Source organism: Novosphingobium sp. SG751A, assembly GCF_013149295.1.
GTDB lineage: Bacteria > Pseudomonadota > Alphaproteobacteria > Sphingomonadales > Sphingomonadaceae > Novosphingobium.
On the sequence record NZ_JABGCB010000006.1, the window covers coordinates 57,029 to 114,052 of the forward strand.

The window sequence follows — 57,024 nt, forward strand, 5'->3', positions numbered from 1 at the left end:
ATAGGCCGCCCCGGCCATCTTCACCGCCGTATAGGCCATTTGCGAAGCCTGAAGCAGCGCGCCCAGCCCCAGAGACACTGCCCCGCCCCAAATCAGGCAGCCCAGCGCGATTCCCGCGCCCGCCATGGCCGCCGGTCTGCGCCCCTCGACGCTGGCGGTGCGCAGAACCATTACCGTATCCAGCCCCGGCGTGATGGTCAGCAAGGCGGCGGCGGCAACAAAGGCAAGAAACAGCGGAAGATTGGCCATGGCCCAAGGCTAATGCCGGTTGGCCCGGCGATCAATCCTTCTCGTCATCCATCCATGCGGCCATGTCGCGCCGGGCATGCAGGACGCGCCAGACGTCGATATGCGTGGTAAAGCCCATATAGAACACCAGCCACGGAAAACCCTTCAGCCGCACCGTTCGCAATCCTGGCAGGTTGAGATCATGCGCCCAGCGGGTCGAGCCTGCGCCGGGCGTGGCGCCGATGAAACGATAGGCCTGTTCAAGCGCGTCGATGAAGGCATAGGCGGTGTCGAGCCCGGCTTCCTGTACGTAATGATCGACGGCCTGCTCAATATCCTCCAGCGCGCGGGCGCGAGGCACGACGGGGAGCATGGGGATTACGAAGGTTTGCGCTGTGCCGCGCGCTCGCGAAGGCTCTGGAAATAACCGGCATCGGCAGGCGCTCCGGCGGGCGAACGCGCGCCCTCAAGCAGCATTTCGCGCAAGGCCTGCGCATCCTGATCCTTGCGGATCAATTCGCGGACATATTCGCTGCTCGTGCCATAGCCCCGGCTGTTGACCTGTTGGTCCACAAAGGCCTTGAGCGTGTCGGGCAACGAGATGTTCATCGTGGACATAGGCCGTATATAGCGTCTTTGGCAAAAATTGGCAAGATCTCAGCCGATGCGGAAAATCTCCAGATGGACGCTGGGCCCGCGTTTCCCTCCCGTGGCCAGAAACAGCGAGCGATTGACCCAATCGTAATCAGGATGCCCGCTTTCCAGCCGGATGAAGGTGCGCATGTAATAGGCTTCGAAGGGCACATCCTCGCCCCCGGCGGCGCGTTCGGCCACTTCCGGCGTCATATGGCGGATGCCCTGCGAGATCACCTCGACCACTGCGCCATCATCGGTTTCAATGGCATAGCGGGCATCAAGCTGGGCCAGACCGCCCGCCTGCACCACCTGCCAATCGGCGCCGATATTGAGGATGCGCCCGTTGATCCGCTCGCCCTTAGCTGTGCCGCCCATGATGGGGATGATCCGCCGCGTGCCGCCCGGACACTCGCCCATCTCATGCGGGCGCGTCAGGTTGATGGCCAGCGTGCAGATGGGCTCAAGCAAGGGTGTCATGATCGAACCTTTCCGCCATACGCGCGCCCTCGGCAATGATCGGCGGCGCGGCGTTCAGCGCATCGCGGGCAAAACCGGCGGCCGTCTGATAGGCCAGCATGAATTGCTTGCGCTCGGCTTCGGGGATCACATCGTCGATATCGTCAAACGTGCCGCCGCAGCGTTCATCGACCAGATTGAGCAGCCCGAACGGCCCGGCCCCGCGATTGCGCATGGCCAGTTGGCCCACCGGCCCGCACAATTCGGCGTCAAACGCGGCCAGAGCCTGCGCATTGACGCCATGCTCGATCAAGCACCGGCCCAAAGTGCGCGCATCGACAATCGCCTGAGACGCGCCGTTCGATCCGGTGGGATACATCGGATGCGCCGCATCGCCGATCAGCGCCACCGGCCCATCGACCCAGGTGGGGATCGGATCGCGGTCGATCATCGGATTTTCATAGGCCACATCCGAGCGCGCCAACAGCGCCGGAAGATCGAGCCAGTCATAGACGAAACCATCAAAATGATGCGCAAAATCAGTTAGTTCACAGGGCCGAAACCACCCCGTCTTGGTCCAGTCATGCGTGGCGTCATAGGTCTGCTCGGCGATCCAGTTGATGTCGGCCAGCCCGTTTTCATCGGGCGCCGAGATCGGATAGATCACCACCCGGTGCCGATGCGTACCAAGGCCCACAAAGGACGAACCCGTGCGGATCGGCACACCCCGCGCCGTGCCGCGCCACATCAGCGTGCCGCCCCAGCGGATCGGCGGCTGATCGGGATGCATCTGGGCGCGCACGCTGGAATGGATGCCGTCCGCGCCGATCAGCAGCGCGCCATGTTCATCCACCGCCGTTCCATCGGCCAGCGTGACATGGGCCACCACGCTGCCATCGGCCTGTTTGGTATATCCGGTGACTTTTTGCCCCAGCCGCACCGCATCCACGCCCAGCCGCTCGACCACATGGGCATAGAGCAGCAGGTGGAACCGCCCGCGATGCACCGCATATTGATGCCAGTGATAGCCCGCGCTCTTGCCGCGCGGCTCGCTGTAAATATCCTTGCCGTTCAGGCCCACCAGCGCCCATTCCTTGGCGGCGATACCGACGGCGTCCATCTCGGCCTCGCCAATGCCCATCGCGGCCAGTTCACGCACCGCATTGGGTTGCAGATTGATGCCCACGCCCAGCGGACGCAATTCAGCGATGCTTTCAAACAAGGTGCAGGGCACCCCGATCTGGTGCAGCGTCAAGGCCAGCGCCAGCCCGCCGATGCCGCCCCCGGCGATCAGAACACGATTTTGTGTCATTGCATCCTCAAATCCGAAACTTGCGCCGATAGTGCTATCGTCCGCAACATTCCTGCGCCGGTAAACCAGCGTACCGTTCAAAGCAAAACATTTGCGGGGTGACATTGAAATGTCACGGAATTGACCAACCCCTGTCATCCGCATCGTCGAAAGGCGCCTTACGAATCATAAGGGGGTCTTGTTCGATGTTGTCTTCACGTTTGCTCGCGGCCAGCGCTCTGGCCGCGATTGTCGCCGCTTGCCCGCTGCACGCCGAAACCGCGCCTGCGGCTGATGCTGCCGTTATGGATGATGGTCTGGAAACCATCACCGTCACCGCGCAAAAGCGCAAGGAAGACCTGCAGACCACGCCGATCTCGATCTCGGTGCTGACCGCTACGGGTCTGGAAAACCGCCATGTCACCTCGCTGCTCGATCTGGGCGATGGCGCGATCCCCAGCCTCAAGGTTGCGCCGTTCTTTTCGCGGCCGGGCGCGCTGATCGTCAACATTCGCGGCGTGGGCGTGCTTTCGGACTCGAACCAGCCTGCGCGCGATCAGGGCGTGGGCGTTTACGTCGACGGCGTTTATCAGGGCCGCGCGCAAGGCCTGGGCACTGCGCTGTTTGATGTTGAAAACATTGAAGTTCTTAAAGGTCCGCAAGGCACGCTCTTCGGTCGCAACACTGAAGGCGGCGCGGTCAATATCGTGACCAAGAAGCCCAGCGGCAAGTTGAAGATGAACGCCACCGCGGGCGTTGGCAACTATGGCAGCAACAAGGCCGAGATCCACCTCGACCTGCCCGAATTTGCCAATATCTCGCTGAAGATCGATGCGGTGAAGGCCCAGCGCGACGCCTTTGTGAAAAACCCGCTGCAAGGGGCATTGGGCTTCAATTCCTATGACAAGCGCGGTTTCCACGTCGAAGCGCTGTGGAAGCCCGCGGCGAATTTCACCGCCGACCTGTCCTATGACAATTCGCATGACGAGACGAGCACGCTCTATCAGCAGCAGATCTCGGCAGGCACCGGCCTGCCCGCGTCGAGCAGCGGCAGCGCGGCGGTTCCGGCCAATCTGACCGCGGCCCTGTTCAGGCTGGAGCCGCATCGCGCCTCGGTGGCCGCAGTCGGCGTGCCGCAACAGCCCAGCGTCGGTCAGGCCGAAGGCTTTCGCCTTGGTCTGGAATGGCAGGTCGCGCCCCATCTCAGCCTGCGTTCGATCAGCGCCTATCGCGACATGACGCAGACCCAGTATGACAATGGCTCGGCCAGCACCTCGATGCAGCAGGGTTATACCTCGACCGCGACCTTCGCCAATTTCGCCTTTGGCCGCTACAGCCTCGCGCCCTTCCGTCAGAATCAGGTCAGCCAGGAATTTCAGGTGGTTGGCGAATTGCCGCGCCTGAAATATCAGGCCGGTGCACTCTATTATGTCGAGCGTGTGCAGGACAGCGCGCAGGCATTCAACACCGTGCAGTTCACCGATGCGGCGGGCAGCGCCTATACCGTCCTGCCGCTCGATTACAGCAAGCAGACCATCCAGCGCGCCAGCCATGTGAAGACCACCAGCACCGGCGTCTATGGTCAGGCGACCTATACGCCCGCGATCATGAACGACGCCGCGCATCTGACGGTGGGCGCGCGCTGGACCAATGACAAGAAGAACGGCAGCCTGTTCACGGTCAATGGCGCGACCCCGGTGGTGCCGGTCAACGGCGTCAACGTGACGGCTCCGGTGCTGCTCAATGCGTCGTGGTCGCGGGTCGATCCGCTGGTCAATCTGTCGGTCGATGCCTCGCGCGATGTGCATCTCTATGGCAAGTGGAGCACCGGCTATCGCGCGGGCGGCGCCAATTCGCGTTCGCTGGCCTATCGCTCGTTCAATCCTGAAACGGTTTCGATGTTCGAAATCGGCGCCAAGACCGAATTTTTCGATCACCGCGCCCGTTTCAACGTGGCCGCCTACGCGGGCAGCTACAAGAATATTCAGCTTGATTTCAGCGGCCTGTATGAAGACGTCGTCAACGGCGTGCGCGTGGCCACCACCCGCACCACCACCGACACCGTCAACGCGCCGGGCACCGGCCATATGAAGGGCGTCGAGGCCGAACTGACGCTGGCCCCGGTCAAGGGCCTGACGCTCAGCGCGTCCTATGCCTATAACCATGTGTCGATCCCGGCCACGGTCAACCCGTTCCCCCAGACCGGCGGCGTGTTCATCACCGTGCCGGTGCCGATCTATCAGGTTTACACCCCCGAACATTCGGCCAGCGGCTCGATCGATTACGAAATGCTGCTGGGCACGGGCGATACGAAGCTGCGCTTCCACCTCGATGGCAATTATGACTCGGGCTATTACGCCAATTACACCGACTCGAACTATGACAGCGTGAACCGCTCGGTCCGCTTTGCTCAGCCCAAGGGCGACGCCGGACTGGTGTTCAACGGCCGCATTGCTCTGGCCGACATTGAGGCTGCCAATACCGGCGCCAAGGTGACCATCGCCATCTGGGCGCGCAACCTGTTTAACGAAGAACACATGTTCTACAAATCGGGCAGTGCGCAGGCAGGCGTGAGCGGTTTCTTTAACGACCCGCGCACCTTTGGCGGCGAAATCAACGTCAAGTTCTGATGAAAACGGAGGGAATGGCCATGCGTCAACGCGCTTCTTTCGCTTTGCTGGGCGCTTTGGCGCTGGCTTTTTCCTCCAATCCTGCGTTGCAGGCGCGGCCCGTTGCGGCCGCGTCTGTTGCTGCGCCTGCGGGCATCGCGCCCTCGCGCGTGGTGCCTTTGCAAGGCGGGCGCAATTTCCGCGATCTCGGCGGCTATCGCACGAGCGATGGGCGGATGGTCAAATGGGGCCTGCTCTATCGTTCGGGTTCGATGACCGGGCTGACCGCCGATGATTACGCGGCGCTGGAAAAGCGCGGCATTCGCGTGGTCTGCGATCTGCGTTCCACCGCCGAACGGCAGGCCGAGCCGGTGAACTGGCCCCACGCGCTGCCCCGCGTGCTGGCCGATGATTATGTGATGGATAATGGGCAATTCCTGCCCAAGGGCGATCCGCGCCAGTTTACCGCCGATCAGGTGCGCGGCGCGATGGCGTCTTCCTATCCGCGCCTGCTCACGCAATTCAACAGCCAGTATCGCCGCATGTTTGGCGAGCTGCTGGCGGGTCATGCGCCGCTGGCCTTCAACTGCTCGGCGGGCAAGGATCGCACCGGCATTGGCGCGGCGCTGATCCTGACCGCGCTGGGCGTGCCGCGTGAAACGGTGATTTCCGATTATATGCTGTCGAACCAGACGCTTGACCCGGCCAAGCTGATGGGCGGCAAGGCTATGGCGAACAGTCCTTTTGCCGCGCTCCCGCCTGAGGCGCTCAAGCTGCTGGTGGGCGTTGACCGCTCCTATATCGAGGCCGCCTTTACCGTGATCGATGCGCATCAGGGCGGTGCGATGGGCTATCTGCGCGACGAACTGCGCCTTGGCGTCGGAGAAATCCAGCGCCTGCGCGGGTTTTATCTGACTCGTCGGTAAAACCTAGGCGGGCACCACGCCGGGATGGCCGCGTTCGACGGCCAGCCGGCGCCAGGTGGACAGTGCGCCGTCAGGGCGGGTCACGCGGTCGATCACTTTGAGATCGGCATGCCAAACTTCGCGGCCCACATCACACAGAACATAGCCGCGCCGGTCGCATACGGCCTTAAGCGCTTGATTATGCGCCAGCGCGTGGCGGCTGTGCATCGTATCGTCGCCCTGACCATCGGCGCCCGATGAAATCGAGGTGGCGAGAAATTCGCTGGCGATGATTTTGCCCGAACCCTGATCCTGCACCAGATCGCCCGCGTAATGCAGATGCGCGTCCCCGCTGACCGTCACGACATTGCCGGGGCAGGCGCGATCAATATGATCCAGCAGACGGCGGCGGCTGTGCAGATAGCCCGACCAGCGGTCGAGATTATAGCCTTGCGTCCCCGTAGCCTTATCCGCCAGCGACAGATGCATCAGCATCACCTGCTGCGCGATCAGGTTCCAGCGTGTGTCGGAACGGTTCAAGGCATTGAAAAGCCAGGCCTCCTGCTCCGCGCCCAGCATGGTGCGGCGTGGATCGGCCACCTCCGGCGTAATCGGCGCATAATAGGGGCCGGGGATTTGATCCGAGCGATGCTGGCGCGTGTCCAGCACAAAGCCATTGAGCAGATCGCCGTAACGCGCCGCCCGGTGCATCGCCATGCGCGGCCCGTCGGGCATGGACTGGCGGCGCAGCGGCATATGTTCATAATAGGCCTGAAATGCGGCGGCGCGGCGATAGAGGAAGACTTCGGGCGGGGTGCCGTCCTGATCCACCGCATCGGCCCAGTCATTATCGACCTCGTGATCGTCGAAACTGACCCAGAAGGGCGCGGCGGCATGGGCGGCCTGCAAATCGGCGTCCTGTTTGCCCAGCGCATAGCGGCGGCGGTAATCGTCGAGCGAGATTGGTTCGGGCGCATTATGCCGCCGCGCGCGGGGATAGGAATTGCCCTGAAGGGTGATCGTATCATCGCCCTTCTCATTGGTTTCATAGATGTAATCGCCATAGTGGAAGATGAAATCCACCGGTTCCGCGGCGATATGGCGCCATGCGGTGTAAAACCCATGCTCGTAATGCTGACACCCGGCCACGGCAAAGCGCAGGCGATCGAGCCGCGCATGGGGCAGGGGCAGGCTGCGGCTGCGGCCGGTGGCGCTGACATGGCCCGCGATGCGAAAGCGGTAGAAATAGGGTCGGTCCGGGCGCAGGCCGCCCACCTCGACATGGACGCTATGGGCCAGTTCGGGGCTGGCCAGAGCCGTGCCTTGAGCCGCCAGAACCGCGAAATTCTCCGCCTCGCTGACCTCCCATTGCACCAGCACCGGGGCAGGGGCCATGCCGCCATGGGGCTCGTTCGGGCGCGGGGCGATGCGGGTCCAGATGACAAAGCCATCCACCGCCGGATCGCCCGAGGCCACGCCCAGCGTAAAGGGATAATCGGCCAATTTCGGATTGGGATCGACATTGCGCGGCCATGCGCCCGCGATGCCTGCCAGAGGCAGACCCCCCGCCGCCAATCCCGCCCGCGCCATCCATGCCATCAGGCGGCGGCGGTCAAACTCGCGGGGGGGTCTGCTCATAGCTTGCGCCCTTAGAACGAGGTGCGGATCCGCAGGCCAAAGCTGCGCGGATTGCCGGGATAGCCCTGAACCAGACCAGTCGATTTGGTCAGGCCCAGCATATTGATATAATAGGTTTTGTTCAAAAGATTGTCGGCCCAGAGCTGAACGTCGATCTTGCCGCCATTCATCCGCACCCCGGCCCGCGCATTGACCAGCGCATAGGGGGCGATCCATGCCGAAGGGTCAAGTGTGATCGTGGTGTTCTGGGCCGAGCGCCAGTTGACATCAACCAGCCCATAGACCTCGCGATCACCCCCGATGCGATGCGTGGCATCCACCGAGACATCGCCCGTCCATTTCGGCGCCCAAGCCACCTGCCGCCCGGTCAGATCGCACGAGGTCGCCGTGCTTTGGGCCGGGCAGACCGAGTTGGTGAAGCTGGAATAATAGGCATGATTATAGGCGATAAAGCCCTTGGCATGCAGGCCCAGCGGCAACCACGCCTCGCTTTCCAGTTCCACGCCGTTCGAGGTGAGCGAGCCGACATTCGAGAGGAATTTGATCGCGGTATTGCCCACGCCCACGGCCTGATTGGCCTGATAATTGCGGACAATCGTGTGATAGGCGGTCAGGTTGATCGTCAGATGGCGCTCGAACCATTCGCTTTTGATGCCGCCTTCAAAGGAATCGGCGGTTTCGCCCTTCACCGTCTGTCCGCCGCCCAGCGCGATCACCTGCGCGATGCTGCTGTCGGGGTTGGTGCTGTTGACGGGCAGGAGGTTGAAACCCTTGGACTTATAGCCGCGCGCATATTTGGCATAAAGCATCAGTGCCGGGGTTACGCGGTAATTGATCCCGGCCTCGCCCGAGAGCGAGGAGTCGGACAGGCGTTGATCGACGCTGCCCAATTGCGCATTGGCGCCGCTGGAGGACAGCGCGTTGATCTGGGTCTGCGAGAGATTGCCCGCATTCGACGCGACCCAACCGGCGTAAAATTCCGAGCGCTGTTCCCACGTCTGGCGCAGGCCGAGGTCAATCGACAATTTGCGCGCGGCATCGGGGTGGATGGTCGCATTGGCAAACAGCGCCTGCGTTCCGGTATGGAACACCGCATGGCTGGCAAAGCCAAGCCCCGCCACCGCATTGGCATAGGCGCCCTGCGCCCAGGTCTTGCCGCCCGTGGTGGGGAAGGCCGTGGCCGAAGGATTGGCGGCCCAGATGTAATATTGATCGCCAAAGCGGATGCGCGAATCCACCGCCAGTTGCTGGGCTGAGAAGAAGCCGCCGACCGTGGCTTCAACCAGGCCGCCCTTGGGCGTGGCCCAGCGCAATTCGCCGCTTTCCTGCTGAACATTGTTGCACGAGCCATAGTCCTGAATGGCGTTCAACTGGGTGTAGTCATTGTCATTGTTGGTCCAGCATTTCCAATGCTCCCACGCGGCAATCGCGGTGATCGTGCCCGCCTTGCCCAGATTGTAATCCACCGTGGTGTTGGCGCTGTAGAAATCAGTGCGGGCGTTCAGAGGCGAATCGATATTGACCGCGCGGGCCGAAGCATCGCTGGTATTGAGAGTATAGCCCGCCGCCGTCATGCGCGCCTGAAGCGCGGCCGGGTTGTAGATCGACACGGCAATCGGCGACATCGTGTTGAAACCCTGATGGTTCCATGTGCCGATCACCCGGATCGAGAGCTTGTCATTGGGCGTGGCCAGAATTTGCAGGCGCAGGCCTTCGCCTTGCCGGGCATTCTGATAGGCCCCGTTATAGAGGTTTTTGTAATTGCCGTCGGTCTGGCTGTAATAGCCCGACAGGCGCATGGCGATCTTGTCGGCCACGATCGGGCCGGAAATGCTGCCCTTGATTTCGCGCAGGCCCTGATTGCCCACCGCGCCTTCAAAGGCGGCTTCGGGTTTGAAGCTGGGCGCCTTGGTGTTGATGATGACCGCGCCCGCTGTGGTGTTCTTGCCGAACAGTGTACCCTGCGGGCCGCGCAGCAATTCGACATCAGCTATGTCGTTAAAATCCGCGCTGACCATGCCTTGACGCGCGGTATAGACGCCATCGACAAAGATGCCGACCGAGCCGTCGATGCCGTCGGTGTTGAAACCATTGTTGCCAATGCCGCGGATGCCCAGATTGAGTTGCTTCGGGTTGGTCAGATAGACCGAGAAGGCGGGGAATTTGGCCTGAAAATTGGTGAAATTGGCCATGTTCTGATTGGACAATTCGGCCCCCGACAGGGCGGTGATGGCAATCGGCACAGTCTGGGCGCTTTCGGCCCGCTTGCGCGCCACCACGATGACATCGCCGCCGGGGCCGGCATCGGCTTCGGCAGTATTGCCCTCTGCGGCCCATGCGGGCGTGGAAAGCGCGAGCAGGGAGGCGGAGGCAAGCACGAGGCGGACAGACGCGCGGCGGCGAAGATGAAGCATGACGACCCTTTCAACGCCGATGCCTCATGACGGATGCGATTGCGAGGCATTGGCAGCAGGGGGCGAATGACTTGGATCTATTGTGGTTTTATGACAGCCCCGCCGTGATTTTACCGTGCCTTGCGGCTGATCCTGCCACTGCGCTTTTTCATCCATATGACAATGCCGGTGATGCACAGCATCGTCACCATCGCCCCGATCATGCTGACCGCGATGCGCCATGCCGTGCCGCCGACATGGGCGGTGTGCAGCGCCTCGACCCATGTGGTGAAGGTGTTGGCGCCATGCCGCCCGGTGGGAATGCGCGTGGCGCGCAAGGCCCCGCTGTCGCCGTCAAAGCCGACGAAGCTGCCCCCGCCATGGTGCGAAATATCCGCGTCCGAGGTGAAGCCATAGATATAGGCGCCGGTGGCCGGGATATACCAGAGATAGCGCTCGCCATCGCTGCGCAGGGCCAGATGGAAGCGCGCGGCCTCGGCGCGGGCCAGCGCCTCGCCGCGCGATAGTGCGTCGTCAAAAGACAGGCGCGGCCTCCAGCGCGGCGCGGGCAGCAGGGCCGATTGATAGACCGCCCCATCATCCACCCCGCCCAGCGCCTGCATCACCGGGCCATAGACCTGCGGCAGGTTGAACGAGACGCTGGACACCGCAAAGACCAGCAGCAAGGGCCAGATCCACAGGCCCCCCGCGCGGTGGAGGTCAAAGTTCAGCTTATAGCTTGAGGCCCCCCAGCGGACCGCCCATGCCGGCGCCCAGCGGGAAAACCAGCCTTGCCGCGCGGGCGCCTTGGTCACCACGGGCAGCGTGAGATAGAAGCCGACAAAGCAATCCAGCACCCAGACCAGCGCCGCCAGCCCAAAGGCCAGCAGGCCCCATTGCCCCAGCGCCAGACTGTAATGCAGGCGATAGGTAAAGGGCATCAGGTTCTTGATCCCTTGCGTGATATTGCCCCATTGGCGGCGGCCCAGTTCCGCGCCCGTATAGGGATCGACGAAAAGGTCATCCCACGCGGGCGCATCGGCGCGAGGCAGGCCGGTTTTGGCATCGGGCCATGTCAGATATAGGCGCAGCGAATGGCCTTCCTCAACCGCCATAGGCACATAATCGATCCGCGCGCCCGGATAGCGCGCCAGCACGCGCCGCCGCAATTCCAGCGTGGAGAGCGGCGCTGTGCCGGGCGAGGGCGGGGCGGCCAGTTGCAGATCGGGCGCTGCGGCAACTTCCAATTCGTCGATCCATGACAGGAAGATGCCGGTAAACCCCGCCACAGCCAGAAACAGCGCCAGCGTCAGCCCCGCCCAGCGATGCGCCACCACCCAGAATTGCCGCCCCATGGCTTAGAACGCCACCGTTACCGTGCCCGACACGCTGCGCGGGGCGGCGTAAAAGCCCTGACCCCATTTCAGGCTGCCCAGATAATGCACATTGCCCACATTGCGCAGGTTGAGGCTGGCGCGGACATGGGGCGCGACCTGCGCGCCGGCCATCAGATCGAGCACGGCATAGGATTTCTGGGTAATGACGACAGGATCGCTGACGAGGCCATAGGCCACGACCGCGCTGTCGGTGGTGCGGATGTCATTTTGCCAGCGCAATTGGCCGCCGAATTTCAGATCGTGAAAGGCCGGGATCGTGTATGTGCTGGCCATCTTGAACGATTTGGTGGGCAGGAAGGTGCGCGTGGGGGCGCCGGTCTGGTCATGGACTTCCAGGCCCGTGTAGCCGCCGCTGATCGACCATTGCGGGGTGATCATGCCGGTCACTTCCAGTTCGAACCCGCGCGAGGTCGTGTCCACGCCCCGGTAATAGGTGGTGCCTACCCGGCCCGCATCGCCCACGCCAAACACGCCCGCGGCCTCGGCCAATCCGGTCTGGCGCGCGCGGAAAATCGCGGCGCTGGCGAACAGGCGCTTGTCGAACCATTCGGTCTTGATGCCGCCTTCAATGCTGGTGCCCTTGGCAGGGTTCAGGCGGACATTGTTGACGGTCACTTCCTTTTGCGGGTTATAGATGTCTGTATAGCTGGCATAGAAAGAGATGTTTCCGGTCGCATCGAACACAAGGCCCGCATAGGGGCTGAGCGCGGAATTGCGGCGGGTCTGGTCGACATCATAGGAGGTGCCCGACGAGCGCAGCCAGATCGCGCTGGCCCCGAACACGCCCTTCAGCCGGTCGGTGAAATTGGCATGGAGCGCGCCATAGACGCGGGTCAGCGTGTCGCGGCTGTCCTCGGACAGGACCTGCGCGGCATAGCCGCCTTCGGCAGGATAGACGCCGTTGACCGCCCAGTCCGTGACCGAGGCATAGGCCGGATAGGAGAGCGTCGATTGCGAATATTCGCGGCCATGCATCGTGGCATGCGACACGCCCAGCGAAATCTGATGCTCGCGGCCAAAGAGTTTGACCGGGCCCGATGCCTGACCGTCGAACAGGTTCTGGTCATAGGGCGAATTATAGATCCCCGGCCATGCCCCATTGCCAAGGCCCGTGGCGGCATCGGCATAGCCATAGCCGTAGAGCAGCTTGGCGTCCGAATCCCGGTGATTATAGGTATAGCGCCCGCGCGCCTGCCAGCCATTGTGCCCCTTCCATTCGAGTTCGGCAAAGGCGGTCTGGTCGGTGATGTTCCAATAGGTCCATGGTGCCGAAGTGCTGGCCGAGACGGGATAGGATACCCGCGTGCCATTGGTATAGAGCAGCGGCAGCGAGCCCCACAGGACGCCGCGCGCATTGTTTTCCTGACGCGTATAGCCGGTGTTGAGGGTCAGTTCGGGCGTGAAATCATAGGAGAGCAGCGCGCCGTAAACATTGCGGTTAACATGGTTGTAGCGCAGATAGGAATCGCGCTGGTCATGGGCATAGATCAGGCGGACAGCCAGCTTGCCGTCCTTGGTCAGCGCGCCCGAAACATCGCCGTCGACGCGCCACTGGTTCCAGCTTCCGCCTTGCGCATTGGCTTTGACGTGGAAGTCTTTGGTCGGGCGCTTGCGGACATAGTTGATCGTGGCCGACGGATTGCCGATGCCGGTCATCAGCGCGTTGGCGCCGCGAATGGCCTCGACCCGTTCGTAGAGGATGGTGTCGATGTCGCCATAGGAAATGCCCCAGCGCAGCGGCAGGCCGATGCCGTCGATCTGGAAATTGGTCACGTCAAACCCGCGCGAAGTATATTCGGTGCGGTCGGTTTCGACGCGCTCGACATTGATGCCGACCGCCTGGGCCAACAGGTCGTTGACATTGGTGAGGGCGAAATCCTCGATCCGCTGGCGGTCGATCACGGTGATGGATTGCGGCGTTTCGCGCAGGGTCAGGGAAAGGCCGGTGGCCGAGGGGGTTTCGCGCTGGGCGCTGCCGGTGACGATGATCGAGTTGGCATCCTCGGCATTGTCCGCCGCGTTTTCTGCGGCAAGGGCAGGGGAGGCGAGCGCGCAAAGGGCAGCGGTGGACAGCAGGGCGAGACGCAGGGACATGGCAACCTTTCGGGGAGACTATCTGTTGCCGAGACTCGCTATTGCAACTCACTCTCAATTTCAAGATTAATTATGCGGGCGCAGAAAGGCCTCGCCCAAGATCAGGACGCTATCGAAATCATTGGGAAATTATGGATGCCTCCGTTCAGGCGGGCGCAGGGCCCACCGAATCGCGCAGGATCAGTTCGAAACCCAACTCAATCTGGCGCGCGCCATCCTCACGGTCGATCATCATCAGCGCGGCGGCTTCGGCCATGCCTTCGATAGGCTGAAAAACCGTCGTCAGATAGGGCCATGTCGTGCGGGCCACCCAACTGTCGTCGAAGCCGCATACCGACACATCGCGCGGCACCGACAGGCCAAGCTGGCTGCATGCCACCATCACGCCTGCGGCCGAATCGTCATTGGTGGCGAAAATGGCGGTGGGGCGTTCGGGCGCGGACAGCAATTCGCGCCCCGCATGGATGCCCATTTCGAAGGCAAAGCCGCCCACCGCCTCGGAGATGACGACTGATGGGTCGATCTGATGCAACCTTTCGACAAAGCCCTTGCGGCGGGTATGGGCCGCGCCATGTTCGCGCGGCCCGTTGGCGATGCCCATGCGCCGGTGGCCGTTCTGATAGAACAGATCGGCGATGCGCGCGGCGGCCCCGGCATCGTCGATCGTGACCGAAAGCGAACGCTGCGCATCGATAAACGGCGCAAGGCGGGCATAGCGCGCGCCGTAAGCCTCCAGCGCGTCGAGAACGCGCGGATCGTCGCTGATCGGTGGGGTCAGGACAAAGCCGTCGCAGCGCGCATTGCGGAAAATCGCCTCCAGCGCGGATTGCAGTGCGGGCGTATCGGCGCTGGTGTCGATGGAATCGATGCGCAGGTGATACTGGCGCGCAACGCAGGCGCGATAGGCACCCGCCAGTACTTTCATCGTGTAATTCGGGCTGGGATTGTCGAACAGCACGCTGATGGTGAAACTGCGCGCGCCCGCCAGCGAGCGCGCCGCCGTATCGGGCACGTAATTGAGCGCGGCGATGGCGGCCTCGACCTTGTCGCGCAGCTGGGCTGAGACGTGGGGCTCGTTGTTGATAACGCGCGACACGCTCTTGATCGCCACGCCCGCCGCTTTGGCCACATCGGCCATGGTGGCGTGGGCACGCGGGGCAATGTCATATCTGGTCTGGGTCATCATGCCTTTTTCCGGCAGCGGCAGGACCCCGCCCATCGGGCAAGAGCGCCGGTCCGGCCTTGGTGTTGCAGTTTTGTTGTGGTGGCCCTGTCCTGATTGTCAAGCATGCGTGGAAAGGATTCGATGGGTGCTCTTGCTGCATTTGCGCTGTGCAGGCGCAATGCGAGGGGGAGGCGCAATCGATCACAAACGTTAGGGTGAATAGCAATGCGGAACACGCTGTTTTGGCGCGCGGCAAAGCGGCCAGATCGGAATTTTTGGTTAAAGACGATAAAAAATATCAATATAAAACAATACAATATTCTAAACAGGAAATATCCCTGTGCCCGCGAAGCCACACAAAAATCCTATTGCAAGGCCCTGCTTGACAGCGATGTCTGATTGAGGGACCAAGATGGACGAAACGACATGAGATCGTTTTCAAACATGGAGAGGGGCTATGAAGAAAAACGTCTTTGCAGGCGTTGCGTCAGCTATGGCTTTGGCTGCGGCAACGCAGGCTTATGCACAAACCACCCAGGTCACCGCCGATGGCGACATCATCGTGACCGCCACCCGCACCGAAACGCTTTTGTCCAAAACCCCGATCGCCATGACCGCCGTCAGCGGCGATCAGCTGGTGCAAAAGGGCATCACCAACACCACGCAGCTGGCTGACTCGGTGCCCAACGTGTCGATCGTGCGCAGCAACGGTCTGCAGATCACCATCCGCGGCGTGACCAGCACCGACGGCACCGAAAAGGGCGATCCTTCGGCCGCCTTCCTTGCCGACGGCATCTATTTGGCCCGTCCTCAGGCGCAGGAAGTCAGCTTCTTTGACGTCGAGCGCGTCGAAGTGCTGCGCGGGCCTCAGGGCACGCTCTATGGCCGCAACACCACGGCGGGCGTGGTCAATGTCATCACGGCATCACCCAAGCAGAAGTTCGGCGCCTCGGCCGATGCGTCCTATGAAAGCTTCAACCACGTCAATGGCACGGCCACGCTCAACGTGCCGGTCACCGAAACTTTCGCCCTGCGCGCCGCCGTCAACTATGACCGCCGCGACACCTATGTGAAAAAGGCTTCGACCGACAATTACAATTGGGGCCCGTTCAAGAACGTGTTCGCGGCCCGCCTTTCGGCGCTGTGGCATGCGACCCCCAACCTCAAGGTGCTGGTCAAGGGCGATTATTCGCTCGACGATGGCTACGGCGTCAACTCGGTGCCGATCACCAATTTCTTCTCCGGCAACGTGGGCAGCCAGTCGGCAGGCGTGATGGCCACGCCCACCTACAACATCAACGCTTCCTCCGACGCGCTGCGCACCAGCAACCTGAACGAACAGTGGCAGGGCAAGAACCACAACAAGGGCGCGGGCGTGATGGGCCAGGTGGACTGGAACGTCTCGGATTCGCTGACCGCGACCTATCTGGGCTCCTATCGCACGATGGATCGCTACAGCCTCGCCTCGTTGGCCTCGGTCAGCGGCCCGACGGCGGGCAATCGCACTACCTTCACCGGCCATTACTGGCAGACCAGCCACGAAGCGCGTCTGGCCTTCAAGAAAGGGCCGGTCTTCCTGCAGGCGGGCGGTTACTACTTTAAGGAACAGTCGGGCATCGCCTTCTTTATCCTCGACTTCTTTGGCCCCAACAGCCAGTTCGGTTTCCCGCAGGACCCGACCAAGGCCGTGACCAAGGGCGCCTTTGCGCAAGGGTCGTATAATTTCACCGACAACCTGAAGCTGACCGCAGGCGTGCGCTATTCCAGCGATGACAAGAGCCGCGTGGGCGCCACCGTCAATGATAACCTGCTGACCGGCGTGCGCACCACGTTCCAGACCAACAATGCAAGCCGCAATTTCAGCAAGACCACCTGGCGTGTGGGCGTGGACTATGACCTGCCCGGCATCGGCCTGCTCTATGCCAACGTGGCCACCGGCTATAAGGCCGGTGGTTTCAACGACGGTTGCGAAATCGGCACCGGCACGGGCTGCGCCCTGCCTGCCTCGGCGCTCTATTATCAGCCCGAAACGCTGACCGCCTATGAAGCCGGTTTCAAGGTCCACACGCCCGACAACGTGCTGCGCTTCAACGGCAACTACTTCCACTACGACTATAACGGCCTGCAGGTGTCCTCGGTGCAGAATGTCTGCGGCGGTCCTTGCCAGGTGACGGCCAATGCCGCGACCGCCAAGGTCGATGGCGTGGAACTCGAAGCCGTGCTGCGCCCGGCCAAGAACCACACGATCGACGCGATGGTGACCTTCCTCGACGCTCGCTATGGCAGCTATACGCCGCCGATCAACGGGGCGAATGCCAACTTCTCGGGCCTGCAGCTCAATCGCAGCCCCAAGTCGGTGGTCGCGCTGGGCTATACCTATAACCAGCCGCTCTCCAACGGCGGCGAAGTGGTGCTGAACGCGCGCACCCGCATCTCGGCCAGCTATGCGCTGACCGACGTGGGCAATGGCGCTTTCTTCCGTCAGCCCGGCTATAGCAAGACTGACATCACGGTGACCTACAATTCGCCTGACAAGAAATATTACGTCGGCGCCTTTGCCAAGAATCTGGAAAACCGCATCGTGCTGACCGGGGCGACCGGCCAGACGGCTTCGTCTTCCTTTGTGGGCACGGCGGTGTTTGAGGATCCGCGCACTTTCGGCGTTCGCGCTGGCGTAAAATTCTAATATAAATCTAATAGTTACCTGTTGATGAACAGCTGCAAGCCACCTATCCGGCTTGCGGCTGTTCTTGAGAAAAATTCCATCTACCGACCCACAGGAGTGGCAGGAGAAGACCATGAAAATCCAGTTTCAATGTCTCGCAGGCGTGGCCATCATCGCGATGGGCTCGACCATGGTCCATGCTGCTGCTCCCACGGCCGCCGATGTGGCGGCCGCCGATACGCGCGCTGCCGCCACGGTCAAGGCGATGAAGGGTGAGGAAAAGACGATCCTGACCCATGGCATCATGCCGTTGCCCATGGGCCCCAATCCGCCCAAGGCGCCTGCCGATGCGATCCCCGGCGCGGGCTATATTGCGGGCATTCCCCGTTTGGGGGTTCCCGCGCTCAAGGAATCGGATGCTTCGCTGGGTGTTTCCTATGTCGGCGGCATCCGCAAGGATGGCTCGACCGCGCTGCCTTCGGGTCTGGCGCAGGCGGCCTCGTGGAACCCGGCGCTGCTGGAACAGGGCGGGGCGATGATCGGCTCCGAGGCGCGCGCCAAGGGTTTCAACGTGTTGCTGGCAGGCGGCGTCAATTTGACCCGCGATCCGCGCAACGGGCGCACGTTTGAATATCTGTCCGAAGATCCGCTGCTCTCGGGCCATCTGGTGGGCGCGGCGATCCGGGGCATTCAGTCCAACGGCATCATTTCGACCATCAAACATTTCGCGCTGAACGGTCAGGAAACGGGCCGCAAATTTGTCGATATCCAGATCACCGACGCCAATGCGCGTGAAAGCGACCTGCTGGCTTTCAAGATCGGCATCGAACAGGGCCAGCCCCTTTCGGTGATGTGCGCCTATAACCGCGTCAATGGCGCGAATGCCTGCGACAATGACTATCTGCTCAACACGGTGCTCAAGAAGGACTGGCGCTGGAAGGGCTTTGTCATGTCCGACTGGGGCGCGGTGCCGACGCTCGACACCGCGATCCACGGGCTGGATCAACAGTCGGGCGCCGAACTCGATCCCAAGCTGTTCTTCACCGACGATCTGGCCGCCAAGGCCAAGGCCGATCCCAAGTGGGCGGCGCGTCTGGATGACATGAACCGCCGCGTGCTGACCGCGATCTATGCCACCAATCTGGACAAGAGCGATGCCAAGCCGGGCGTGAAGATCGACTTTGCCAAGAATGGCGAAGTGGCGCTCGAAGCGGCCAAGCAGGGCATCGTTCTGCTGAAGAACAATGGCAACCTGCTGCCTCTGGCCAAGAATGCCAAGCGCATTGCGGTGATCGGCGGCTATGCCAATTCGGGTGTGCTCTCGGGCGGCGGCTCCAGCCAGACCGACCCCGAAGGCGGCCCCAAGGCGTCGATCCCGCTGGGCGGCGATGGCCCGTGGGCGGCCTTCTTCAGCCAGCATTATCATGGCGTTGCCCCCTATACCGCGATCAAGGCGCAGGCCAAGGACGCCAATGTCACCTATCGCGACGGCACGATCATCGCCGATGCTGTGGATCAGGCGAAGAAGGCCGATGTCGCCATCATCTTTGCAACGAAGTGGTCGACCGAAGGGCAGGACCACGCCGATTTCAGCCTGCCCAATGGTCAGGACGCGCTGATCGCGGCGGTGGCGGCGGCCAATCCGCGCACCATCGTCGTGCTGGAAACCGGCAATCCGGTGGACATGCCCTGGCTGGACAAGGTGCCCGCCGTGGTCGAGGCATGGTATGGCGGCAGCCGCGGCGGCGATGCCATTGCCAGCGTGCTGTTTGGCGAAACCAACCCCTCGGGTCGCCTGCCGATCACCTTCCCGGCCAGCGCTTCGCAATTGCCGCGTCCGGTGGTCGATGGCTATTGGGATCTGGAAACCGACTTCATGGGCAACCCGCCCACGCCCGACACCAAGGTGACCGCCGATTACAATATCGAGGGTTCCGACGTCGGCTATCGCTGGTTCGCTCGCAAGGGTCAGAAGGCTTTGTTCCCCTTCGGCCATGGTCTGAGCTACACCAGCTTTGCCGCTGACGGGCTGAGCGTGAAGGGGCTTTCGGCCAGCTTCACGGTCAAGAACACCGGAGCGCGCTCGGGCGCCTATGTCGCCCAGCTTTACCTGACCGCGCGCGGCGGCGAGGCCAAGCAGCGTCTGGCCGGTTTCGCCCGTGTCGAGCTGAAGGCCGGCGAGGCCAAGCCCGTCAACCTGACCATTGATCCGCGCATTCTGGCCGACTGGACGGCGAAAGGCTGGACACTCAAGGGCGGCGCCTACAGCTTCGCGTTGGGGCAGGATGCCGAGCATCTGGGCTCGCCGGTTTCCACAACGATTGCCGCCAAGAACTGGAAGGACTAAGCCGATGCGTGCATCATTTTTGCTGGTCGCTGCTCTTATGACCTCTGTTTCTGCCCATGCCGAAAACGTGGCCGTGACTGGCGGTGCGGTCGCGGGTGTGCTTTCCGAAGGCGTCACTGCCTTCAAGGGCATCCCCTATGCCGCCGCGCCCACGGGCGCCAATCGCTGGCGCGCGCCGCAACCTGTCGTGGCGTGGCAAGGCGTGCGCGACGGCAGCGCCTTTGGCCATGACTGTGCGCAGGCGCCGTTCCCGCCCGACGCCGCGCCGATCACCACCACGCCTGCCGAGGACTGCCTTTACCTCAACGTGTGGAAGCCCGCCTCGGCCAAGGCCGGGGACAAGCTGCCGGTGATGGTGTGGATTCATGGCGGCGGTTTTGTGAATGGCGGCTCGTCGCCGGGCGTCTATTCGGGCCAGAATTTCGCGCGTGACGGCGTGGTTTTCGTCAGCCTCAACTATCGCCTCGGCCGCTTTGGTTTCTTTGCCCATCCGGGTCTGGCCTCCGAAGGGCTAGGGGGCAATTTCGGCTTCCTCGATCAGATCGCGGCTCTGAAATGGGTGCAGGCCAATGTCGCCAAATTCGGCGGTGACGCTTCGCGCGTGACTGTGTTTGGCGAAAGCGCGGGCGGCATGAGCATGCATATGCTGCTGCAATCCCCTCTGGCGCGCGGGCTGTTCAGCCAGGTCGTGATCGAGAGCGGTGGTGGGCGCAATGGCACCTTGCCCCAGCCGACGATGGCCAAGGCCGCGCGGGTGGGGGCCGAATTCGCCCCCGGCCTGAGTGCGGCCCAATTGCGCGCACTGCCCGAGGCGCAGGTGACCGGCGATCTGTCAATGTCGAGCATGGGCCAGAAGGGCTATTCCGGCCCGATGGTCGATGGGCGCACGATCCTTGGCGCGCCTGATGATGCGATTGCCGCCGGGCTGACCGCCGATGTGCCGGTGATCGTGGGCGCCAATTCGGCCGATGGCTTTGCCTTTGGCACGGATAAGGACAAGGTCTTTGCCCAGTTCGGCGCCGATGCCGATGCCGCGCGCAAGGTCTATGATGCCGATGGCACCAAGCCTGCGGGTCATATCGCCATGGGCATCAGCGCGGACAAGATGTTCATCGAGCCTTCGCGCCATGTCGCCCGGCTGATGGCGGCCCGAGGGCAGAAGGTCTGGCTCTATCGCTTTGGCTATGCTGTGCCCAAAATGGCGCAGGCCATCGGCGGTGCGGCCCATGCCAGCGAATTGCCCTATGTGTTTGACACAGTCCCCGCGCGCAAGGGCGATGCCCCGATTGCCGAGGAACAGCCCGTGGCCAGCATGACGCATCGCTATTGGGTGAATTTCGCCAAGACCGGCAAGCCCGATGCAGCGGGCGTTCCGGCTTGGCCGCAGGCGAGCGCCACGACGACGAGCGTGCAATGGATCGACGGCAAGGGCGCAAGCCATATCGAAGATCCCTATACCGCGCGGCTGGATTTTACCGCCAGCAAGATCGGCGGGTAAGCATGAAGGGGCGCCGGGTCAAACCGGCGCCCCTTTTCGCATCAACGGAAACCGTTCTTTTTCAGGAAGTCCGCGCTGCCCTTGATCGCGACCATCAGATCGTCGGCGCGGTCCTGTTCGACAAAGAAATGCTCGACGCCGGTGGCTTCGGCGGTCTTGATGATGCCTTTCATGTCCAGATTGCCATCGCCCAGATAGGTCAGATATTTGAACAATTCGATCCACTGGGTGGAATCGCCGCCATCATGGTCGAAGCGGTGGATGCCTTTCATATCCTTCAGGTGGACCATCTTGTAGCGGCCCTTGTAGCGGGTCAGATATTCCTTGGGATCGCCGCCGCCGGCAAAGTTCCAATAGACGTCGAGTTCGAGGAACACCGTTTTGGGATCAGTGGCGTCCAGCATGGTGCGCAGCGGGATCTTGCCATCGACCGGCATCAGGCCATAGCCATGGTTGTGATAGCCAAAGCGGACGCCGTGCCGGGCGGCATCCTGCCCGATCTTGTTGAACAGATCGGCGGCGCGTTTGTAATCGTCAAACGTCTTGCGCATGTCGGCGGGTAGCGAAGGCAGCGTCACATAGGTCGAACCAAGCGCATGGGCTGCCTCGGCCAGCCTGCCCATGCCGTCGCGCAGGGTGAAAATGTCGGTGTGGAGCGAGGGGACCGTCAGCCCGTGACGCTGCATGATGGTTTTGACCTGGGCTGCGGTATGGCCAAAGAAACCGCTGCCTGAAAAGCCGAGGCTGGGGGTCACGGCGGCCCAGCTCGCCTTGCCGCGATCATCGCTGAAATCATAGGGGCCGTACATTTCCAGTTCGCGGTAACCAAGCCCGGCCAGCATCGCGATGGTCTTTTCAAAATCCTGCGAGAGCAGCTTGGCCACAGTCCACAGCTGGATGCCAAAGGCGCGGCCCTTGGGGGCGGCCAAGGCGGGCGAAGCGGCGCTGAGCGCGGCCAAAGCGCCCGCACTTGCGAGGAAATTACGTCTGTCCATGATTTCAGGTCCTCTGCTTGGTATCGTTTTCAAGTCCGCGCAAATTCCTCCAAGGCCCTTCTTGGGTCAAGGCCGCATTCGTATCTTTGCCGGGATTTTATACCCTCTCCCGTCCCCGATGCGCGGCCAGACAGGCCGTGATGCTGGCCACCAGCAGGCCAAAGGCGCCCAGCTCGGCCATGGTGGGCCAGCGCGCCTCCCACAGGAAGCCGTAAAGCAGCGCAAAGAGCGTTTCGAACAGGATCATCTGGCCCACAAGGGTGAGAGGCAGCAGGCGGCTCATCCGGTTCCAGAGCGCATTGCCCGCAATCGAGGCCAGCAGCGCCACCCCGCCCGACACGATCAGAAACCGCGTCCAGTCCGCGCCATCGTGATGCGCCACGCCGATGATCAGCGCCACCGGCACAAGGCAGAGCGCCTGCGCGCCCGTCATCACCCCGATCAGCAGGTTCCAGTCCTGCGCGCCGATCGTGTGCAGCCGCACCAGCCAGCGCGCATTGCCTACCGCATAGGCGGTCCACGAGATCAGCGCCCCGGTGGCGCAGGCCATGCCAATCAGCTGATTGAACGAATGGCCGGCTATGGCCTGGCCCACCGCCTGCCACCCGATGCACAATCCCCCGCCCGCACAGAGCAGCAGCGAAGGCACCAGCCGAACCAGCGGTACCGCATCATGGTCGCGGCTGCCGATGATGGTCACGGCCACGGGCAGGAAGCCGATGATGAGCGAGGTCATCGCGATCCCGCCCATCTGGACGGCGGCCGAGAGCAGGAAATAATAGACCGTGTTGCCCGCCAGCGAGAGCCAGACCAGCGCGATCAGCCCTTGGCCGCCGATGTGATGCACAAGACGGCGCAGGCGCGGCGCAATCGCAACCAGCGCCATCAACCCATAGGCAATATAGCGCCCGATGGTCAGTTCGAGCGGACGAAACATGCCCGCCAATTCGGGCGCCAGAAACACCAGTCCCCACAGCGCCCCCGCGCCCATGCCGCAGCCTATGCCCAGCAAGGACATGCCTCGGCGCGAGGGGAGGGGTTGGACCATCTGCATAAGACTTGTTCTCGCCAAAGGGGATGGTGCGGGTTATATCATCACCGTGCCGGTTTGTTGGCGCGAATTTTGGCAGTACAATGCAACAAAAACTCACCAAAGGGGGCGTAATGGCTAAAAGCACCCGCTCGCTCGATGCTTTCGATTTGGCGATTCTGCGCATCATTCAACAGGACAACAAACGCCCCCAGCGCGAGATCGCGCAAGCGGTGAACCTGTCCGCCGCCGCCGTGCAAAGGCGGATTGCCGCGATGGAGGAGGCCGGCGTGATCGCCGCCAATGTCGCGCTGGTCGCGCCCGATGCGCTGGCGCTGCCGATCACGGCGATTGTCGAGGTGCATCTGCGCGACGAACGCGCGGCAACGGTCGATGCGGCCAAGGCGCTGTTTTGCGCGGCGCAGGAGGTGCAGCAATGCTATTATGTGACCGGAGGCATCAGCTTTGTGCTGGTCATCATCAGTCAGGACATGCGCGCCTATGAGGCCCTGACGCGGCGGCTGTTTTCGGAAAGCGATCTGGTCCAGAGGTTCCACACATTGGTGGCGCTGGATCGGGTCAAAACCGGGATGATGTTGCCCATCTGATGCCGCCGATCTGGCGCCGCACCGGGGGGAGAGGCCCCGATGCGGCGCCAGACATCAACGCGCGTCCTGAAGGATCAATTCGGCCGCCCGCGCGGCCACCAGCATGGCGGGACCATTGGTGTTGCCCGAAACCGGCGTGGGCATGATCGAGCAATCGACCACGCGCAGCCCATCGACCCCATGCACCCGGCAGCGGCCATCGGTGACCGAAGTGGCCCGGTCGGTGCCCATGGCGCAGGTGCCCATGCCATGCAGGCCCGGTTCGGCCATGGCGCGCACGGCATCGATCAATTCGGCCTCGCTCTGGATATGATTGCCCGGCACGCGCTCGTCGCCCACATAGGCCGAGAGCGCCTCGGCCCCGGCAAAGCGACGCAGCAGGTGGAACAGTTCGATGGCCTTTTCCTGATCGAAGGGATCGGACCAGATTGCCGGGTCGACCAGCGGCGAAACTCGGAAATCGGGCGAGGTCACCGTGACATGTCCTCGGCTGCGCGGGCGCAGGTGATAGGCCGAGAAGGTGATGCCGGGGCGGTTGCTGATCGGGCTGCCGGGCTTTTCGGTCATTTCCTGCACCGTGCGCATGGCAAAGGCGGCGGCGGCAAGCTGGAAATCGGGCCACTCGGGCGCGGTGCCCTTCGATGGCACCAGCAAAGTGATCGGCAGGCCCACGCGCGCCAGCGGGCCGCTGCGCGTCAGGAAATAGCGCAAGGCATTGGCATAGAGGCGCGGCGCGACATATTCGCGGTTGGTGCCCGGATTGTTGTGCAGATCATAGGAAATGCCCATCTTCTGATGGTCAACCAGATTGCGCCCCACCATCGCCAGATCGGCCTGCACCGCCACACCCAGACGCTGAAGCTCCGCCCCCGGACCCACGCCCGACAATTGCAGCATTTGCGGCGAGCCATAGACGCCCGCCGACAGGATCACTTCGCCGCGCGCATGAATGGCGATCTCCGCGCCATCGCGCTCGACGATCACGCCCTTGGCGCGGCCCTGCTCGATGGTGATGCGCTTGACCGGATTGTTGGTCAGGATGGTGAGATTGGGCCGGTTGCGGATGGGCGCGACAAAGGCCTCATAGCTGGAGGCGCGCTGGCCGGTTCGGCTGACAGTATATTGGGTGCGGCCGGCGCCGGGTGCGCCCGGCGTGGTGATGTCATCGGTCCATGGCGCGCCGATCGAGGCTGCGGCCTGCGCAATCGCGTCGAACACGGGCGATTGATAGGTCGAGGGCGTGATCTGCAATTCGCCGTCGCGACCGCGGCCTGCATGGGCGCCGGGCGCGCGATAGGATTCAATGCTCTTGATGCAGCGCGCCATTTCGTCCCAGCCCCAGCCGGTCAGGCCGCGCGCGACCCAGTCGTTGTAATCGCCGGGCTGTCCGGGCAGATACCATGTGCCGTTAATCGCCGAAGAGCCGCCAAGGCCCCGGCCATAGGCCTGCATTTCCTTGCGGCGGCCCGGTTGCTGGACAACGGGATAAGCGCGAAAATAGTCCGGCTTGCCCATGATTTTGACAAAGCCGCCGGCCATTTTGATGAACGGGTGCTGGTTGTCGCCGCCTTCCTCGATCAGCAGAACCTGATGGCGCGGATCGGCGCTGAGACGGTTGGCCAGCACGCAGCCTGCCGAGCCTGCGCCCACGATAATATAGTCGAAACTGGCCATGTGTCCCCGCCCGAATCCCACAAATGATAATAGAACCTCTATTCGCTTTCTTTCAGCACGACCCTTGACCCCCTGTCAAGCATCAATTAGAAGTGAAATTCCAATTATTCAAATCCGCCCCTCATCAGGGCCGTTGAAATCCAGCGATAAAGGGAGAGTGCGTTATGCTGCCTGTTGAACGAATCATCGGAGAGGAGGGCCTGACCGCCACCCCGCGAGGGGCAAGGCTGGCGATGCGCCTGCCTTGGTATCGCTCCTTGCCGTTTTCGACGGTTGAGGTCGCGGGCGTGACGCTGGACGGGGCGCCGGTCGATCTGACCGATGCGGTCGTCGAATTTGACGACGCCAGCTTCCCGCTTGCCGAGATCGGCGAGCAGACCAATGCGTTCTGGTTCGTGCGCGACAGCGCGTTTCTGGTGCTGCCGGGCGTGCAGCTGGCGGCCGACAGCGAGCATGAAGTCTCGCTGCTGCTGCATGTGAACCCGCCCTATATTCCGGGCATGAAGCGCGTGAACCCGCAAACCGCCACGCTGCGCGTCAACTGATCCGACAGGAGTTGCCATAATGACTGTTGCCAATGGCCCGCAGATGGGCGTTACGCTTTATTCCTTCACCAACGAATGGCTGACCCGCCAGTTCGAGCTGGACACGCTTCTGCGCGAGGTTGCCAAGCGCAATCTGGGGCCGAACATTGAAATCATCGGGTTTCAGAGCTTCAAGGAATTTCCCGATGTTTCGGATGATTTCGCATCCTATTTCAAGGATCTGATTGCCGAAACCGGGCTTAACCCGGTGTCCTGCGCGATCAATTCGGATCGCTTTATGAAGCCCGGTCAGCAGCCGATCGACGATGCTGATCTGGTCGAATATCATAAGCGCCAGTTGCGCAGCGCCAAGAAGCTGGGCTTCAAACTGGCGCGCGGGCAATTCGCGCTGCCGGCGCATCTGCTGCCCGAACTGGCGCCTTTCTGCGAAGATCTCGGTATGCAGATGGGGGTTGAGGTTCACGCCCCGATGTGGGCACGCCACCCGGCCGTGCTGGAATATCGCGAGATGTATGAAAAGCTGGATTCGCCCGCCTTGGGCTGGATTCCCGATTTCGGCGGCACGGCCCGCGCCATTCCGCCCAGCCTGCTGGACGCCGCGCGTGCGATCGGCACGCCCGAGGCGCTGATCGAGATCACCAAGGAGATCTGGGCCGAGGATGGTCCGTCCTATGTCAAGGCGGGCAAGCTGCGCGAAATCGCAGCGGCCAAGGGCTATGAGCAGGCGCATCTTCAGGCCTGCACGCTGTCCTTCTTCATCCTGTCGAACAATGATCCCAAGAGCTGGGCCGAACTGGTGGACCGCACGATCCATATTCACGGCAAGTTCTATGGCGTGAGCGACGAGGGCGTGGAAGAAGCGATCCCCTATGAGGAGATCCTGCCGCTGTTCCGCGACGGCGGGTTTACCGGCACGATCGTGTCGGAATGGGAAGGCCATGCCTATTGCGCCGTCGACGCCTTTGAGCAGGTGCGCCGCCATCAGGCGATGTGCCGCCGCATTCTGGCCGAGGCGCCGGTTGCGGCCTGAGGCCGGGATTGCGTGAAAATCGAAGGGGGCGGCGGGGCATCAACCCGCCGCCCTTTTTCGTATCAGGCCGAGCGAAGATAGGCGATGCACATGCGCGCCAACTCGCCTTTCAGAATGTCCCAGTCCTGCGTCGGGCTCGATTCACTGGTCGAACCAAGGCTGAGCCGCCGCGCCAATGTTGCGAAGATGATCTGATAGACTGACTGGGCGCGCAATTGCGCGTCTGCCCCGCCTATTTCCCCGCTATATTCCAAAAAGGCCCGCGTCGAGGCGGCCACGGCATCATCGGCGGCCTGTTTGCCAAGGCCGGAAATCTGCCCGTCCTGTTCGGCGCGCAACATGGCAAGGCGCAGCAGCGGTGCATGCAGGCGCAGGACCTCGGCATAATCGGCGACGTAGTTTTCGACAAAATCGCCCAGATTATCGCAACTGCGCACCAGCTGTTCGAACATCGCATCCTCGGCATCGCGCAGGTCCTGCATCGCCTGCACCAATACCGCGCGCACCAGCGCATCCTTGCCTTCGAAACGCAGATAGATCGAGCCGATGGAAACCTGCCCCCGGCTGCTCACCTCCTGCAGCGTGAAATCCTCATTGCCGCGTTCCAGCATCAATTCGCGCGCAGTGGCCTGCATTCGCTCCAGCGAGGCCTTGCTGCGGCCCTGCAAAGGCGCGCGGGCGAGGGGCAGGGAGGAAGCGGGGGTTTCTTCGGACATCAAGGGCAACCTGCATGGGACCGGCGGAAGCTATGGCCCATAACCTTAATCGTCCTAGGCGCCAAACGGCTTTTGGAGCGCGGGTTTGCCGATCTGCATGGCCAGCAGGCCGCAGATGACAGCGCCGGCCAAAGCCGCCCCGCCCGCGGCCAGAAAGGCCATCTGCATCGTGCCCAGAGCGCGTGCGACAAAGCCGACGATGATGGGCGAAACGGCCTGTCCCAGAAAGAAGGCGCTGGTCCACAGACCCATGCCGCGCCCGCGATGGGCAAAGGAGAATTTGGACTGCGCCCATGCGATCAGCGCCGGGACCGCCATGCCCGCGCCGGTCTGTTGCAAGATGAGGCCCGCCTGCATCGAAAGCACATTATGCGCCAGGCCGATTCCACCCAGCCCCAGCCCCAGCATCGCCAGAAAACCCCCGATCTGAACCGCATTGCCATAGCGCGACAGGATGCGAAACAGCACCGATCCGGCCAGAATGAAGAAGCTGGGCACGAAGGTGGCTTTGCTGATCGCCATAGGATCGCTCAGGCCCACCTCGTGCCAGACGATGCTGCCATTCACGATGAACACGTAATAAAGCACCGAGGCAAACAGCGTCAGCCCCCCCACGGCCAGCGCCGAACCCATCGGAAAGGGCTGGGCCGGTTCGCTGGCGACGGTGATCTCGGCCTTGGGGCGGTTGGGTTCGAACAGGAAGAAGTACATCGAGATGAAGATCGGAAAGGCGATCAGATAGACGAGGAAGCCGCCATTCCAGCGCACCGCCGCGACGGCCGCCACCAGAATGAACACCAGAGGCTGAAAGAACGGTCCGACCAACCCTTGCAGCATCAGCCAGTTGCGCCGCCCATTGTCATCCCAGTAATCGGCGATAAGCGTGTTGACGATGGTCAGAATGCCCGCCTCGCACACACCCAGCAGGATGCGCGAGGCGATGATCGCATCCAGATTTTCCATCAGGAACGGCGCCGCCCCCACCACGCCATAGGCCAGCGTACAGGCCAGCAGCAGCGGCCGTCGCCCATAGCGATCCGCCAGCGCCCCGGCAAATGGCGCCAGCAGCGCAATCGCATAGCCCGGCGCCGTCACCATCGCGGGCACCCGGATCGCCGCATCGGGCAGATCCTTGAAATGGCCGATGATGGCCGCGACCACCGGAAACATCGCGATGATCGCAAAGACCGGCAGAAAGCCCGCCACGATCATCGTGAAACCCTGCGGCTTCAAGGTCAGGCTGCGATAGAAATGGCGCAAAAAGAGCATTGGGCTTGCCTCATCCGGTCTTATAAAAAGGGCGACGGTGATTGCCTCACCGCCGCCCAGAGGCCTCACGCAGCAAGCGCGAGTTGCTTGGTGTCCTTTGTGGTGGGCACAAAGGGCAGATAGGATACGCGCATCCGCACGGCGAAGGTGATCGCATGGGTGCCTGCGGGCAGCCCCCCGTTCAGCGCGACGATCCGGGCCTTTTCGCCGAAATTCCAGCGATTGTCATAGACCGTCTCCATTTCGTCCAGCGTATAGGTCTGGCCGCGCACCGAGAAGCGGATGGCTTCACGCGGGATCGCCGCGCCATCGACCGAGACGATAATGTCCTCGATCATGGAAAGGCCAAGGCCGCGATAATAGGGCAGGCGGCCAAGGAAGGAAAAGCCGCCCTCTTCGCGCTGAAGGCTGCCTTCGACGATCATCTTGTTGTCCATCATGGGCTTGGGTTCCTTTCAGGCCGCGACGGTGGTGTTGAGGGAAGGCTCGACGCTTTCGCCCAGCAGGCGGGCCAGCATCACCTGCTGCCGGCGGACCTGCTCGACCGAGTCCGGCTCCTGCGCATCTTCGATCCAGCGGTTGCCTTCATATTCAGAGCAGATATAGCCCTGATAATTGCCCTGTTTCAGCACCTTGACGATCTGGTCATAGGGGATCGAGGGTTCGACATATTCCTCGTCCATCTGATAGAACTTGCCGTGGATATTGTGGATGCGCGGCATGTAATCCAGCATCCGCTTGGGCTCAAACGCGGCATTGTGGCGCAGCGTTTCGGCCATGGCGATGGCCGGACCCGTGCCGCCCATCTGCTGTACGTTCAGGATCACATATTCGGACAGCACGCGGTCCTCATAGGCCTGCTCGACATAATCGGCGATCGCTTTGGGTACGCCGATGCGCAGGAACTTTTCCTTCCACACGGGCGGAAACCTGAACAGGAACATGCCCATGTCGGGCAGGAAGCCCAGCGCGTCAGAGCCCGACTTTTCAAAGGCTTCGGCATGGCGGATGATCCAGGGGTGGTCGAAATGCAGCGGAGCATGGACCTCGATCAGGATCTTGATGTTCTTTTCCTGCGCATAATCCGCAGCGGCCACCAGCACCGCCGGATCAATCGAGACCAGAGCGCGGATAAATTTCATGCCAAGCCGGGCGCCAAAGTCGATGTCGTTCTTCACGCTGGCGACCTGCTCGTCAAAGGGCATCTCGCGGCCCTTGTAACGCTTGTAATCCAGCATGAAATCGTGGCTGACGGGCACGCAATCATATTTGGCCATCAGCCGGTGCCAGTTGTCGACATCGTCCTGCGCCACGCCGCATTCGGGCCAGCCCCAGAAGGTCTGTTCACCGATGATCTCGATGCCATGGGCGCCCAGCGCCGCGCTGGTGCGGATGCAGTCTTCAAGGCTCATTTTGCCCTGAAACGTCTCGTTCTGATAGGAATAGAGGCTGACGCCCCGCTTGATAGTGTTGCTCACAGCAACCTCCGTCTCATACGCGGTTTCGTTCGAGCGGGTAGGCAAAGCGATACGACCACGGCCGCGATGGCGGTCATGACGGCATTCTCTCTCCCCTGGGGCTTCTTTGTGCCCTATTTAGAATTAACATTCCTATATTTGCCAGGGGCCGTCAAGCCTATTATCGACGCCCATCATCCCGGCTTTCATCATGCAGCGGCAAGGTGACCTTGCCGGTCGCCGCCCATTCGGCCCCGCGCAGCATCATGTCCTGAAGCCCGGCGAAATGCAGCGAGACCTCATCATGGCCCACCGTCATCGAAAAGACGCGGCCCTTGCCGTAATCGGCGGTCCATAATTGCGGATGGTCGGCGTCTATGCCCTTCATGGCTTTCAGCTTTTCGGGCGTATAGGCGGTCGGATCATATTTGTTGCTCATCAGCTTGGGCGCATAATCGGCCGCGCCATCGCGCGCGGTGGCCAGAACGTGGATCTTGGCCTCCGGGTCGATGCTCATGTTGGTGTACATGTCATCGTTGAAGGTCCAGATATAGTCACGCATCCCCGCCGTGATGGGGTGGCTCTTGTCGATGATATGAATGGGGAAGGAACCGGGCGGCGCGCGGCGGCTCGATCCGGGCTGCATCACCGCGCCCACCAGCCGCTTATATTCGGGAATGTCGCGGCCCCAAGTAAACGAAGAGTGATAGGCCACCAGTCCGCCGCCTTCGCGCACATATTGGTAAAGCGCCTTGAAGGCCTCATCCGACCACAGGTGTTGTTCCGGATCGGCATAGTTCCAGCGGCTGGAATAATTGAGCAGCACCACGTCATACGATTTGAGCATGGCCGGCGTGCCATGGTCGAAATCCTCGGTCACGCGCACGTCGAAGCGGCCGCTTTCCTGCATCAAACCGCGCAGCATGTTGTTCATGCCGGTCCAGTCATGTTCATACGAGTTCTGGCCGGAGATGATGAGAACACGCAGTCGCTTTTCCGCCGGATTGACCGGGATGGCGACCTTCTGCACCGTTTCGGGCGGGCGGTAATTGATGGTGACGATGGGCTGCGCGCCCGCCACCGAGGCCCATGCACCCGCCAGCGCCATCCAGAGATGTCGTTTCATGCTTCCTTCTCCCTTGTGGTTTTGATCGTGCTCGCCGCCTAGCCGACAGGCGCAAGTCGCCTTGAGAAATGCCATTGGATACATGGGGATAGATGCATATCTCTCTCCACTGTGCGGCACCGCTTTGGCGCGGCTTATAATTAGAATAATGATTATTGTTACAGCGGTTGCACGGCCGTTGCAACCGCCTTTGCCGCGTAATCCCTCCCATTCATGGCATTTATGAAAATGCATCCAAAGAAATTAGAATTATTATTCTTGACAGTCCACCGCGATGGATCATAACCATAATTCTAATTTAGTGATTCATCGGATACACCGTCAACCGGGCCTCCGGCGTCAAGAAATCACAAATTGCAAAAGAGGGAGGATTGCCAATGAACTACAGGAAAATTGTGCCCATTCTGCTTGCGGGCGGCGCGTTGATCGGCGCCAACCCGGCCATGGCCCAGAACCAGAACGGACAGAAGGTTGCCGAGCCCGATGCCCGGGAAATCATCGTCACCGCGCAAAACCGCAAGGAAAACGTCCAGAACGTTCCCATCGCCATCTCGGTGGTCACCGGCGCTGCGCTGGCTGCCCAGGGCGTGACCGATTTCACCTCGGTCCAGAAGGTTTCGCCGGCCCTCAACATCACCAACGACACCAACAACACCCGCGTCACCGTGCGCGGCGTCGGCTCGCTGACCAACAATGAGGCGCAGGATCAGTCGATTGCCGTCAATATCGACGGCGAATATCTGAACCGCCCGACCATCCTGAATGCCGCGATTTTCGACATCGACCGTGTTGAAGTGCTGCGCGGGCCTCAGGGCACGCTCTATGGCCGCAACTCCACCGGCGGCGCGGTCAATTTCATCACCCGCAAGCCTGGCGACCACACCGCCGTCAACGGCTCGGTGTCCTATGGCAATTTCAATTCGGTGCTGGTCGATGGCGGCGCGGATCTGGTGCTGAGCGAGGGCGCAGCGGTGCGCGTGGCGGGCTTCTATCGCAGCCATGACGGGTATAATTATCACCCCAACACGCCCTTCAGCCCGACCTCAGCCTTTACCCCTTCGACCGCCAATCGTTCGGACACTGACAACACGGGCGGCGGCCGCATCAGCCTGCGTTTGAAGCCGCTCAGCGGCCTGACGATGGACGGCTCGGTCGAGCATGTCGAACAGAACATCATCCCGGCTGCTCAGATGTGGAGCGACATGACCGCTGCGGGCAACAACCCCGGCACCAGCACCACCTCCTGCGGCAATGGCTGGTCGGTGGCGGCGGCGCGCACGGGCGGGGTTTCTTGCGTTCCGGCCAATATCAACGTTTTGGCCGGGCGGGATCGCTCGACCTATAATTCGCCCCTGATCGGCGTTGGCAGCCTTCACCAGATCTCGACGGCGGTGCGCGGGCGGCTGGCCTATGACATGGGCTTTGCCACGCTGACCTACACCGGCGGCTATCGCACCACCAAGAACACCGGGGGCAACACGCTCTCGCCCGCTTTCTATTTCAGCAATTTCGGCGGGACGGTGAAAACCAACAGCCACGAATTGCGCCTCAATGGCCTGACCCATGGCGTGCAATGGCAGGGCGGCGTGTTCTACTTCTATGAACAGCTCAATTCCAATGGCGGGCTCTATTCGCCCTTCATCGGCGCGACCGGCTCCTATGTGAACTATTTCCGCCATCCCACCAACACCAAGAGCCTTTCCGCTTTCGGTCAGGCCGAAGTGCCGCTGACCGATACGCTGACCGCCGTGGTGGGCGGGCGTTATACACAGGATGATCGCGACGCGGCCTTCACCAATTACGCCTTCGCCTTTGGCAGCGGGCCGATTGAATTGACCAACCAGCCCTCGACCACCAGCCCGCTCAAATATTCGGGCAACAAGTTCACCTGGCTGGCCGGGCTGAATTACAAGCCCAATTCGGCCACGCTGATCTACGGCAAGGTTTCGACCGGCTATAAGGCGGGCGGTTTCGACGGTGCGGGCACGGCGTTCCGCCCTGAAACCAACACTGCCTACGAGGGTGGGGCCAAGCTCAAGCTGGGGCGCCATATCCTGAATCTTGCCGGGTTCTATTATGATTACAAGGACCTGCAAAATGACGTGCTGCTCAATCCGGCCATTGGCGCGCAGACGTTCAACGCGGGCAAGGCGCAGATCTATGGTCTGGAGGTTGAAACCACGCTGCGTCTGACCGACAATGACACGATCACCGGTTCGGCCAATCTGATGCATGCCAAATATACCGATTTCACCGCGAGCGTTGCCTCCTATGACATCGGCGCCTCTTCGGCCACGCCGCTGACCGCCAATCTCAAGGGCAACCGTCTGCCCCAGACGCCCAATGTCGTGATCACGCTGGGTTATGACCATATCTTCCGTCTGGGCGAGGCGGGCACGCTGACCTTCTCTGCCTTCAGCCGGTATAAGGGCGACTATTATCTCGATTTCTACAATTACGCCTCGGCGCGTCAGGATGCGCGCACCCAGACCGACCTGAGCCTTGAATACAAGCCGCAGAACAAGCGGTTCAGCGTTCAGGCCTTTGTCCGCAATCTCGAGGATTACCGCTCGCTGGCCTATGCCGGCAACACGGTGGTGCCGGGCGTGGCCAATATCTACAATTTCCAATTCACCCCTCCGCGCACCTATGGCGTCCGGTTGGGTGTGGATTTCTGATCTGAAATATAGGCTTATGGCCTGAATTTTTGGGGTGGCTCCATCGCATGGGGCCACCCTGATTTTTCCGGCCTGATTTTTCCAATCCGGAGCATCCCCCTTATGCCCAAGATTCAAAGCCCCATGGCGCGCCGGGAATTTATGGCTGGAATGGCGCTGCTGATGGCGGTGGCGCCCTCGCTGGCGCAGGCCAAAATCGCGCCCAGTCCCTATCAGCCCTTGCTGCGCGAGGTGGCGCAACTGGTGATCCCGCGCAGCGCCACGTCGGGCGCGGGCGAGGTGGGCGTGGGGGCCTTCGTCCTGCTGGCGCTGGCGCACGGGCTGGAGGGGACCAAGGGGGTTGACCATGCGGCATGGCTGAAATCAACGCTGGGCGCCGGTTTTCTGGCGCAACCTTTGCCCAAACGCCGCGCCGCGCTGGCCGCTCTGGACGCGCGCGCCTTTGCCGGGGATGTGTCGGCCAAGCCGTGGCTGGCGATCAAGCGCCTCATTCTGCTGGGCTATTACACGTCCGAAACCGGCGGCTCGAAAGAACTGCAATATGTTCATGTGCCGGGCCGCTGGGATCCGGATCTGCCGCTCAAGCCCAGTGACCGCGCTTTTTCCAGCGACTGGTCGGCGGTGGATTTCGGATAAGGGGAGCGAGGCGATGGAATTCGATGCAATCGTGGTGGGCTCGGGCATCACCGGGGGCTGGGCGGCCAAGGAGCTGACCGAGGCGGGATTGAAAGTGCTGATGATCGAGCGCGGGCGCGAGATCCGGCATCAGCAGGATTACACCACCGAGATGAAGATGCCATGGGACATGCCGTTCCGGGGCCATGGCGACAGCGACCTGTATGATCGCGAATATGCGGTCCAGCGTCTGAACCGCCATTTCACAGAATTCACCCAGCCCAACTTCGTCAATGACGCGCAAAACCCCTATCAGACCGGCGAGGACACGCGCTTCACATGGTTCCGCTCCTATCAACTGGGCGGGCGGTCGCTGACATGGGGGCGGCAGTGTTATCGTTGGTCGGACTATGACTTTGGCGCCAATGCGCGCGATGGGCACGGCACCGACTGGCCGATCCGCTATGCCGACATCGCGCCATGGTATGACAAGGTGGAAAGCTTCATCGGCGTTTCGGGCGCCAAGGAAGGGCTGAAACAACTGCCCGATGGCCAGTTTCAGCCGCCGATGGCGTTGAACGCGGTTGAAACCCATGTGCGCAAGGTGATCGCCGGTCGCTGGCCCGAACGCTGTCTGACCGTGGGCCGCACGGCCAACATGACCGAGGGCAAGCCGGAGGAAGGCCGCGCACCGTGTCAGTATCGCTCGCTCTGCGCGCGGGGCTGTTCTTACGGCGCCTATTTCTCGACCCAATCCAGCACTTTGCCTGCCGCGATGAAGACCGGCAATCTGACCGTCATCACCGATGCCGTGGTCGAGGCGCTGGACTATGACCCGGCCACCAAGCGCGTGACCGGCGTACGTTATATCGACGCCAAGAAGCAGCGCCAGACCGCCCGCGCGCGGATTGTGTTCCTTAACGCCGGCGCGTTCAATTCGGTCCACATCCTGCTCAATTCCGTGCCGGGCGGTCTGGCCAACAGCAGCGGCGTGCTGGGCACGCATATCATGGACCATGCCAATACGCTCTCGGCCGCCGCGCTGATGCCCGGCTTTGAAACCCACACCAGTTTCGGCAATCGGCCCACAGGCGTGGTGATCCCGCGCTATCGCAATATGGATCAGATGGACGGCATCGGCCACACGCGCGGCTTTTCCTTTCAGGGCGGGGCGCTGCAAAGCACATGGACGCAGGGCAACCGCATGGAGGGCATCGGCGCAGCGTATAAGGACAAGCTGCGCCATCCCGGCCCGTGGCGCATGGTGCTGGTGGGCTTTGCCGATTGCGTGCCGCGCGCCGACAACCGGCTGACGCTGGATCGGACCAAGCTGGATGCCCATGGCCTGCCTCAGCTCAAGGTCGATTTCGCCTTTGGCAAAGAGGAACATGCCGCATTGGCGCAGGCCAAGGCCGAGGCGGCCGAAATGCTGACGGCTGCGGGCGGCAAGGTCATCATGGGCTTTGACCAGCCGGGGCCGGGGGGCACCGCGATCCACGAAATGGGCGGCGCGCGCATGGGCCATGATCCCAAGACCAGCGTGCTGAACAAATGGAGCCAGTCGCACGACATCGCCAATCTCTTCGTCACCGATGGCGCACAAATGAGTTCCTCTGCCTGCCAAAACCCATCGCTCACTTATATGGCCCTGACCGCGCGGGCGGCCCATGCGGCGGTGGGCATGCTGCGCGAGGGGCGGATTTGAGATGAGGACTCCGGCTGACCTTTCGCCCCGGCAAAAGACGCTGGCGCTGATTACGCTGATTATCGCGCTGGTGCTGGAGATCGTCGATATGACGATCGTCAACACCGCGCTGCCCTCGATCAAGGCCAGCCTTGGCGCCGATGCGCGCGCCTCGCAATGGATCGTGGCGGGCTATTCGCTGGCCTTTGCGCTCTTGCTGATGGCGGGGGGGAGGCTGGGCGATTCCTATGGCTATCGGCGCATGTTCGTGTTGGGGGTGATTGGTTTCACGTTTTCCTCGGCGGCCTGCGGCATGGCCACGACGGGCACGGGCCTTGTCGCCGCGCGGCTGATGCAGGGGGCGACCGGCGCGATCATGGCACCCCAATCCATGGCGCTGGTGCAGGTGTTGTTCAGCCCGCTCGAGCGGGTGTCGCGCATGGCGATGTTTGGCGTGATCGGCGGGCTGGCGGCGATTGCCGGGCCCATTCTGGGCGGCATGCTGATCGAGGCCAATCTGTTCGAACTGGGCTGGCGGGCGGTGTTTCTCATCAATCTGCCGGTGGGGATCGGTGCGGTGATCGCCGGGCTGATGCTGTTGCCCGAGGCGCGTTCTGGGCGGCCTGCGGGTTATGATTTCGTCGGCATGGGCCTGTTTGGGCTGGCGATGGCGGCCTTGTTCTGGCCGTTGATAGGTGCGGGCGAGGCGGGGCGCGGGCCGCTCCATTTCCTCACGCTGCTGGCGGCGGGGCCGCTGGGGTTTGCGGCGTGGCGCCATGTCGCGCGGCGGGTGAGGGCGGGGGATTCGGCCCTGTTCGACCCGGCGCTTTTCACCATCCCCACCTTTCGCAAAGGGCTGGCGCTTTCGGTGGTCTTTGCAGCGGCGGGGGCGGGCTTCCTGCTGGTCTTTGCCTTCGCGCTTCAGGCCGAGCGGGGGCAGAGCCCGCTGTTCACCGGGCTTTTGCATATGCCCTATGGCTTTGGCGCGATGTTCGGCATCGGGGTCATGAGCCGCAATTTTCTGCCCCGGCTGGGCCGCTGGGTGCTGGTGATCGGGGCAGGGCTGATGCTGCCTGCCTCTACGGCGGTGCTTTATGGCGCGACCTTTGCGCAATGGCCGTGGGGGCTGATCGGCGCGCTGCTGGTGCTGTCGGGTGCGGGCATGGGGATGACCAGCGGCTGCATCGGCCCCATCGTCGTCTCGCGGGTCGAGCGCGACCATGCGGGCGCGGCCAGCGCCTTGCTCAAAACCAGCCAGCAATTGGGCAGCGCGCTGGGCGTGGCGCTGGTGGGCAGTCTCTATTTCGCATGGGGTCACGCGTTTCCCGCGCTCGCGGCGGCGGGGGCGATTGATGCGATGCTGGCGATCTGTGTGGTTCTGGCACTGCGTTTGCCGGCGCGGCTGTTCTGATATTGGAAAGGTTTTTCTATGGCTTACGAAATCTCTGTCAATCTTGAATATATGTTCCACGAAGCGGGCGAACGGCTGGAGGATCGCATTGCCGCCGCCGCTGCTGCCGGTTTCACCAAGGCCGAGATGTTCACCACCGCCGGGCGCGATCTGGCCTCGCTGGGGCGGGCGCTGGGCGATCATGGGGTGGCGCTGATCTCGGTGTTGGCCGATCCGCGCACGCGCCTGATCGAGCGCGATACCCATGCTGCTTTCCGCGACCTGTTTCGTCAGGCCGCAGAGGATGCGCTGGCGCTGGGCTGCAACCGCGTGGTGGTGGGTTCGGGGCCGGGCGTGCCCTATATGAAGCGCGCGATGCAATTGGACATCGTGGCCGAGGCTGTCGCGGGCATCGTGCCGATTGCGCAGGAACTGGGCGTGACGGCGATGCTGGAGCCGGTCAACACCCGCGTCGATCACCCCGGCGTGCTGTTCAGCCAGACCATCGATGCGGTGAACGTCATCAAGGCGATCAATTCGTCCCATGTCCGCCTGCTCTATGACCTCTATCACTCGGTGGTCGAGGGCGAGAATCCCGCCGAGCAAGTGGCGCAGCATATCGGCCTGATCGAGCACGTCCAGATTGCCGACGCGCCGGGCCGGGGCGAGCCGGGATCGGGCGGCATTGACTGGGCCGCGATGCTGGGGCTGCTGCGCGGGGCCGGTTACACCGGGGCCATCGGCGTTGAGTGCAACCCCACGCAGCCCTCCACCGCGCAGGCGCTGGAATATATCCGGGAACTAGCCGCCGCGATCTGATTTGTAGAGTCAGGACGGGGAGAGGCGCTCATCCGTTATGGATGGGCGCCTCTTTTCATGTCCGGGCGGTTTGCGGCGATATACGTAAAATTCACTTTGTCGTTTTCATGTATACGCTTTGGCAAATTGCGATACATTGCGCGCACTCAATGCGACTCTTGCCAAAGGTCCGTCCATGACAGCTCATGATCGTAATCGCCCCGCGAAGGATCTGCTCGAAACGCTGTTTCGCCGCCTGCGCAAAATTGCGCGGGCGGGGGGGCGGCCCGTTGCCGCGCCATCCGACCCCGAAGCGCTGATGGCGCAATGTCAGGCCCTGCTCGATGAACGCAGCCAGTCCTCGGGCGTTCATCTGGCGGGCGATATCCTGGCCGCCTATGGCGCGCTGGAGGATGAGGACAAGCATGGCTTCCTGAGCGCGCTGGCGCAGGGTTTCGCCCCCGATGCCGAGGTGATCCGGGGCGCGGTGGCCGCCTATGACGCCGATCCCTCGCCCCTGCGCATGGCCGCCATTTCGCGCGCCGCCGAAGCGCCGCGTCAGGAGGTGCTGCGCCGCCTCAATCAGGCGCCGATGGCCACCGGGGCGTTGGTCAATATGCGCGCCGATCTGCTGCGTTTCCTGCGCGATGATTCCACCTTGCGCGTGCTCGATCAGGATTTGTCCCATCTGCTGCGTTCATGGTTCAACCGGGGCTTTCTGGTGATGCGGCGGATCGACTGGTCCAGCCCTGCCGATCTGCTCGAACGGATCATCCGCTATGAAGCGGTGCATTCCATCGCCACATGGGACGAATTGCGCGCGCGGCTGCTGCCTTCCGACCGGCGCTGCTATGGCTTTTTCCATCCGGCGCTGGGCGATGAGCCGCTGATCTTCGTGGAAGTCGCCTTGTGCGATGTCATTCCCTCCTCGATCCAGTCCTTGTTGGCGCAGGGGCGCGACGAACTGGACCCGGCGCAGGCCAAGGTCGCGGTTTTCTACTCGATCTCCAATTGTCAGGCGGGCCTTGCGGGCATTTCCTTTGGCCAGTTCCTGATCAAACAGGTGGTCGAGGATCTGGGCGCGGAATATCCCGGCCTTGAAACCTATGTGACGCTTTCGCCCATTCCCGGTTTCGCCCGCTGGCTCAAAAAGGCGGCGGGCGATGGCGATGAGGCCGCGCAGGCCGCGCTCGATCATGGGCCGATGCATGAATGGCACGCCCATGATCCGCGCCGCGCGGGGCTGATGCGGCTGGGCGCGCGCTATCTGCTGGGCGAGCGTGACGGGGAGGGGCGGTTGCTCGATCCTGTCGCGCGGTTTCATGTCGGCAATGGCGCGCGGGTCGAACGCCTGTGCTGGATGGCCGACACCAGCGCGCGGGGTATGGCGCAATCCCACGCGCTGATGGTCAACTATCTCTATGATCTGGACAATGTGGAGAGCAACCACAATGCCTATGCCCGTCACCGCGTGGTCAATGCCAGTGCGGCGATCAACGGATTGCTGGCCCCGCCGCGCAAATTATGGCGCGCGGCGGGCGAAGCTTATTTTGCGAAAAGGTCGGCGTAGGTCTCGCGCAGGGCTTTCTTCTGGATCTTGCCCATCGTGTTGCGCGGCAGTTCGGGCAGGAAGATCACCCGGCGCGGTTGCTTGAAGCGCGCCAGTTCGCCCGCGATGGCCGACAGTACGGCGGCCTCGTCCAGCGCGGCGTCGCGTGCCTGCACCACGGCCACCACGCCTTCGCCCATATCCTTGTGCGGGATGCCTATGACGGCGCTTTCGGCAATGCCGGGGATGGCGTCGATCAGCGCCTCGACCTCGGCAGGATAGACGTTGAACCCGCCGCAGATGATCAGATCCTTGGCCCGGCCCACGATCGAGACATAGCCGCGCGGGTCAATCACGCCCAGATCGCCGGTGATGAAGAAGCCGTTCTCGCGCAATTCCTCGGCAGTCTTTTCGGGCAATTGCCAATAGCCCTTGAACACGTTGGGCCCGCGCACCTCGATCACGCCCACTTCGCCCTGGGCCAAGTTGTCGCCCGTTTCGGGATCGGCGATGCGCAATTCGACGCCGGGCAGGGGAAAGCCCACGCTGCCCGGAACCCGGTCGCCCTCATAGGGGTTCGAGGTGTTCATATTGGTTTCGGTCATGCCATAGCGTTCGAGGATGGCGTGACCGGTGCGCGCGGAAAACTCCTTATGCGTCTCGGCCGAAAGCGGGGCCGAGCCCGACACGAACAGGCGCATATGCGAAACCAGTTCTCGGGTGAAATCCGCCTCGCCCAGCAGGCGCGAATAGAAGGTCGGCACGCCCATCAGCACAGTGGCGCGCGGCATCAGGCGGATCAGTTCGCGCACGTCGAATTTGGGCAGCAGGATGATCGCGCTGCCCGCCGTGATGGTGATGTTCGTGGCCACGAACAACCCGTGCGTGTGGAAAATCGGCAGGGCATGGAGCAGGACATCGCCCTCGGTAAAGCGCCAGTAATCCTTGAGCGTGGCCGAATTGGAGGCCAGATTGCACTGTGTCAGCATCGCGCCCTTCGACCGGCCCGTGGTGCCCGAGGTGTAGAGGATCGCGGCCAGATCATCCATCGCCACCGGATGGATCTCGGCCTGCGCGCTCTGCGCATCGGCGCCGACGGGCAGGCTGCCTTCGCCATGGCTGCCCAGCGTCAGGCGTGCGCCAATGCCAAGGTCGGCGCAGAGCGCGGCCATCGCGGCCTCATCCTCGGGGCGATGGATGAACAGGGCGGGCGTGGCGTCTGACAGGAAGAAACGCACTTCCGCCGCTGTATACGCCGTGTTGAGCGGCAGATAGACCGCCCCGATCCGCAAGGATGCCAGATAGGTCAGCAGCGCATCGGGGCTTTTTTCCACCTGCACCGCGATACGGTCGCCCGGCTTGACGCCGGAGGCGCGAAACAGATTGGCCATCTGCCCGCTGCGCGCGACGGCTTGGGCATAGGTGATCGCGCCGAGTTCGGGCAGGATCAGAAAGGGCGCATCGGGCGCGGCGATGCTGCGGTTGAGGAAGATCGAGAAGAGGTCTTGCGCCATAATGTGTCCCTTGAACCGATTTTGGGAATCCGTGATCGCACGCCCATACAACATGGTTGATTGCGGTTCTAGTGTATGCAAGAAGTGCGAATGAGAAAATTATCGCATACACGCGGCGCGATGGCAAACGGGGTGGATCATGTCTGAGGAAGCCCCGAACCTGCTGCTTTCCGAACGCATCCGCATCGCGCTGGCCGATGAGATCACCACCGGGCAACTGGCGCCGGGGAGCGCGCTGGACGAGCAGCAGATCGGCGACCGATTTGGCGCTTCACGGACCCCCGTGCGCGAGGCGATCCGGCAATTGTCGGCGGTGGGCCTGGTCGAAATGCGGCCCCGGCGCGGCGCGGTCGTCTCGGGCGTCAGCACCCAGCGCATCATCGACATGTTCGAAATGAGCGCCGAGATCGAGGCCATGTGCGTGCGCCTTGCCACCTATCGCATGAACCCGGTGGAACGCAGCCGATTGGCGCAATTACATGAGGATTCCGAGGCGATGGTGGCGGCGGGCGACATTGACGCCTATGACCGGATGAACTGGGATTTCCACCAGACGATCTATGAAGGCACGCATAATGCCTTCATCGCCGAACAGGCGCTGGCGCTGCGCGACCGGATGGCGGCCTTTCGGCGCACGCAATTGCGCGGGGGCGGCCGCCCGGCCAAATCGCGGGCCGAACATGGCGAATTGCTGGCCGCGATCATGCGCGGTGATGGCGAGGAGGCCGCGCGCTGCATGCGCTCGCATATGTTCCACGCCTCGCTGGCGCTCGAACGATTTACCGCCGGACGATCATAAAAAGCCGGGGAGAGGAACACAATGGCAATCTATGGAACCGCGCTGCTCGCGCTCTGCACGCTGATCGGCGTGGCGCTGGGCGAGGCTTTGGGCATGGCGCTGCATGTAAAGGCCAATGTCGGCGGGGTGGGCATCGCCATGATGCTGCTGATCGCCGCGCGGCTGTGGCTGGCGCGGACGGGGCGGCTGACGCCGGGGCTGAAGCTGGGGGTCGAATTCTGGGCCCTGATGTATATTCCCATCGTGGTGGCCATGGCCGCGCAGCAAAATGTGCTGGCCGCGCTGGAAGGCGGGCCGATGGCGGTGCTGACCGGCGTGGTCGTCGTGGCGATCTGCTTTTGCCTTGTCGCGCTGCTCAGCCGGAGCGCAGGAGCCCATCATGATTGAGATTGCCCACAAAGTCATTGCCGACCAGTCGCTGGTCCTCGCCTTTGCAGCGGTCGGCGCGCTGATGTGGATCAGCGCGATGGTCTCGCGCCTGTTGTTTCGCGGGCGCATCCATGCCAGCGCGATTGCGATCATGGCCGCGCTGGCGTTGGCCTGGTATGGCGGGATCATCACCGGGGGCAAGAAGGGGCTGGCCGATGTGCCCGCTTTTGCGGGCCTGCTGCTGATGGGCGGGGCGATGCTGCGCGACTTTGCCATTGTCGCCACCGCTTTTGAGGTCGACCCCATCGAGGCGCGCAAGGCGGGCCTGCTTGGCGCTTTCGCCTTGCTGCTGGGCACGGTGGTGCCCTTTGCCGTGGGCGCCGGGATTGCGTGGAGTTTCGGCTATCGCGATGCCGTCTCGCTGGCCACTTTGGGGGCGGGGGCGGTCACCTATATCGTCGGGCCGGTGACGGGGGCGGCGCTGGGCGCGTCCTCGCCGGTGATGGCGCTTTCCATTGCCACGGGTGTGCTCAAGGCTGTGCTGGTGATGGCCACCACGCCCATGGCCGCGCGTTTCATGGGCCTGAACAATCCGCGCAGCGCGATGATCTTTGGCGGCCTGGCCGGAACGGTCAGCGGGGTGGCAGGCGGGCTTGCCGCCACCGATGAGAAGCTGGTGCCTTATGGCGCATTGACGGCCACGTTCCACACCGGCCTTGGCTGTCTGCTCGCGCCCTCAGTACTGTTCCTGATCGTCAAGGCGCTGGTCTAGGCCGCATCATCAACGCCGCTACCACCCCCAGCGCCAACCCGGCGCCCAGCGCTGCCCCGCCAAAGGGCGCGGCATAGGTCGCATGTTGGGCCAGCGCGCCCGCCAGCGGCCCGGTCAGACACAGCGCCACGTCGATGAACAGCGCAAAAGTGCTGAGCGCCGTGCCTCGGCTCTGTTCGGGCACGCGCGCGATCACCAGCACGCCCAGCGCCGGGAACACCATCGCAAAGCCAAAGCCCGTGACCGCCGCCCCGGCAATCGCCAGATGCGCGCTGGGCGCGGAGGCCATGACCGCGAGGCCTGCCAGTTCGATCGCGATGAATACAGCCGAGACCGGCAGGCCGCCATGGCGCGCCACGCTGCGCACGAACAGCAGGCGCGAGACGATGAAAGCGCAGCCAAAAGCGGTCAGCGCCATCCACGCATCGGCCCAGCCAAAGGCGTTGAAATAGAGCGTGACGAAAGAGGTGATGACCCCAAAGCCGATGGTCGCCATGGCCAGCGCCGCGCCAAAGGGCAGCACCGCGCCAAACACCGTACGCATGGGCCAGCGTTGGGCCGCAGGAACGCACGCAGCCGGTTGCGGCCAGACGAAAGCCAACCCCGCCGCGCCAAGCAGCAGCAGCGCCATGCCCAGCGCCATCACTCCGCCCAGCCCGAAAATCCACACGCCCGCAGGCGCCCCGCCCGCAATCGCGGCATAGGTGGCAATGCCGTTCCACGAGATCATCCGCGCCGATTGCCCTGCGCCCAGCCGCATGATGCCCCATGCCATCGCGCTGGTGCTGACCAGGCTTTCGCTGAAACCCAGCAGAATGCGCGAAGCCATCATCACCGCCATGGCCGCCATGGGCGCGGTGATCCACAGTGCGGCAATGGTGGTGGCGCCCGCGCCAAGGCAGCAGACAAAGCCCAGCACGATCGCCTGGCGCGGCCCCGAGCGGTCGATCATCGGGCCGACTACGATGCGGCTGAGCACCGTGGCGACATATTGCGCGGAAATGAGAAAACCGGCCACCACCGGGCCAAAGCCCAGTTTCAGCGCCCATCTCGGCAGCACCGCCAGAGGCAGGCCCACTGCGAAATAGGCAAGGCCCGTGCATCCCGCGCAGAGGAAGATACTGCGCGCTGGGGAATCTTTGGTCATAATCTCCGTTCCGGTTGAGCCTGTCGGGCTTAACCGGAACGGTACACGAAACCGGGCGATAATCATCGCCCAAATGACACCGCTAGCCATAGGCGCGCAGGAAAGCATCCACTGCGCCCGTCACCATGGTCTTGGTGTCCAGTTCGGGCTCTGCGCCATAGAGCATCGGATAGAGCGCGCCCGATTCCAGCATGCCCTTGAAATGCATCGCGGCCATCTTCGCGTCCCCTTTGGGCAGGTTGCCTCGCTCCATCACGGCGGCAATATAGCCCGCGATTTCTTCCCATCCGCGCTTGGGACCAAGGCGGTAGAGCGTGGCGCCAAGACCGTTATTGGTCCCGCCCTCGGCAATCGCCGTGCGTACGCAGCACAGATGCTGAGGCAGCGCGATGAAGTTCACATAGGTCTCGCCAAAGCACTGCAAGACCTTGCGAACATCGGGTTCGCTGGGGTCCAGCAGGTCGATCATGGCCTGCCCCTGTTCCTCCATGGCTTCGATCATGGCGGTGGCAAACAGCTCCTCCTTGGACTGGAAATAGCTGTAAAGAGTAGCTTTTGAACCACCAACACGCGCCGAGATCTGGGCCATGCTGACCCGTCCGAAGCCGACTTCGCGAAACAGGCTTGTGGCCGCTTCCAGAATGCATTGGCGGCGGGAATCAGATTTCTGCCGCATGTTTTCCTCTCTTTTCTAAACCAGCCTGTACAGTTTTCTCTTGACGAGGCAAGCAAAATCGATAACTGAACCGTTCAGTATGGTTTTAAAGGTGAGCAAATGAGTCGCTTCCTCCCCCCGGCGTGGCACCCCACAGCAGCCCTGACCCTTTTGGCGGGCAGTCTGCTGGCCACGCCTGCCTTGGGCGCCAACCCCCTCCCATCCCCGGCGCCCAAGGCCCCCCAAACTTTCGCCGCCAGTCAGAGCCTGTCCGCGCCCCAAGGGCAGTGGCCGGTCGATGGCTGGTGGCGGGCCTATGGGGACGAGCAGCTCTCGGCGCTGATCGCCGAAGGGATGGAGGGCGCGACCGATCTGCGCGTGGCGCAGGCGCGCTATGCCGCCGCCGCCGCCACGGTGGGCGATGCACGCGGCGCGCTCTTTCCGCGCGTGTCGGGCAATGCCGATGGCGGCTTGGCCAAGCAGAGCTACAACTACCTCTTCCCCGCCGCCTTTGCCCCCAAGGGCTGGCGCGAGACGGGTCAGGCCTCGCTCAACCTGAACTGGGAAATCGACTTCTGGGGCAAGAACCGCGCCGCTCTGCGAGCGGCCAAGGCCGACCGCTCGGCCGCCGAGGCCGAGGCGGCCGCCGCGCGTCTGGCGGTTTCGACCGGCATCGCCACGGCCTATGCCGATTTGGCTGCGGCCTATGCCGAACAGGATGCTGCGCAAGAGGCCGCCAAGATCCGCGCCCAAACGCTTTCGCTGATTGAACAGCGCCGCGATCAGGGGCTGGAAAATGAGGGCGCCGTGGCCCGCGCCCGCGCCAATCTGGCCAGCGCGCAAGGTGATCTGGCTGCGATTGACGAACAGATCGCGCTAGGTCGCCACCGGCTTGCCGCGCTGGTCGGCGCGGGGCCGGATCGCGGCCTGTCGATTGCGCGCCCCGCCGTGTCCAAGCTGGCCAGCCCCGGCCTGCCCGAAAACATCCCGGCGCAATTGCTGGGCCGCCGCCCTGATATGGTCGCCGCGCGCGCCCATGCCGAGGCCGCCGGGGAACGGATCAAGGTGGCACGCGCTGCCTTCTATCCCAATATCAACCTGTCGGCGCTGATCGGCCTGCAATCTTTGGGCCTGTCCAATCTGGTCAAATCGGGTTCGGAATATGGCTCGGTCGGCCCGGCGGTCACCTTGCCGATCTTTGACGGCGGGCGTCTGGTGGCGCGCAAGCGCGGGGCGCAGGCCGATTATGCGGTGGCCGTCGCGCAATATGACGGCACGCTGGTCCATGCGCTTCAGGAGATTGCGGACGCCGCCACCAGCCGTCAAGAACTGACCCGCCGCCTTTCCAGCGCGGAGGCCGCGCAGGCCGCCGCCCAGTCGGCCTGGGATGTCGCCAATAACCGCTATCGCGGCGGATTGGCCACGGTGCTCGATGTGCTGGTGGCCGAAGATTCACTGATTGCCGCGCGCCGCGCCACGGCTGCCCTCAAAACACGTGCTTTCGCTCTGGATGTCGCGCTGGTGCGCGCGCTGGGCGGCGGCTTTCAGGCTTAAGGAGTTTCCCCCCATGTCCTCTCCCGCGTCCTCTCCTCACTCGACTGTCGCCCGTATCCACGAACATGATGTGGAGCCCGAAGTGGAAACCATCGACGCCCGGAATGACGCCGCCAATACGGCCAAGCGCAAGCAGATGTTCACCCGGCTGGGCCTTGGCATCGCCGCGATCGCGCTGGCTTACGGCGCCTATGACGTACTTTATGCGTCGAACCATGTCGAAACCGACAATGCCTATGTCGGCGCCGATGTGGCGCAGATCACCACACAGGTGACCGCCCCGGTGCGCGAAGTGCTGGTGTCCGACACGCAGGCGGTTAAAAAGGGCGATGTGCTGGTGCGTCTGGACGACACCGATGCGCGCATCGCTCTGGCCAAGGCCGAAGCCAATCTGGCGCTGACCGAGCGGCGAGTGAAGGGCCTTTCGGCCACCGATCTGGGCCTTGGCGCGCAAATTGCCGCGCGCGCCGCCGATGAAACCCGCGCCGCCGCCAGCCTGACCGCCGCCCGCGCCGATCTGGAAAAGGCCGGCGTGGATATGAAGCGCCGCGAGGCTCTGGCCGCCTCCGGCTCGGTATCGGGCGAGGAACTGACCGTTGCGCGCAGCGCTCTGGCCACGGCCACCGCCAATTTGCGCGCCGCCGAGGCCGCCGTTTCGCTGGCCGGGGCCAATCGCGAGGCGGCCAATGGCACGCGTGAGGCCAACCGGGTGCTGATCGAAAACACCACGCCCGAGACGAACCCCGAAGTCCTTGCCGCCCGCGCTACGCGCGATCAGGCCAAGGTGGACCTTGACCGCACGATCATCCGCGCGCCCTTTGACGGTGTGGTCGCGCGCCGCTCGGTTCAGGTGGGCCAGCGCGCCGAGCCGGGCAAGAGCCTGATGTCGGTCGTGCCGGTCAATGCCGCCTATGTCGATGCCAATTACAAGGAAGTTCAGCTCTCCAAGGTCCATGCCGGTCAGAACGTGACGCTCAAGAGCGATCTCTATGGCTCCTCGGTCACCTATCACGGCAAGGTCGTGGGCTTTTCGGGCGGCACGGGCGCGGCTTTTGCCGTGGTTCCGGCGCAGAACGCCACGGGCAACTGGATCAAGGTGGTTCAGCGCCTTCCCGTGCGCGTGGCGCTTGATCCGAAAGAACTGGCCGCGCATCCCTTGCGCGTGGGCCTGTCGATGACGGCCGATATTGACGTGTCCAAATGATCGCCACAACCTCTCCTGACCGGCCCTTGGAGGGGGCGCAATTATGGCTGGTGGTGCTGGCCATTGCGCTGGGCAATTTTCTGGTGGTGCTCGACACCACCATCGCCAACGTCTCGGTGCCCACCATTGCCGGATCGCTGGGCGTTTCGGCCTCGCAGGGCAGTTGGGTCATCACTTCCTATGCCGTGGCCGAGGCGATCACGGTGCCGCTGACCGGCTGGCTTTCGGCGCGGTTCGGGGCGCAGCGGGTGTTTCTCACCTGCTATCTGGCCTTTGCGGTGCTTTCCGCTCTTTGCGGCATGTCCACCTCGCTGGGCATGCTGGTGGCCTGCCGCGTGGCGCTGGGCCTGTGCGGGGGGCCGATCATGCCTCTGGCTCAGACCTTGATGCTGCGCCTTTTGCCGCCTGAAAAGCAGGTGCTGGGCACGGTGATCTGGGCGATGACCACGCTGATCGGGCCGATTGTCGGGCCGGTGCTGGGCGGAACCTTGTGCGATAATGTCGGCTGGCCCTCGATCTTCTTCATCGGCGCGCCGGTGGCGGCGGGCGGCGGCCTGATGCTGATGGCGCTGCTGCGCGGTCGGCGCGATGAAATCATCAAGGCTCCCATCGACAAGGTCGGGCTTGCTCTGCTGATCGTCTGGGTCGGTGCGCTTCAGATCCTGCTCGATGAAGGGCGCAACCATGACTGGTTCGCCTCGGTCGAAATTCAGGCCCTGGCGGTGATTGCCGCGATCGGCTTTGCCTGTTTCATGATCTGGGAACTGACCGAAAAGAACCCGATTGTTGACCTGCGCATCTTTCGCCATCGCGGCTTTACCGCCTCGGCGCTGACCTATTCGGTGGGCTTTGGCGCCTTCTTTGCCACGGTCGTCATCCTGCCTTTGTGGTTGCAGCAAAACCTTGGCTATACCGCCACCTGGGCGGGCTATGCCACCGGGGTGATGGGGGTGTTCGCCGTCCTTTCCGCGCCCATCGTCGGCCAATTGGCGGCCAAGATGGACCCGCGCAAGATCATCTTCACCGGCATCATGGGGCTGGCGGGCCTTGCGGCATGGCGCACGACCTTTAACAGCGACGTCACCTTCTGGCAGGCGGCGATGCCGACCTTGCTGACCGGCCCTTTCATGGTGATGTTCTTCATCCCCACCATCGGCCTGGCCATGGCCAGCGTCGATCCGGGCGAGGAAGCCAATGCGGCGGGCGTGTCCAATTTCATGCGCACCGTGGCGGGGGCCTTTGCCACCTCGCTGGTCCAGACGGGATGGGAAAACGAGGCCACCCGCGCGCAAAGCGCGATTGCAGGCGCCATGCCGCAGGGGCAGGCCACCATCGACGGCATGGTCGATGGCGGACAAAGCAACGAGGGCGCCATCGCCTCGCTGACCCAATTGGTTCAGGGGCAGAGTGTGATGGTGGCCACGGTGCATATATTCGCGATCATCGCGGTGTGTTTTGTGGTCGCCGCGTTGATTGTCTGGCTGGTGCCAAAGCCCAAGGGGCCGATTGACACTGCCGCCGCGCATTAATGCTTAAAGGGGTCGGAGATTTCCGGCCCCTTTTCAATTTGACCTTTGCCGCCGCGCCCGATACCCACACGCCCAAGCGACAGGTTCCCTGCGAGGGGATCAAAAGGGAACACGGGTTCAAGACCCGGGCTGCCCCTGCAACTGTGAGCGGATAGCCATCGGCCCGATGCCATTGAGGGGAACCCCCTTGAGAAGGCGGCCGAACCGGCATGGACCCGCAAGCCAGGAGACCTGCCTGACGCCGTCGTTTTTCGCTCCGACAGGGTGTGCGGCGCGGACGGGGTTTTCCTCGAGAGCGACATTGTGGCTCTGCCGGATGGGCTTTCGGGCGGGATGCTTATGCATGTCGTTCTGGGCGCATCGGGCGGGGCGTGATCGTCTGGCCGAGGGAACATGAACATGCCCGAATTGATTGCGGATTTCCGGTAATGCTGCGCGTGGTGGATCATAGGCCCTGCGTGGTGGTCTGTTCAACATGCCGGGTTTCGGCCGACGCGCGCGAGGATGAGCAGGGGCGGCGCGGCGGTGCCTTGCTGGCCGATGCATTGCGTCAGGCGCAAGAGGATGATCCGGCCTTGGCCGGGGTCGGGGTGGAGGAAATGCCCTGCCTGTTTGCGTGCCAGCGGCACTGCGTGGTGCAGATCCGCGCGCCGGGGCGGATCGGCTATGTGCTGGGCGATTTTGCGCCCGATGCCGATGCCGCCCGCGCGATCCTCGATTATGCCGCGCTCCACGCCGCCAGCGACCATGGACAGGTGCCCTATCGCCAATGGCCCGCAGGCGTGAAGGGCCATTTCATCACCCGCACCCCGCCCGAAGGATTTGTTGTCGCATGAGCCTGTTTGCAACCCGCGCGGATTTCCTCGCCGCTCTTTCATCCATGCCCGCCGCCGATGCCGGGGCGATTGCCGCCGCCGCCGCGCGGCAGGCGCAATTGACCAAACCCGCCGGATCGCTGGGCCGTCTGGAGGAGATCGCCCTTTTCATGGCCGGGTGGAGCGGGCGTGAAATCCCCGCGCTTGACCATCTTCAGGGCATCGTCTTTGCAGGCAACCACGGCGTGGCGGCACGCGGCGTCAGTGCCTATCCGCCCGAGGTGACCGCCCAGATGGTGGGTAATTTCCATCAGGGCGGCGCGGCGATCAACGCTCTGGCGCGGGCCTGCGGAGCGCATCTGACGATTGTTCCGATAGACCTGCATCGCCCGACGCAGGACATTTCGCAGGCCCCGGCCATGAGCGAGGATGAATGCCTTGCCGCCCTGAACGCGGGGGCAGGCGCGGTCGATCCACGCGCCGATCTGCTGTTCGTGGGCGAGATGGGGATCGGCAACACCACGCCCGCCGCCGCGCTTTGCGCGCAGGCATTTGGCGGGGGCGGGGCGGATTGGGCCGGGCGGGGCACGGGGCTTGATGCGCCGGGCGTGGCTCGCAAAGTTGCGGTGGTGGATGAGGCTCTGGCGCTGCATAGCGCCGACATCCGCGATCCGTTCGAGGCATTGCGCCGCCTGGGCGGGCGTGAGATCGCGGCCATGGCGGGGGCCATTCTGGCGGCGCGGGGAATGCGGATCCCGGTGCTGCTCGATGGCTTCATCGCCTGCGCCTCGCTGGCTCCCATCGCGGCGGCTGTGCCGGAGATCACCGCGCATTGCATGGCCGCCCATTGTTCGGCCGAAGGGGGCCATGCCCGCCTGCTGGCCTGTCTTGGCCTCGATCCGCTGCTGCATCTGGGCATGCGTCTGGGCGAGGGCAGCGGGGCGGCGGTGGCTGCGCAACTGGTACGCTCGGCCCTTGCCGCCCATGGCGAAATGGCCACCTTTGCGCAGGCCGAAGTGGCTGAGGCCCTGTGAAGAATGGGGTGAAGGCGCTGACGCTCCACCTGATCCGCCATGGCGCGGTGGAGGGGGCGGGGCGCCTCAATGGCCATAAAGATGTGGCGCCAACGACGGAGGGGATGATCGCCTGCCGGGCGCGGGCGCATGGATTGTCGGCGGCCCATGTCATCGCCTCGGACCTGTCGCGCGCGCGGATGGCGGGCGAGGGCATTGCGCAGGATCTGGGCCTGCCCCTCCGGCTCGACAAGCGCTGGCGCGAGCTGAATTTCGGCGCGTGGGAAGGCCGCGATCCGCGCGAACTGGGCGGGGCCATCGCGCCATTCTGGGATGACCCGCAGGCCAATCCGCCACCCGGCGGTGAAAGCTGGGGCGATATGCAGGGGCGCGTGGCACAGGCCCTGCTGGCCATTGAGGAGGACGCACTGGTCATCACCCATGGCGGGCCGATGCGGGCGGCGCTGGGCCTGCTGCTGGGCCTGACCTATCGCCAGACCTGGGCCTTTCACCTGCCCTATGCCGCGCGGATCAGCCTGCGCCTGTGGGGCGATGGGGCGCAGGTGACGGAACTGACCGCATGAAACATCTGATCCTCGCGCTGCAATTCATGACGCGTCTGCCGCTGCCCGCGGTGGAGGCGGATCGGGCGGATTATGCCAAAGCGATGCGCTGGTTTCCTGCTGCCGGGCTGGTGGTGGGAGGGGGCGTGGCAGGCGCAATCTGGGCGTTGGGGCGGGTCGATCCGTGGCTGGGCGCGCTGGGCGGGCTGGCGGCTTGGGTGGGGATGACAGGCGCGCTCCATCTCGACGGGCTGGGCGATATGGCCGATGCGGCGGGCGCGGCGCATAAGGACCCTGCGCGCATTAAGGCCGTCTTGTCCGACCCCCATATCGGCAGTTTCGGCGTGGTGGCCATCGTCATGCAATTGCTGGCCAAGCTGGTGCTGCTCCATAATGCGGGCGATGCGCTCTGGCTGGTGCCGATCGCCACGGCGGCGCGGATCGGGCCTTTGGTCTGGACGCTGATCCTGCCTCCGCTGCATGACGGGCTGGGCACGCTGTTTCGCGATGGCGTGGGCTGGCGGCATGTGGGGGTTTGGGGCGGCGTTTTGGCTTTGGCCTTGCCCTTTGCGCCTTGGCTGGCCTTGGGGGCTCCGGCCATCGCGCTTTGGGCGCTGTGGATCAGGCGGCGGATCGGCGGCATTTCGGGCGATGGGCACGGCGCGGGGATCGAGCTGGTCGAAACCGCGCTGTTGCTCGCCATGGTCTGCGCGCGATGAGCGGCGGCTTTACCTATCACGGCGGCGCTCTGGCGGCGGCGGCGCGGCATTTCGGCGGCCAAGATTGGCTCGACCTGTCCACCGGGATCAACCCCACGCCATGGCCCGGCGTCATCGAGGCCGACTGGCAACGCCTGCCCGAACGAGAGGCGCTGGTCGCGCTGGAGGCGGCGGCGGCGGCGCATTTTGGCGTTTCGCCCGAATATTGCTGCGCCGTGCCGGGCAGCGAGATGGCGCTGCGAGTGATCGGGCAATGGTTGGGGCGGGGGGCCTATCGCTGGCCCTCCTATCGCACCCATGCGGCAGCCTTTCCCGATGGCGCGGCGGGTGATGGGCCGGGCAGCACGCGGGCTTTTTTGCTGGCCAATCCGAACAATCCCGATGGGCGGATCACCCCGGCGCGGGATTTGCAGGTATGGCATGATGATCTGGCCGCGCGCGATGGCTGGCTGGTAGTGGACGAGGCCTTTGCCGATGCCACGCCTGAAGTCTCGCTGGCGGGGCGGGTTGGCGAGTGGCCCCGGCTGATCGTGCTGCGATCCTTTGGCAAATTCTTTGGCCTTGCCGGTCTGCGCCTCGGCTTTGTGTTGGGGCCGGAGCCGGTGATGGCGATGCTGCGCGGTATTCTGGGCGACTGGCCGCTGGGGGCGGGGGCCTTGGCGGCGGGCCATGCGGCCTATCGCGATGGGCCGTGGATCGCACAGGCGCGGCGCGATCTGGCGGCGCGCGCGGGGCGGATGGACGATCTGCTGGCGTCTCATGGTTTCAAGGTTCTGGGCGAATGTCCGCATTTTCGTCTGATCGAAGGGGTGGATAGCCTGTTTGGCCGACTGGCCCGGCATCGCATTTTGACCCGTCCGTTTGATTATGATCCGCGCTGGCTGCGTCTGGGCATTCCGGCGGCGCAGGAGGATTGGTTGAGGCTGGATAGGGCGTTGGGCAATGGCTGATCCTGTAGCCTTGGCGGCGATGGCGCTGGAGGCGGCGCTGGGCTGGCCGGGATGGCTCTATCGTCGGGTGGGCCATCCGGTGGGCCTGTTTGCGCGGATCATCAACGCGGCGCAGCATATCGGCAATCGCGGCGGCGCGGCGGCGCGGCGCGTGGCAGGCGTGGCCACGGTGGTGCTGTTGCTGATCGTAGCGGGGGGCGGGGCGTGGGTGCTGCAATATGCGGCCCTGTCACTGGGCCCGGCCGGATGGGTGCTGGTGGCGGTTATGGCATGGCCTGCGCTGGCGATGCGCAGTCTGGACGATCATGTCCGCGCGGTCTGGCGGGCTTTGCGGATGGGCGATCCGGCGGCGGCGCGGCGCGCGGTGGGGATGATCGTCGGGCGCGATACGGAGGCGTTGGACGAAGATGGCGTGGCACGCGCCGCCATCGAAAGTCTGGCCGAAAGCCTTTGCGATGGTGTGCTGGCCCCGCTGTTCTGGTTGCTGGTGCTGGGCCTGCCGGGGGCATGGGCCTATAAGGCCTTGAATACGGCGGACAGTCTGATCGGCCACCCGGAGCCGGACCTGCGCGATTTCGGCTGGGCGGCGGCGCGGGCGGACGATCTGGCCAATCTGATCCCGGCGCGATTGTCCGGGGTGGCGCTATGTCTGATGGGCGGCGGATGGCGGATTATGCTGCGCGATTGCCGACGGCACGCCTCGCCCAATGCGGGGTGGCCCGAGGCGGCGATGGCGGGGGCGCTGGGCGTGCGTCTGGCCGGGCCGATCAGCTATGATGGCATCTTGCGCGACAAGGCGTGGATCGGCGATGGACCGCCTGCGCGCTGGGCGGATCTGGGGCGGGCGTTGGCGATTTATCGGCGGGCTTGCGTGATGGTGTTTGTGGTCGTGGGGGCAATATGGCTGCGATAATGTTGCAAGGCACAGGTTCGGATGTCGGCAAATCGGTGCTGGTGGCCGGGATCTGCCGGGCGCTGAGCAATCGGGGCCTGCGCGTCATGCCTTTCAAGCCGCAGAATATGTCGAACAATGCCGCGGTCACCGTCGATGGCGGCGAGATCGGACGGGCGCAGGCGCTGCAGGCCTTGGCCGCGCGGGTGCCTTTGCATACCGATATGAACCCGGTTTTGCTGAAACCTCAGGCCGACCGCACATCGCAACTGGTGGTGCATGGGCGGGTGCGCGGCACGCTGGGATCGGGCAATTTTCGCGAGGGGCGACGGGGGCTGCTGCCTGAAGTGCTGGAGAGTTTTGCGCGGTTAAAGGGCCAATGCGATATCGTTGTGGTCGAGGGCGCGGGATCGCCCGCCGAAATCAACCTGCGCGAGGGCGATATTGCCAATATGGGCTTTGCCCGTGCGGCGGGCGTGCCGGTGGTGCTGGTGGGCGATATTGACCGGGGCGGAGTGATCGCCTCGGTGGTGGGGACGCGGGCGGTGATTGCGGCGGAGGATGCCGCGATCATCTATGGCTTTATCATCAACAAGTTTCGCGGCGATCCGGCTTTGTTTACTGATGGTTATGCCGCGATCGAACAGCTTTCGGGATGGCGCGGTTTTGGGCTGGTGCCGTGGCTGGCCGATGTGTTGCGCCTGCCCAGCGAGGATGCGGTGGTGCTGGAAAAGGGGCGGCGGGTGACGGGCGACCGGCTGATCGTGGCCTGTCCGATCCTGCCGCGCATCGCCAATTTCGACGATCTCGATCCGTTCAAGATGGAGAGCGGCGTCGAGGTGGTGATGATCCCGCCCGGCACGCCGATCCCGGCGGAGGCCGGGCTGATCGTACTGCCCGGATCGAAGGCGACTTTGGCCGATCTGGCGGCGATCCGGGCGCAGGGGTGGGATATTGATATTCTGGCCCATCATCGGCGCGGCGGCGCGGTTCTGGGGATTTGCGGCGGTTATCAGATGCTGGGGCGCAGCATTGCCGATCCTTTGGGCATCGAGGGCGCGCCCGGCGAGGCGGCGGGGCTGGGGCTGCTCGATGTGACCACGGTGCTGGGTGAGAGCAAGATGCTGCGCGAGGTGCGGGGCGAGGCGCTGGGTGCGGGTTTTGCCGGATATGAGATGCATATGGGCCAGACCAGCGGCGCGGCGCGGAGCTTTGCCCGGTTTGATGATGGGCAGCAGGATGGCGCAATCAGCGCGGATGGGCGGGTGATGGGCACCTATTGCCACGGACTGTTCGGCTCGACCGATTTGCGCGGCGCTTTGCTGGCGCGGCTGGGGGGGGTATCGGATGGGAGCGATTATGCCGCCGGGGTCGATGCGGCGCTGGATGCCGTGGCCGCCGCGTTGGAGGAGCATCTGGATATGGACGGGCTGATCGCTTTGGCCGGGATGCGGATGGATGGGGCGGCATGAAATCGCTGCTGATCCTTGGCGGGGCGCGGTCGGGCAAGAGCCGCTATGGGCAGGCGCGGATTGAAAGCATGGCGGGGCCGCTGACCTATATCGCCACTGCGCAGGCGTTTGACGAGGAAATGGCCGAGCGCATCGCCCACCACCGCGTCGACCGGGGGCGGCGATGGCGCACGGTTGAGGCGCCGCTCGATCTGCCCGAGGCGATCGGGATGGTGCAGGAGGGGGCGGTGCTGGTCGATTGCCTGACGCTCTGGGTGTCGAACCTTATTCTGGCGGAGCGGGATTGCGATGCGGCGGGCGAGGCCTTGTGCGCGGCGGTGGCTGATTGCCGCGTGCCGATTGCGCTGATCGCCAATGAAGTGGGGCTGGGCATCGTGCCCGACAATGCGCTGGCGCGGCGATTTCGCGATGCGGCCGGATGGCTCAATCAGCGTCTTGCTAAAACGGTGGATGAGGTCGTATTCGTTGCCGCCGGATTGCCGTTATTTCTCAAGTCTGAAGCATAAGTGGGTCAATATCGGCTTCTCCTTTGATGCTGATCGGTTCACCCAGCCCTCCGGGCGCTTGAAGT

At 63.4% G+C, this 57,024-nt stretch carries 49 protein-coding genes and 1 riboswitch (1 of these 50 running past the window's edge); of the genes, 28 read left to right on the forward strand and 21 right to left on the reverse strand.

Annotated features, from left to right (window positions below):
- The 5 genes in view from FHW96_RS09505 to FHW96_RS09525 are tightly spaced (at most 39 nt apart) and all read right to left on the reverse strand, a layout consistent with a single transcriptional unit that may run on beyond the window.
- A protein-coding gene (locus FHW96_RS09505) for a LysE family translocator (protein WP_172340329.1) crosses the window boundary here: on the reverse strand, positions 1 to 249 show its 5' portion. 378 nt of this gene lie to the left of the window's left edge; only the first 249 of its 627 coding nucleotides appear in the window; the start codon lies at positions 247 to 249; the stop codon falls past the left edge of the window.
- Positions 250 to 280: 31 nt separating this feature from the next.
- Positions 281 to 589, reverse strand: a complete 309-nt coding sequence (locus FHW96_RS09510; RefSeq protein WP_371815682.1) for a type II toxin-antitoxin system RelE/ParE family toxin — start codon at positions 587 to 589, stop codon at positions 281 to 283.
- Positions 590 to 606: 17 nt separating this feature from the next.
- Positions 607 to 846, reverse strand: coding sequence for a type II toxin-antitoxin system ParD family antitoxin (locus FHW96_RS09515; RefSeq protein WP_172340330.1), 240 nt, complete (start codon positions 844 to 846; stop codon positions 607 to 609).
- Between the two features lie 39 nt (positions 847 to 885).
- A complete protein-coding gene (locus tag FHW96_RS09520; protein WP_172340331.1) occupies positions 886 to 1,341 on the reverse strand; it encodes a DUF3237 domain-containing protein in 456 nt (151 codons plus the stop codon).
- Positions 1,325 to 2,632: a flavin-dependent oxidoreductase gene (locus FHW96_RS09525; protein WP_172340332.1), complete on the reverse strand. Its 1,308-nt coding sequence runs from the start codon at positions 2,630 to 2,632 to the stop codon at positions 1,325 to 1,327. The genes FHW96_RS09520 and FHW96_RS09525 overlap by 17 nt, the downstream gene beginning before the upstream one ends.
- Positions 2,633 to 2,817: 185 nt before the next feature.
- Here FHW96_RS09525 and FHW96_RS09530 point away from each other — a divergent pair, with 185 nt between their 5' ends.
- Complete coding sequence (locus FHW96_RS09530) at positions 2,818 to 5,241, forward strand: TonB-dependent receptor (RefSeq protein WP_172340333.1); 2,424 nt, start codon at positions 2,818 to 2,820, stop codon at positions 5,239 to 5,241.
- Between the two features lie 20 nt (positions 5,242 to 5,261).
- On the forward strand, positions 5,262 to 6,146 hold the full coding sequence (locus tag FHW96_RS09535; protein ID WP_172340334.1) for a tyrosine-protein phosphatase: 885 nt from the start codon (positions 5,262 to 5,264) through the stop codon (positions 6,144 to 6,146).
- 3 nt (positions 6,147 to 6,149) lie between these two features.
- On the opposite strand, the gene FHW96_RS09540 is transcribed toward FHW96_RS09535, so the two are convergent.
- The 5 genes from FHW96_RS09540 to FHW96_RS09560 form a co-directional block, all read right to left on the reverse strand.
- On the reverse strand, positions 6,150 to 7,763 hold the full coding sequence (locus FHW96_RS09540) for an alkaline phosphatase (protein ID WP_172340335.1): 1,614 nt from the start codon (positions 7,761 to 7,763) through the stop codon (positions 6,150 to 6,152).
- 11 nt (positions 7,764 to 7,774) lie between these two features.
- Positions 7,775 to 10,177, reverse strand: a complete 2,403-nt coding sequence (locus FHW96_RS09545; protein ID WP_172340336.1) for a TonB-dependent receptor — start codon at positions 10,175 to 10,177, stop codon at positions 7,775 to 7,777.
- Between the two features lie 110 nt (positions 10,178 to 10,287).
- Positions 10,288 to 11,511, reverse strand: a complete 1,224-nt coding sequence (locus FHW96_RS09550) for a PepSY domain-containing protein (protein WP_172340337.1) — start codon at positions 11,509 to 11,511, stop codon at positions 10,288 to 10,290.
- Between the two features lie 3 nt (positions 11,512 to 11,514).
- Entirely contained in the window at positions 11,515 to 13,647 is a 2,133-nt protein-coding gene (locus FHW96_RS09555; RefSeq protein WP_172340338.1) for a TonB-dependent siderophore receptor, read from the reverse strand.
- A gap of 145 nt (positions 13,648 to 13,792) precedes the next feature.
- Positions 13,793 to 14,833 (reverse strand): LacI family DNA-binding transcriptional regulator, encoded by a 1,041-nt coding sequence (locus tag FHW96_RS09560; protein ID WP_172340339.1) that lies wholly within the window; start codon positions 14,831 to 14,833, stop codon positions 13,793 to 13,795.
- A 436-nt stretch (positions 14,834 to 15,269) separates the two neighbouring features.
- On the opposite strand from FHW96_RS09560, the gene FHW96_RS09565 reads away from it, so the two are divergent.
- From FHW96_RS09565 to FHW96_RS09575, 3 genes are all read left to right on the forward strand, one after another.
- A complete protein-coding gene (locus FHW96_RS09565; RefSeq protein WP_172340340.1) occupies positions 15,270 to 17,498 on the forward strand; it encodes a TonB-dependent receptor in 2,229 nt (742 codons plus the stop codon).
- A gap of 112 nt (positions 17,499 to 17,610) precedes the next feature.
- Positions 17,611 to 19,824, forward strand: coding sequence for a glycoside hydrolase family 3 C-terminal domain-containing protein (locus FHW96_RS09570; protein WP_172340341.1), 2,214 nt, complete (start codon positions 17,611 to 17,613; stop codon positions 19,822 to 19,824).
- Positions 19,825 to 19,861: 37 nt separating this feature from the next.
- Positions 19,862 to 21,322 (forward strand): carboxylesterase/lipase family protein, encoded by a 1,461-nt coding sequence (locus FHW96_RS09575; RefSeq protein ID WP_253950854.1) that lies wholly within the window; start codon positions 19,862 to 19,864, stop codon positions 21,320 to 21,322.
- A gap of 41 nt (positions 21,323 to 21,363) precedes the next feature.
- On the opposite strand, the gene FHW96_RS09580 is transcribed toward FHW96_RS09575, so the two are convergent.
- Positions 21,364 to 22,317 carry a sugar phosphate isomerase/epimerase gene (locus FHW96_RS09580; protein ID WP_172340343.1) on the reverse strand — a complete coding sequence of 318 codons (954 nt, stop codon included), beginning with the start codon at positions 22,315 to 22,317 and terminating at the stop codon, positions 21,364 to 21,366.
- 97 nt (positions 22,318 to 22,414) lie between these two features.
- The gene (locus FHW96_RS09585) at positions 22,415 to 23,335 is read right to left on the reverse strand and encodes a DMT family transporter (protein ID WP_216650844.1); all 921 of its coding nucleotides are present in this window, start codon (positions 23,333 to 23,335) and stop codon (positions 22,415 to 22,417) included.
- 146 nt (positions 23,336 to 23,481) lie between these two features.
- Here FHW96_RS09585 and FHW96_RS09590 point away from each other — a divergent pair, with 146 nt between their 5' ends.
- Positions 23,482 to 23,955: an Lrp/AsnC family transcriptional regulator gene (locus FHW96_RS09590; protein ID WP_172340345.1), complete on the forward strand. Its 474-nt coding sequence runs from the start codon at positions 23,482 to 23,484 to the stop codon at positions 23,953 to 23,955.
- A gap of 54 nt (positions 23,956 to 24,009) precedes the next feature.
- Here the strand turns inward: FHW96_RS09590 and FHW96_RS09595 are convergent, their stop codons facing one another.
- On the reverse strand, positions 24,010 to 25,629 hold the full coding sequence (locus FHW96_RS09595) for a GMC family oxidoreductase (RefSeq protein WP_172340346.1): 1,620 nt from the start codon (positions 25,627 to 25,629) through the stop codon (positions 24,010 to 24,012).
- Positions 25,630 to 25,793: 164 nt separating this feature from the next.
- Between FHW96_RS09595 and FHW96_RS09600 the strand changes: the two genes are divergently transcribed.
- Complete coding sequence (locus tag FHW96_RS09600; RefSeq protein ID WP_172340347.1) at positions 25,794 to 26,174, forward strand: DUF6379 domain-containing protein; 381 nt, start codon at positions 25,794 to 25,796, stop codon at positions 26,172 to 26,174.
- 19 nt (positions 26,175 to 26,193) lie between these two features.
- Entirely contained in the window at positions 26,194 to 27,204 is a 1,011-nt protein-coding gene (locus FHW96_RS09605; RefSeq protein WP_172340348.1) for a sugar phosphate isomerase/epimerase, read from the forward strand.
- Positions 27,205 to 27,266: 62 nt separating this feature from the next.
- Here FHW96_RS09605 and FHW96_RS09610 read toward each other — a convergent pair whose 3' ends face one another.
- From FHW96_RS09610 to FHW96_RS09630, 5 genes are all read right to left on the reverse strand, one after another.
- Positions 27,267 to 27,920: a TetR/AcrR family transcriptional regulator gene (locus FHW96_RS09610; RefSeq protein WP_172340349.1), complete on the reverse strand. Its 654-nt coding sequence runs from the start codon at positions 27,918 to 27,920 to the stop codon at positions 27,267 to 27,269.
- 54 nt (positions 27,921 to 27,974) lie between these two features.
- Positions 27,975 to 29,189 (reverse strand): MFS transporter, encoded by a 1,215-nt coding sequence (locus FHW96_RS09615; protein ID WP_172340350.1) that lies wholly within the window; start codon positions 29,187 to 29,189, stop codon positions 27,975 to 27,977.
- A gap of 65 nt (positions 29,190 to 29,254) precedes the next feature.
- On the reverse strand, positions 29,255 to 29,629 hold the full coding sequence (locus tag FHW96_RS09620) for a DUF6379 domain-containing protein (protein ID WP_172340351.1): 375 nt from the start codon (positions 29,627 to 29,629) through the stop codon (positions 29,255 to 29,257).
- Between the two features lie 15 nt (positions 29,630 to 29,644).
- Positions 29,645 to 30,667: a TIM barrel protein gene (locus FHW96_RS09625; protein WP_172340352.1), complete on the reverse strand. Its 1,023-nt coding sequence runs from the start codon at positions 30,665 to 30,667 to the stop codon at positions 29,645 to 29,647.
- Between the two features lie 160 nt (positions 30,668 to 30,827).
- The gene (locus FHW96_RS09630; protein WP_172340353.1) at positions 30,828 to 31,772 is read right to left on the reverse strand and encodes a ThuA domain-containing protein; all 945 of its coding nucleotides are present in this window, start codon (positions 31,770 to 31,772) and stop codon (positions 30,828 to 30,830) included.
- Positions 31,773 to 32,149: 377 nt separating this feature from the next.
- On the opposite strand from FHW96_RS09630, the gene FHW96_RS09635 reads away from it, so the two are divergent.
- The 6 genes from FHW96_RS09635 (at position 32,150) to FHW96_RS09660 (ending at position 40,507) form a co-directional block, all read left to right on the forward strand.
- Complete coding sequence (locus FHW96_RS09635) at positions 32,150 to 34,450, forward strand: TonB-dependent receptor (protein ID WP_172340354.1); 2,301 nt, start codon at positions 32,150 to 32,152, stop codon at positions 34,448 to 34,450.
- A gap of 123 nt (positions 34,451 to 34,573) precedes the next feature.
- On the forward strand, positions 34,574 to 35,086 hold the full coding sequence (locus tag FHW96_RS09640; RefSeq protein ID WP_253950855.1) for a gluconate 2-dehydrogenase subunit 3 family protein: 513 nt from the start codon (positions 34,574 to 34,576) through the stop codon (positions 35,084 to 35,086).
- Positions 35,087 to 35,099: 13 nt separating this feature from the next.
- Entirely contained in the window at positions 35,100 to 36,770 is a 1,671-nt protein-coding gene (locus FHW96_RS09645) for a GMC oxidoreductase (RefSeq protein ID WP_172340356.1), read from the forward strand.
- 1 nt (position 36,771) lies between these two features.
- Entirely contained in the window at positions 36,772 to 38,160 is a 1,389-nt protein-coding gene (locus FHW96_RS09650) for an MFS transporter (protein WP_172340357.1), read from the forward strand.
- 18 nt (positions 38,161 to 38,178) lie between these two features.
- Positions 38,179 to 38,958, forward strand: coding sequence for a TIM barrel protein (locus FHW96_RS09655; RefSeq protein WP_172340358.1), 780 nt, complete (start codon positions 38,179 to 38,181; stop codon positions 38,956 to 38,958).
- A gap of 175 nt (positions 38,959 to 39,133) precedes the next feature.
- Positions 39,134 to 40,507 carry a malonyl-CoA decarboxylase gene (locus FHW96_RS09660; RefSeq protein WP_172340359.1) on the forward strand — a complete coding sequence of 458 codons (1,374 nt, stop codon included), beginning with the start codon at positions 39,134 to 39,136 and terminating at the stop codon, positions 40,505 to 40,507.
- On the opposite strand, the gene FHW96_RS09665 is transcribed toward FHW96_RS09660, so the two are convergent.
- Positions 40,483 to 42,000, reverse strand: coding sequence for a malonyl-CoA synthase (locus FHW96_RS09665; RefSeq protein WP_172340360.1), 1,518 nt, complete (start codon positions 41,998 to 42,000; stop codon positions 40,483 to 40,485). The genes FHW96_RS09660 and FHW96_RS09665 overlap by 25 nt on opposite strands.
- Before the next feature lie 139 nt (positions 42,001 to 42,139).
- On the opposite strand from FHW96_RS09665, the gene FHW96_RS09670 reads away from it, so the two are divergent.
- The 3 genes from FHW96_RS09670 to madM are packed head-to-tail and all read left to right on the forward strand — an operon-like array spanning position 42,140 to position 43,940.
- Positions 42,140 to 42,799 (forward strand): GntR family transcriptional regulator, encoded by a 660-nt coding sequence (locus tag FHW96_RS09670; RefSeq protein ID WP_172340361.1) that lies wholly within the window; start codon positions 42,140 to 42,142, stop codon positions 42,797 to 42,799.
- A 21-nt stretch (positions 42,800 to 42,820) separates the two neighbouring features.
- A complete protein-coding gene (gene madL / locus FHW96_RS09675) occupies positions 42,821 to 43,186 on the forward strand; it encodes a malonate transporter subunit MadL (RefSeq protein WP_172340362.1) in 366 nt (121 codons plus the stop codon).
- Positions 43,179 to 43,940, forward strand: coding sequence for a malonate transporter subunit MadM (gene madM / locus FHW96_RS09680; RefSeq protein WP_172340363.1), 762 nt, complete (start codon positions 43,179 to 43,181; stop codon positions 43,938 to 43,940). Before madL ends, madM begins: the two co-directional genes overlap by 8 nt.
- Here madM and FHW96_RS09685 read toward each other — a convergent pair.
- A complete protein-coding gene (locus FHW96_RS09685; protein WP_172340364.1) occupies positions 43,924 to 45,087 on the reverse strand; it encodes an MFS transporter in 1,164 nt (387 codons plus the stop codon). The two genes, madM and FHW96_RS09685, sit on opposite strands and share 17 nt — an antisense overlap.
- Positions 45,088 to 45,169: 82 nt before the next feature.
- A complete protein-coding gene (locus FHW96_RS09690; protein ID WP_172340365.1) occupies positions 45,170 to 45,763 on the reverse strand; it encodes a TetR/AcrR family transcriptional regulator in 594 nt (197 codons plus the stop codon).
- Positions 45,764 to 45,862: 99 nt separating this feature from the next.
- Between FHW96_RS09690 and FHW96_RS09695 the strand changes: the two genes are divergently transcribed.
- The 11 genes from FHW96_RS09695 to cobU all read left to right on the forward strand — a co-directional run bounded on the left by FHW96_RS09695 (position 45,863) and on the right by cobU (position 56,959).
- Positions 45,863 to 47,296, forward strand: a complete 1,434-nt coding sequence (locus tag FHW96_RS09695) for an efflux transporter outer membrane subunit (RefSeq protein ID WP_172340366.1) — start codon at positions 45,863 to 45,865, stop codon at positions 47,294 to 47,296.
- 13 nt (positions 47,297 to 47,309) lie between these two features.
- Positions 47,310 to 48,500 carry an HlyD family efflux transporter periplasmic adaptor subunit gene (locus tag FHW96_RS09700; RefSeq protein ID WP_172340367.1) on the forward strand — a complete coding sequence of 397 codons (1,191 nt, stop codon included), beginning with the start codon at positions 47,310 to 47,312 and terminating at the stop codon, positions 48,498 to 48,500.
- Complete coding sequence (locus FHW96_RS09705; protein ID WP_172340368.1) at positions 48,497 to 50,029, forward strand: DHA2 family efflux MFS transporter permease subunit; 1,533 nt, start codon at positions 48,497 to 48,499, stop codon at positions 50,027 to 50,029. The genes FHW96_RS09700 and FHW96_RS09705 overlap by 4 nt, the downstream gene beginning before the upstream one ends.
- A 64-nt stretch (positions 50,030 to 50,093) precedes the next feature.
- Positions 50,094 to 50,283, forward strand: a riboswitch (cobalamin riboswitch).
- Positions 50,284 to 50,457: 174 nt separating this feature from the next.
- On the forward strand, positions 50,458 to 50,865 hold the full coding sequence (locus tag FHW96_RS09710; protein WP_172340369.1) for a DUF1636 domain-containing protein: 408 nt from the start codon (positions 50,458 to 50,460) through the stop codon (positions 50,863 to 50,865).
- A complete protein-coding gene (gene cobT / locus FHW96_RS09715; RefSeq protein ID WP_172340370.1) occupies positions 50,862 to 51,878 on the forward strand; it encodes a nicotinate-nucleotide--dimethylbenzimidazole phosphoribosyltransferase in 1,017 nt (338 codons plus the stop codon). Before FHW96_RS09710 ends, cobT begins: the two co-directional genes overlap by 4 nt.
- Positions 51,875 to 52,441, forward strand: a complete 567-nt coding sequence (locus tag FHW96_RS09720; RefSeq protein ID WP_371815683.1) for a histidine phosphatase family protein — start codon at positions 51,875 to 51,877, stop codon at positions 52,439 to 52,441. The genes cobT and FHW96_RS09720 overlap by 4 nt, the downstream gene beginning before the upstream one ends.
- Positions 52,438 to 53,139 carry an adenosylcobinamide-GDP ribazoletransferase gene (gene cobS / locus FHW96_RS09725; RefSeq protein ID WP_172340371.1) on the forward strand — a complete coding sequence of 234 codons (702 nt, stop codon included), beginning with the start codon at positions 52,438 to 52,440 and terminating at the stop codon, positions 53,137 to 53,139. Before FHW96_RS09720 ends, cobS begins: the two co-directional genes overlap by 4 nt.
- Positions 53,136 to 54,089 (forward strand): aminotransferase class I/II-fold pyridoxal phosphate-dependent enzyme, encoded by a 954-nt coding sequence (locus FHW96_RS09730; protein ID WP_172340372.1) that lies wholly within the window; start codon positions 53,136 to 53,138, stop codon positions 54,087 to 54,089. The genes cobS and FHW96_RS09730 overlap by 4 nt, the downstream gene beginning before the upstream one ends.
- Positions 54,082 to 55,002: an adenosylcobinamide-phosphate synthase CbiB gene (cbiB, locus tag FHW96_RS09735; RefSeq protein ID WP_172340373.1), complete on the forward strand. Its 921-nt coding sequence runs from the start codon at positions 54,082 to 54,084 to the stop codon at positions 55,000 to 55,002. Before FHW96_RS09730 ends, cbiB begins: the two co-directional genes overlap by 8 nt.
- Positions 54,990 to 56,453, forward strand: coding sequence for a cobyric acid synthase (locus FHW96_RS09740; RefSeq protein WP_172340374.1), 1,464 nt, complete (start codon positions 54,990 to 54,992; stop codon positions 56,451 to 56,453). The genes cbiB and FHW96_RS09740 overlap by 13 nt, the downstream gene beginning before the upstream one ends.
- The gene (gene cobU, locus FHW96_RS09745) at positions 56,450 to 56,959 is read left to right on the forward strand and encodes a bifunctional adenosylcobinamide kinase/adenosylcobinamide-phosphate guanylyltransferase (RefSeq protein ID WP_172340375.1); all 510 of its coding nucleotides are present in this window, start codon (positions 56,450 to 56,452) and stop codon (positions 56,957 to 56,959) included. The genes FHW96_RS09740 and cobU overlap by 4 nt, the downstream gene beginning before the upstream one ends.
- Positions 56,960 to 57,024: the final 65 nt, after the last annotated feature.

Bases quoted from the DNA above. Each gene is read 5' to 3' on its own strand.
- FHW96_RS09515 (WP_172340330.1), bottom strand. From the start codon at position 846: ATGTCCACGATGAACATCTCGTTGCCCGACACGCTCAAGGCCTTTGTG.
- FHW96_RS09520 (WP_172340331.1), bottom strand. From the start codon at position 1,341: ATGACACCCTTGCTTGAGCCCATCTGCACGCTGGCCATCAACCTGACG.
- FHW96_RS09525 (WP_172340332.1), bottom strand. From the start codon at position 2,632: ATGACACAAAATCGTGTTCTGATCGCCGGGGGCGGCATCGGCGGGCTG.
- FHW96_RS09530 (WP_172340333.1), top strand. From the start codon at position 2,818: ATGTTGTCTTCACGTTTGCTCGCGGCCAGCGCTCTGGCCGCGATTGTC.
- FHW96_RS09535 (WP_172340334.1), top strand. From the start codon at position 5,262: ATGCGTCAACGCGCTTCTTTCGCTTTGCTGGGCGCTTTGGCGCTGGCT.
- FHW96_RS09540 (WP_172340335.1), bottom strand. From the start codon at position 7,763: ATGAGCAGACCCCCCCGCGAGTTTGACCGCCGCCGCCTGATGGCATGG.
- FHW96_RS09545 (WP_172340336.1), bottom strand. From the start codon at position 10,177: ATGCTTCATCTTCGCCGCCGCGCGTCTGTCCGCCTCGTGCTTGCCTCC.
- FHW96_RS09550 (WP_172340337.1), bottom strand. From the start codon at position 11,511: ATGGGGCGGCAATTCTGGGTGGTGGCGCATCGCTGGGCGGGGCTGACG.
- FHW96_RS09555 (WP_172340338.1), bottom strand. From the start codon at position 13,647: ATGTCCCTGCGTCTCGCCCTGCTGTCCACCGCTGCCCTTTGCGCGCTC.
- FHW96_RS09560 (WP_172340339.1), bottom strand. From the start codon at position 14,833: ATGATGACCCAGACCAGATATGACATTGCCCCGCGTGCCCACGCCACC.
- FHW96_RS09565 (WP_172340340.1), top strand. From the start codon at position 15,270: ATGAAGAAAAACGTCTTTGCAGGCGTTGCGTCAGCTATGGCTTTGGCT.
- FHW96_RS09570 (WP_172340341.1), top strand. From the start codon at position 17,611: ATGAAAATCCAGTTTCAATGTCTCGCAGGCGTGGCCATCATCGCGATG.
- FHW96_RS09575 (WP_253950854.1), top strand. From the start codon at position 19,862: ATGACCTCTGTTTCTGCCCATGCCGAAAACGTGGCCGTGACTGGCGGT.
- FHW96_RS09580 (WP_172340343.1), bottom strand. From the start codon at position 22,317: ATGGACAGACGTAATTTCCTCGCAAGTGCGGGCGCTTTGGCCGCGCTC.
- FHW96_RS09585 (WP_216650844.1), bottom strand. From the start codon at position 23,335: ATGTCCTTGCTGGGCATAGGCTGCGGCATGGGCGCGGGGGCGCTGTGG.
- FHW96_RS09590 (WP_172340345.1), top strand. From the start codon at position 23,482: ATGGCTAAAAGCACCCGCTCGCTCGATGCTTTCGATTTGGCGATTCTG.
- FHW96_RS09595 (WP_172340346.1), bottom strand. From the start codon at position 25,629: ATGGCCAGTTTCGACTATATTATCGTGGGCGCAGGCTCGGCAGGCTGC.
- FHW96_RS09600 (WP_172340347.1), top strand. From the start codon at position 25,794: ATGCTGCCTGTTGAACGAATCATCGGAGAGGAGGGCCTGACCGCCACC.
- FHW96_RS09605 (WP_172340348.1), top strand. From the start codon at position 26,194: ATGACTGTTGCCAATGGCCCGCAGATGGGCGTTACGCTTTATTCCTTC.
- FHW96_RS09610 (WP_172340349.1), bottom strand. From the start codon at position 27,920: ATGTCCGAAGAAACCCCCGCTTCCTCCCTGCCCCTCGCCCGCGCGCCT.
- FHW96_RS09615 (WP_172340350.1), bottom strand. From the start codon at position 29,189: ATGCTCTTTTTGCGCCATTTCTATCGCAGCCTGACCTTGAAGCCGCAG.
- FHW96_RS09620 (WP_172340351.1), bottom strand. From the start codon at position 29,629: ATGATGGACAACAAGATGATCGTCGAAGGCAGCCTTCAGCGCGAAGAG.
- FHW96_RS09630 (WP_172340353.1), bottom strand. From the start codon at position 31,772: ATGAAACGACATCTCTGGATGGCGCTGGCGGGTGCATGGGCCTCGGTG.
- FHW96_RS09635 (WP_172340354.1), top strand. From the start codon at position 32,150: ATGAACTACAGGAAAATTGTGCCCATTCTGCTTGCGGGCGGCGCGTTG.
- FHW96_RS09640 (WP_253950855.1), top strand. From the start codon at position 34,574: ATGGCGCGCCGGGAATTTATGGCTGGAATGGCGCTGCTGATGGCGGTG.
- FHW96_RS09645 (WP_172340356.1), top strand. From the start codon at position 35,100: ATGGAATTCGATGCAATCGTGGTGGGCTCGGGCATCACCGGGGGCTGG.
- FHW96_RS09650 (WP_172340357.1), top strand. From the start codon at position 36,772: ATGAGGACTCCGGCTGACCTTTCGCCCCGGCAAAAGACGCTGGCGCTG.
- FHW96_RS09655 (WP_172340358.1), top strand. From the start codon at position 38,179: ATGGCTTACGAAATCTCTGTCAATCTTGAATATATGTTCCACGAAGCG.
- FHW96_RS09660 (WP_172340359.1), top strand. From the start codon at position 39,134: ATGACAGCTCATGATCGTAATCGCCCCGCGAAGGATCTGCTCGAAACG.
- FHW96_RS09665 (WP_172340360.1), bottom strand. From the start codon at position 42,000: ATGGCGCAAGACCTCTTCTCGATCTTCCTCAACCGCAGCATCGCCGCG.
- FHW96_RS09670 (WP_172340361.1), top strand. From the start codon at position 42,140: ATGTCTGAGGAAGCCCCGAACCTGCTGCTTTCCGAACGCATCCGCATC.
- madL (WP_172340362.1), top strand. From the start codon at position 42,821: ATGGCAATCTATGGAACCGCGCTGCTCGCGCTCTGCACGCTGATCGGC.
- madM (WP_172340363.1), top strand. From the start codon at position 43,179: ATGATTGAGATTGCCCACAAAGTCATTGCCGACCAGTCGCTGGTCCTC.
- FHW96_RS09685 (WP_172340364.1), bottom strand. From the start codon at position 45,087: ATGACCAAAGATTCCCCAGCGCGCAGTATCTTCCTCTGCGCGGGATGC.
- FHW96_RS09690 (WP_172340365.1), bottom strand. From the start codon at position 45,763: ATGCGGCAGAAATCTGATTCCCGCCGCCAATGCATTCTGGAAGCGGCC.
- FHW96_RS09695 (WP_172340366.1), top strand. From the start codon at position 45,863: ATGAGTCGCTTCCTCCCCCCGGCGTGGCACCCCACAGCAGCCCTGACC.
- FHW96_RS09700 (WP_172340367.1), top strand. From the start codon at position 47,310: ATGTCCTCTCCCGCGTCCTCTCCTCACTCGACTGTCGCCCGTATCCAC.
- FHW96_RS09705 (WP_172340368.1), top strand. From the start codon at position 48,497: ATGATCGCCACAACCTCTCCTGACCGGCCCTTGGAGGGGGCGCAATTA.
- FHW96_RS09710 (WP_172340369.1), top strand. From the start codon at position 50,458: ATGCTGCGCGTGGTGGATCATAGGCCCTGCGTGGTGGTCTGTTCAACA.
- cobT (WP_172340370.1), top strand. From the start codon at position 50,862: ATGAGCCTGTTTGCAACCCGCGCGGATTTCCTCGCCGCTCTTTCATCC.
- cobS (WP_172340371.1), top strand. From the start codon at position 52,438: ATGAAACATCTGATCCTCGCGCTGCAATTCATGACGCGTCTGCCGCTG.
- FHW96_RS09730 (WP_172340372.1), top strand. From the start codon at position 53,136: ATGAGCGGCGGCTTTACCTATCACGGCGGCGCTCTGGCGGCGGCGGCG.
- cbiB (WP_172340373.1), top strand. From the start codon at position 54,082: ATGGCTGATCCTGTAGCCTTGGCGGCGATGGCGCTGGAGGCGGCGCTG.
- FHW96_RS09740 (WP_172340374.1), top strand. From the start codon at position 54,990: ATGGCTGCGATAATGTTGCAAGGCACAGGTTCGGATGTCGGCAAATCG.
- cobU (WP_172340375.1), top strand. From the start codon at position 56,450: ATGAAATCGCTGCTGATCCTTGGCGGGGCGCGGTCGGGCAAGAGCCGC.